The sequence below is a fragment of the Enterovibrio nigricans DSM 22720 genome, assembly GCF_900167155.1.
Lineage (GTDB): Bacteria > Pseudomonadota > Gammaproteobacteria > Enterobacterales > Vibrionaceae > Enterovibrio > Enterovibrio nigricans.
The window spans coordinates 1-47,892 of sequence record NZ_FUXU01000033.1; the positions used below are offsets into that span (position 1 = coordinate 1).

Here is a 47,892-nt window from a genome sequence, read left to right on the forward strand (position 1 = left end):
CATGAGACTACGACGATTGATGGGTGTAGCCGATCAGATCGTAGCTTCTAGATTTAGTTCCATCGATTTAAGCAACAAAGCCATTTCAAACACGGGGAAAGCGGCCACGCAGAGCCATCCAGAAAACCGTTTTTGAATGCTGCAGGCGCTTTAGAGTTGAGAGCCGAGTACAACTCTCCAAACCCTAGACGTTTTGCTGCCATCTGGTGAACAATTACAAGAAGCTTTACCTGATCCTCGTCAGTATTACTAAGTCGCCAGTGACCATCCCCCGTGCGCACTGCCATCCAGTCGCGCACTCTGACTAAATTGGCATCTCGCGTATCATCTGAAGGCAAGATGAAAAGGTGGGCCGAGCCCTCAGGTGTTGGAGTGATACCCTCTGGACTTAGACGCTTGCCGGGAACTTGAACAAGATCATCCCCATCGTGCCGAATAGCATTTGCAAGATCCAAAACCTTCGTTGAGCATCGAAAATTCTCTTGCTTCGGAATGTCTACCCAATTGGGTTCTGCTTCAACCAGACCTGTTCCCGTGGCATATATTCGCTGCATAGGATCGCCGAAGAAACCTAGGCAAAATGTTACACCCGGCTCACGCTCAACGGCCTCCAATCCTTCAATAACTTCAGTTGTCGTGTCTTGACTCTCATCCACAAAAACAAAAGGAAATTGGTGTGCTAGGAGAGTCCGAAAGAGGGAACGTTCAGCTATTAGGTAAGTTACAAGCTTCAGAATATCATCATGACCTAAAACCCCTTTAAGGTAGTCGCTCCCTGTACCGTAGCGAAAACTTTTGACTGCACCGACACGACCCGACAGCCTACGAAGACGCGCCAAGTCTCTAGAGTCTTTGTCCTTTGTGCGCTGTTGAACCCTAGGCCCATAGGTTGCCTGTTTCTGTTCAATCGCCTCGATCTTCTCCACGATACGTGCAGAAACCCAAACGCGAATATCGTTCTGAAACGGTTTGGCTAGCAGCCACATAAAGCTGTGAATGGTCGATACATGTACCAGAGGATCATTTCCAACATCTTTCCAAATCTCTCCGGCCGCAATTTCCGTGTAAGTGATGCAGGCAATACGCTGACGGAATTTTCTCAGCTTTTCCCCATGTATTTGAATAGCCGACGACAAGCCCTTAATGAGAGAGGTGGTTTTTCCAGACCCTGCACCTGCCTTCATTATAAAACTGCGAGGAGGAACGCTCTCAAGGCAGTTTCGCAGGTCGATGTCTGCCTGGGTATCCGGCTTATTTGCTCGGCTACTCATGCTCAGCTCCAGCCACAATGTCAGTATCAGGAATAGTGTCAGGCAGCACGGTCTCAAGTTCGATCCGTACTTCATCCTTTAACCAGACCAATCCATCACGGATGTATTTCGGGACATTCCAAGCGTCTTCACTCTCGGTTAGTAAAGCGAGCGCGAACCTCGTTTTATCGAAACTTTTCCGCGAAACTTTCTGATGTAGGCCTTTAGCAAGCGCGCTGGGACTGGCAACTTCGCCCTTCACAATCAGACCAAGAGGCTTCCTTGTAGTAGCTTGAGACCATATTGGATTCTCAAGGCCAAAATCTTCCTCAAGCGTGCGTCCACAAAGATTTTCAGTGGAACCATTCCAAGTGACTTCACGCTCAACCTGATAGGCGACACGAACCTTTGCGCCGTGTACAAGCTCGTGAGTTTTGTCTGCATCCGAGGCGTTGCTCAAGTCTTCGATTGTTTGTTTACTAGGAAGCCATTTTATAAGGGTTTGATTCGAGGTCGCAGCGCCAGGCTCACTAGGCAAGCAAGCTTTGCCGTACTTCTTCTTGAGTGGGGCGGCCACCGGCTCACCGACCGGATCTTGCCCATCATCCAGAGCCTGAACAGCGGTACCATCCACTTCCTCGACAGGTGCCTCAAACTCCTCAACCTCATCATCAACTTCATCGCCGGACTCTTGAGTCACTAGGGCAACGCTATCAATATCGGTAACTATTAGTGTAGTGAGACCAAGAAATTCTATGAGCGATTGGAAACGATGGCCAAAGGCTCCTCCGACTTCCAAAATACATAGAGAAGCTGATCGGAGAGGTTTAGCAACTTTCCCGATCATTATGGGCATCAACAATCTTTCAACATTACCTTCAACGAGAATAGCTGCGTCTGAGAAAAAGAGATCACAGTGTGTCAGCTTCAAATATCTTTCTAGGAAGTCCCGATCATCAGGCTGGGCTTGGTAAAAGGCGGAAAGATTTAGAACCTCTGTCAGCTGTTCATTGCCAACCATCTTTCGACGAAAGTAACGAATTGGCTTAAATCCACGCTCGTAAAGAATATGTGGAGAGTGGGTCGTAATAACCATTTGGCTGCCGAATATACTTCCGTCATCGCCTTCTATGTTAAGAAGCTCCAGCACATTTCGAATAAATGCCTGCTGGAGTTGTGCGTGCAGATGAGCCTCTGGTTCCTCCACGAAAATCAGATGCAACGGAGGGCGATTATCCATTGCCTTCCACCTAGCTTGAGCATCCAAAATCTCCACGACCATGTAGATCAAATTTTTGAATCCTAGGCCGTTGTAACTATCCGGCAATGTGGCGATGTCTTCGCCGTCTCCGATCTGGTAGTGAACACGCGCATCTTGGCTCATCACGTGAGCGGGATCTAACGCTGACATGATTTTCAATCGTGGGTTATTAATGCCCGGATAACCTAGCCCCGCAAGTCGATCAAGCATTGGCTTGAACACGCCATCCAAATGAATATTGAGCGCTTGCTCTGAATCAAACAATGCCTTCAGCGCAGCGTGATCATCTTGCCTTTGATCGAGGTTGTGCTTGTAAAATCGGCTCAAACGCTTTGACAGATCTTCCGATCTTCCACCGACTTCAGGATTGGGATCAGCCAGGTGCCGTTGAGCTCCCAAGCAATCAATTTGAATAAGCGATTTCAGAATCTTACCACCGCCAGGCTCTCCACCTAATTCTTCTGGAACATAGCTCCCAATCTCACAGAAGTTCTCATCAAATTGTGTGTGATCCAAGATGAAGTAACGCAGCTCATATTCGCTTTTGAGTTCACGCTGAAGATAGTCCGTCATGGAGCGAGGCCAAGGAACATATTGTGACTCTGGCGGCAGTGCTGCGGCCTGCTCAATACCCTTAGCCTTAGCTTCTTGATAATTTTTAATGAGGTTTAAAGGATTTCGAGCTGTCAGCGAAACTCGAATACCTACCTTGGTTCCTTCCCATGCAGTGCTCGGAAGTAAGGGAATGACTAGGTATAGATCTGACGCAGAAACTTCGAACCAGAGATCAAGCTCTATGCTTGGAAGTGAGAGATTGCCACTGTCGGGAACTGATTCCTCCGGATTGATGTCCCCAGCTTCATCAAAGGCTTTCCAACAAGAAGAACTAAAATCATACAGACTGAAACGATCCTTTCCGCCCGAGATAAACGTATGAACGGCCTGAGTTGCCGACGTCTTTCCGCTGTTATTAGATCCTACAAATATTGATATGTCGTCAGCTAGCTCAATATGAGTATCCTTCAGACGTCGAAAATTCCTTAGGCGATACGAGTGAATATGCAAGACAGAGACCTCCGTGTCATTTCTTAGTTATGTTAAGGCTTAAATTTTATAAGCACTATGACAAGGGCTTAACAAAACTAAGCCCCTTAACCAGCCTGCTTATAACTTCCTTATTAACTAAATACTATTCAAATCCAATAGTGGTTATTTCCAAACCTCAGTTCACGAAGGATGAGACGCCGGATCACGGTTGTGAGACCTCAGATCACGGAGGATGAGATCCCACACGTAGCGAAACGTGGCTACACGTCCAGGTTTGCTACTTTCAGGGCATTGTCTTCGATGAACGCACGACGAGGCTCAACGTGATCACCCATTAGCGTGGTGAACAGTTCATCTGCTGCTACCGCATCTTGGATGGTTACACGAAGCATACGGCGAGACTCTGGATCCATCGTGGTCTCCCAAAGCTGATCAGGGTTCATCTCACCCAGACCTTTATAGCGTTGACGAGAAAGTCCGCGGTTAGACTCCTTAATCAACCATGCCAGCGCTTCTGCAAAGCTTTTCACGGGTTGCTTACGCTCGCCACGTTGAATGTATGCACTGTCATCCAACAAGCCATCCAGGGCTTCTGACAAGCTTGCAATACGGCCATATTCTTTTGAGTTCAACAAGTCATAGCTAATGGTGTACTCGTGATCAACACCGTGTGTGCGCACAACCAGCTCTGGCTGATATGCACTGTGCTCTTCACTGAACTTGACCAGTGAACGGTACTGGCTTTCACCCGTAGAGTTCTTATTCAGAATAGAAACAATGTTGTCAATCCACGCTTGGACATCCGCTTCATTTTTCAAGGCATCAACAGAAAGACGTGGTTGGTAAACCAATTCATTCAACAACGCTGAAGGGTAACGGCGTTCCATACGCTTGATAAGTTTCATCACACTGTTGTACTTGTGGATCAACTCTTCAAGGGCAATACCGCTTAACGCTGGCGCATCTTGGTTAACAAACAAAGATGCGTTTTCTAGCGCTAGTGCAACTTGGTACTGCTCCATCGCTTCATCATCTTTGATGTATTGCTCTTGTTTACCTTTCTTCACTTTATAAAGTGGTGGCTGAGCAATATAGATGTAACCGCGTTCAATCAGCTCTGGCATTTGACGATAGAAGAACGTCAAAAGTAGCGTACGGATGTGCGAACCATCAACGTCAGCATCGGTCATGATGATGATGCTGTGGTAACGCAGTTTATCAGGGTTGTATTCGTCACGACCAATACCACAGCCCATCGCAGTGATAAGCGTGGTCACTTCCTGAGAAGACAACATTTTATCGAAACGCGCTTTTTCTACGTTAAGGATTTTACCTTTCAGTGGAAGAATTGCCTGATTCTTACGGTTACGACCCTGCTTAGCGGAACCGCCCGCAGAGTCCCCTTCCACAATGTAGAGTTCAGAAAGCGCTGGGTCTTTTTCTTGGCAGTCTGCAAGCTTACCTGGCAAGCCACCCAAATCTAGCGCGCCTTTACGACGTGTCATTTCGCGAGCTTTACGCGCCGCTTCACGTGCACGTGCTGCATCAATGATTTTGGTACAAACGATCTTAGCGTCTTGCGGGCTCTCAATCAGGAACTCACTTAACTTCTCGTTCATTGCCGACTCAACCGCAGACTTCACTTCTGAAGAAACCAATTTGTCTTTTGTTTGGCTTGAGAATTTTGGATCCGGTACTTTTACCGATACTACTGCGGTCAGACCTTCACGCGCATCATCACCCGATGTTGCTGCGTTGGCTTTCTTCGAGTAGCCCTCTTTTTCCATGTAGCTATTGAGCGTACGCGTCAGTGCTGCACGGAAGCCAGCAAGGTGAGTACCGCCATCGCGTTGTGGAATGTTGTTGGTGAAACAGTAAATGTTTTCTTGGAAACCATCGTTCCACTGCATGGATACTTCAACCGTCACGCCGTCTTCACGTTCGTGTTCAAAATGGAACACTGACGGGTGAATGGGGTTTTTATTGCGATTCAGGTGCTCAACGAATGCGCGGATACCACCTTCATACGTAAAGTGGTCATTTTTATCTTCTTCACGCTCATCAGAAAGACGAATGGAAACACCCGAATTTAGGAATGACAACTCACGAAGACGCTTTGCCAATATGTCATAATGGAAAAGCAGATCAGTAAAGGTTTCACCTGATGGCCAGAAACGGATGCGTGTACCTGTTTCATCGGTATCACCAATCGGTGCCAATGGTGCGTCAGGCACACCACCGCGGTAAATTTGTTGATGGATTTGACCATGACGCCAAATCGTCAGCTCTAGCTTCTCTGACAGGGCGTTTACAACTGAAACACCAACACCATGAAGACCGCCTGACACTTTATAAGAGTTGTCATCAAATTTGCCGCCAGCATGCAGTACCGTCATGATAACTTCCGCTGCCGATACACCCTCTTCTTCATGGATGTCGACAGGAATGCCACGACCGTCATCTTTTACAGATACCGAGCCGTCTTCGTGAATGGTAACAATGATATCGGTACAATGACCGGCGAGAGCTTCATCGATAGAGTTATCGACCACCTCAAAGACCATGTGGTGCAGACCGGTACCGTCGTCGGTGTCACCGATGTACATCCCCGGACGCTTTCGTACTGCATCCAGACCCTTGAGTACCTTGATACTCGATGAATCGTAATTGTTGGACATTGAGTTACTCTCGCTTAATTTATTCTGAGGCTATTTTACCGTGTTCCACATGAAACATCTTACTATTTTCGTCGCACATTTCAGCGACCTGATCGGCACTAATGGCACTGACAAACACTTGTGCACCAGTGGCTTTCAGTTGCTCGGCCAGTAGTGCTCGACGCCGACTATCCAGCTCAGACGCAAAATCGTCGATCAAATAGATACATTGCTTACCTTTGTCCTCAGTAAGCTGTTGCCCTTGCGCCAGGCGAAGTGCACATACCATCAGCTTTAACTGACCACGAGAAAGCACGTCCTCTACGGGTGTGCCCCCTACTCTCAGACGCAAGTCGGATTTGTGTGGACCACTGACGGTATACCCTAGTTGTTGATCGCGCAGGAAGTTTTCACGCAATAATTCTGCGTAATCTGCGTCCTTGTCCCAACCTCGGGTGTAATTTAGTTTGATTTCATATTCAGGCAAAAATGCATTACACAATGATGCTGCACGCTCTGATAGCTTTTCGACGTACTCGCGACGCCACTGATCGATTTGATTCGACAACGGCGCCAGCTCTGCATCCCAGAAACTCAATTCTCGATAGCTTCTGGCGGTTTTCATCAATGCATTACGTTGTTTAGTCAGGCGTTTTACACGTGACCAAACCGGATAAAACTGAGGTTCCGCATGAAAAACGCCCCAATCAATAAAGGCGCGACGAAACTTGGGGCCCCCGGTCAACAACTCAAACCCTTCAGGGTTAATCAGTTGGGTGGGTAAAACTTCCGCCAGTTGCACTAGCTTCTGCCCTTTTTCCTCACCAATTTTTACTTCCGCTGAGCCATCTCGGTTTTTTTGGATTCCAACGGGTAACAAAACATCACCCATAACAACCTTACCATGCACGACCAGCCGATCTTGTTGATGGCGGATCACGCGGCCTGTCAGCGGACTGCGAAACGAACGCCCATGCCCAAGGTAATAAACGGCTTCCAATACACTGGTTTTACCGCTTCCGTTGGCACCGACAAGAAAATTGAAGCCTGATGACAGACTAAGGTCACAGGCTTCAATATTTCTTAGATCATGAATCGATAATCGAGACAGTGCCATGTTACAGACGAATTGGCATCACCACGTACATGGCGTTTTCACTGTTACAATCTTCAACCAGTGTACTTGCGGTACCATCAGTCATCGAAAAACGGACTTGTTCACACTTAAGCGTATTTAGAACATCAAGAACATAGCTGACGTTAAAACCAATTTCGAGGTCTTCACCCTCGTAGTTCACATCAACAAACTCTTCTGCTTCTTCCTGCTCAGGGTTATGTGCAGAAATGCGAAGCTGGCCGACACTAACGTTAAGGCGTACACCACGGAACTTCTCATTCGATAAAATGGCAGCGCGAGAAAACGCCTGACGTAATTCATCGCAATCTGCGTCCATGAACTTGTTTGAAGATTGTGGCATGACGCGGCGGTAATCAGGAAAACGGCCATCAACCAATTTTGACGTAAATATAAATTGGTTCACTTTCGCGCGAATATTCGCGCTACCAATTTGAATCGTTACGGGTTCATCAGGTTGGTCTAACAAACGCATCAATTCGGTGACGCCCTTACGAGGAACAATCACCTGTTGATTTTCCAACTCGTCATCAAGCTCAGTCACTCCCACGGCCATGCGGTGACCATCAGTCGCAACAGAACGCAGTGTTTTACCGTCTGTTTCTAACAGCATACCGTTAAGAAAGTAACGCACGTCCTGGTTTGCCATTGAGAATGCAGTGCTTTCAATCAACTGACGTAACTTACCTTGTGGCAAGGTGAATTCAACCGAACTCTGCCAATCTTCAATGTTTGGAAAGTCAGAAGCTGGCAATGTCGACAATGTAAAGCGGCTACGACCAGAGCGAATAATCGCTCGGTCACCTTCCAGAGAAAACTGGATCGGTGCACTGTCATTGAGGCCACGGCAAATATCTAAAAATTTACGAGACGGCACTGTAACAGCACCATCTTGTGAATCACCGTCCAATGGCAAGGCTGCAATCAACTCGACTTCTAAATCAGTACAAGTCATGGACAACTGACCAGACTGCACTTTCAGTAGAATGTTTCCAAGGATAGGCAACGTTGGTCGTCCCCCGAGTGCACCAGACACCTGCTGCAGGGGTTTTAAAAATTGGTCACGAGTTAGAGTAAATTTCATATTAAGACGACAGAGTCCGGATCAAGTTTGAATAATCTTCTTTTATATCGTGGCTTTCTTCGCGCAGCTGTTCAATTTTTCTGCATGCATGAAGCACCGTAGTATGATCACGACCACCAAATGCATCACCAATTTCCGGCAAGCTATGGTTAGTCAGCTCTTTTGACAATGCCATCGCCACCTGACGAGGGCGTGCCACAGAGCGGCTACGACGTTTAGACAGCAAATCTGCCATCTTGATTTTGTAGTATTCCGCCACAGTTTTCTGAATGTTGTCGATAGTCACCAGCTTTTCCTGCAGTGCCAGCAGGTCACGCAGTGCCTCACGAACAAAATCGATGGTAATCGCTCTACCTGTAAAGTTAGCGTTCGCTATCACTCGATTCAGCGCGCCTTCAAGCTCTCGAACATTTGAACGTAAGCGTTTAGCAATAAAAAATGCCACTTCATCTGGCAGGCGAATGTTATGGTCTTCCGCCTTTTTCATCAAAATCGCCACACGCGTTTCAAGCTCTGGTGGCTCGATACATACCGTCAAACCCCAACCGAAACGAGATTTCAAGCGATCTTCTACACCGTTGATCTCTTTTGGATAGCGATCAGACGTTAGAATAATTTGCTGGTTACCTTCAAGTAACGCATTAAAGGTGTGGAAAAACTCTTCCTGCGAACGTTCTTTATTAGCAAAAAATTGAATGTCATCGATCAACAATGCATCAACACTACGGTAATAGCGTTTAAATTCTTCGATTTGGTTGTTCTGCAGGGCTTTTACCATGTCCTGAACAAAACGTTCAGAGTGCATGTAAACCACGCGTGCATCCGCTTTACGATCACTGATGGCATTACCCACAGCGTGCAGCAAGTGCGTTTTACCTAAACCCGTGCCGCCATATAGAAACAGTGGGTTATAGGCAGCACCAGGGTTATCAGCAACCTGACGCGCTGCAGCAAGTGCCAACTGGTTCGATTTACCTTCAACAAAGTTAGTGAACTTGTGTTTAGGATTTACATTCGAGCGATGGTTAACGTCAGACTGAACAGGTGATGGAGCAGGTTCCCATGTACGACCAACACTTGGTTTTGCTACAGGTGTTGCAGGCGCAGGCGATACGGGCGGTGCTGGTGGCGCAATAGGCGCGACGGGCTTACTGCCCACTTCAAAGCGCAGCATTGGAACGTCAGTATCACAAAACTCATTCAGTAAGCTATTGATACTATTAATATACTTATCCCGCACCCAATCCAAAACAAAACGGTTAGGGGCGAATAAAGTCAGGGTATTGTCATTTAACTCCGCCTGAAGCGGCCGAACCCACATGCTAAATTCCGTTGCAGGTAGATCCTCTTGAAGGCGCTGAAGGCACTGCAACCAAAGCGAAGATGACACGACTGACTCCACACTCGAATAATGAAAAGGGAAGTAATTTTATACTTCTACGCCAAGGATCGCTAGCGACAAGATCCCTTTTGCAGTGAATAAGATCGTAGTTATACACACAGATCGCACAAAAAAACCCGTGATCAGCACAAGGTACACCCTACTTACTCACAGAATTATTAGAAAACTGACAATAATTGTGCAAAGAACGTCACATTAAGTTCGTCATGCTTTCAGTGCTTTTCATGTCCGATCTTTGCCAATTTTTTTGCCTTGATCACAATAAATATTCTTATCCTCACGAAATCCACCGACAATGCACACCTTAATCACAGGTATGAATGGATAAGATCGCAAAAGGATCCTTGCGCTTATCTATCGACTACGTATAATTGCGCGCCCAAGAGAGCGGAATATTGTTTTAACATTGACTACAACTCAGTCAATGATTACAATCCGCCCTCTTTGTTGAGAGGCGTCGGACTTTGTCCCACGTCGGGTTAACAAACCTAAAAACTGATCAGTAATAAGGTAGAAACCATGAAACGCACTTTTCAACCTTCCGTTCTAAAGCGTAAGCGCACTCACGGTTTCCGTGCGCGCATGGCAACTAAGAACGGCCGTAAGGTTATTGCCGCTCGCCGTGCGAAAGGCCGTAGCAAGCTTTCAAAATAATCCTTAGTGATTTGTGAATAAGCTAGCTTTTTCTCGGGAGTTACGTCTGTTAACTCCCGAACATTTCAACTCTGTCTTCCAGCAACCTCATCGCGCTGGCTCACCACACTTAACTATTCTTGCCCGCAATAACACTCTTGGCCTTCCTCGTTTGGGTCAGGCAGTGCCAAAAAAACAAATCAAACTTGCCGTCGATCGAAACCGTTTTAAACGTCTCGTTCGTGAAAGTTTTCGTTTGCGTCAGCACTCGCTGCCTGCGAAAGATTTTGTTGTCATTGCGAAGAAAAGTGCGAATGAGCTCAGTAACGAAGAATTGAGTGCGCTGCTCGATAAGTTATGGCAACGTTTGTCACGACCGCCGCGAAAATAATAGTCATTAGACTGTTTCGCGGTTACCAGCTTTTCATCAGCCCTCTTCTGGGGCCTCGCTGTCGTTTTACGCCGACATGCTCCCAATACGCCATAGAAGCGGTCAATTGTCACGGTGTGATAAAAGGATGTTGGTTAGCGGGCAAACGTTTATTAAAATGCCATCCTCTAAATCATGGTGGGTACGATCCTGTGCCCCCGCATCATCCTAATAATCGAGACAATTAACAATGGATTCTCAACGTAATATTCTGTTGATTGCCCTAATGTTTGTATCGTTCATGTTGTACCTCAACTGGAACGAAACAACCAACCCTCAACCACAGGGTCAGGGCGTTACACAGCAAGCACAACACAGTGGTGATGTTCCTGTCGGTTCAGATGCCACTCAGCCTCTACCGCAGGATTCTGTCTCTAATAAGCTGATCACCCTAAAAAGTGATGTGCTGACTTTGATCGTTGATACACAGGGCGGTGATATTGTTCACGCTGAATTGAACAAATATGACGCAGAGTTCGGTTCTGCGAATAAATTTGTTCTATTGAAAAACCAACCCAACCATACTTTCGTTGCACAAAGTGGCCTGATTGGTCCAAACGGCATCGATACGCTGGATGGCCGCGCTCAATTTACCGCCAATGGCACCGACTTTACTCTAGCTGATGGCCAGAACGAATTGCGTGTACCTTTGACCGTAACAAAAGATGGCATCACCTACACCAAAACCTTTGTTCTAAAGCGCGACAACTACGCCGTGAATGTTGATTACACTATCGACAACCACAGCGACAAATCCGCGTCAGTGCAGATGTACGCTCAGCTAAAACAAAACCTATTGGATGATGGCGGCAGCCTGACCATGCCAACCTATCGTGGTGGTGTGTACTCAGCTGACGATGCGAAATACGAAAAATACAGCTTCGACGATATGAAGGACAGAAACCTGAACCTGACTATCTCGAAAAATGGCTGGGCCGCGATGATGCAACACTACTTTGTTGCAGCATGGATACCACGTGATCAAACTGACGTGAATCTATTCTCGCGCACAGCAAATGGTCAAGGGTTTATCGGTGTTCGCTACCCAACCACCACGATCGCAGCTGGTTCAACCGTGAACTTGGACGCGACTCTGTGGGTTGGTCCGAAACTGCAAGACCAAATGGAAAAAACCGCGCCTAACCTAAACCTGACTGTAGATTACGGTTGGTTATGGTTTATCGCTAGCCCACTGCATTGGTTGCTATCAACCATTCACGGCTTTGTCGGTAACTGGGGTGTAGCCATCATTATTCTGACGTTCGTGGTTCGTGGTGCGATGTACCCACTAACCAAAGCGCAGTACACTTCTATGGCGAAAATGCGTCTTCTGCAACCTAAACTGCAGGAAATGCGTGAGCGTATCGGTGATGACCGCCAGCGCATGAGCCAAGAAATGATGGAGTTGTATAAGAAAGAGAAAGTAAACCCACTGGGCGGCTGTCTTCCTCTTATCCTGCAAATGCCAATTTTCATCGCTCTTTACTGGGCACTGATGGAATCGGTAGAACTTCGCCACGCACCGTTTATTCTGTGGATTCACGATTTGTCAGCACCAGATCCATATTACGTGCTGCCTCTACTGATGGGTGCATCTATGTTCCTGATTCAGAAGATGAGCCCAAGCACAGTAACGGACCCTATGCAGCAGAAGATCATGAACTTCATGCCAGTGATGTTCACTGTATTCTTCCTATGGTTCCCAGCCGGTCTGGTTCTGTACTGGTTGGTGTCGAATATCGTGACGCTTCTTCAGCAGACGCTAATTTATCGCGCACTGGAGAAAAAAGGCCTTCACAGCCGCAAGTAATTGCAAACGGTACAAATGAGGCGGCCTTCTGGCCGCCTTTCGTCTTTCTGAACGTGACACTGCCAAACCAAAAATTTGGTATACACTAGCTTGAATTATATAGAGCAGGTATCCCCACATGACTCATTCTGACACTATTGTTGCGCAGGCAACGCCTCCCGGTCGCGGTGGCGTTGGCATCATTCGCGTATCAGGCCCAAAAGCCGTTGAAGTTGCAAAAGCAGTGACGGGACGAGAATTACCTGTCCGCCGCGCAGAATACCTGCCTTTTAAAAACACAGATGGTAATGCGCTGGACCAAGGCATAGCCCTGTATTTCCAAGCCCCAAATTCTTTCACTGGCGAAGACGTATTAGAGCTCCAAGGCCATGGTGGTCCAGTGATCATGGATATGCTGATCAAACGTATCCTAGAAATTGACGGTGTACGTACAGCCCGTCCTGGGGAGTTTTCTGAGCGCGCCTTTTTGAACGATAAACTCGATTTGGCGCAAGCTGAAGCCATTGCTGATTTAATTGATGCGAGCTCAGAACAAGCGGCGAAGAGTGCGTTGCAAAGTCTTCAAGGGGCATTTTCTACCAAGGTGAATTCGCTGGTAGAGGCGCTTATCCATCTTCGCATCTACGTGGAAGCCGCCATTGATTTTCCTGACGAAGAAATCGACTTTCTGTCAGACGGTAAAGTTGCAGGCGATCTCGATGGAATAATCAACGCATTGGATGAAGTGCGTAAAACCGCTAACCAAGGTGCCATAATGCGAGAAGGCATGAAGGTGGTCATTGCAGGCCGTCCAAATGCGGGCAAATCAAGCCTTCTCAACGCCTTGTCAGGGAAAGACAGTGCCATTGTAACAGACATTGCAGGCACCACGCGTGACGTCCTGCGCGAGCATATCCATATTGATGGCATGCCGTTACACATTATCGATACTGCTGGCCTTCGAGATGCATCAGATGAAGTTGAGCGAATAGGAATCGAGCGTGCGTGGGATGAAATTGCTCAAGCCGATCGCGTATTATTTATGGTTGATGGCACCACCACCACGGCAACATCTCCAGAAGAGATTTGGCCAGAGTTCATTGATCGTCTTCCTGCCAATATCGGCATGACCGTTATCCGAAATAAAGCGGATGTTACGGGTGAAACACTCGGTATTTGCCACGCCAGCCAACCAACCTTAATTCGTCTTAGCGCGAAAACAGGTAAAGGTGTCGATGCGCTACGTGAACATTTGAAAGCATGTATGGGCTTTTCTGGCGCGACTGAAGGTGGATTTATGGCAAGACGTCGCCACCTGGAAGCCCTCGATGCGGCAGCGAATCATCTTGATACAGGAAAACACCAACTCGAAGGCTACATGGCTGGCGAGATCCTCGCAGAAGAGCTTCGTATTGCGCAGCAACACTTAAGCGAAATCACCGGCGAGTTTAGCTCAGATGATCTTCTCGGCCGGATTTTCAGTTCATTCTGTATCGGAAAATAACACCCCAAAGGCTGCCGTCTGGCAGCTTTTTCTTTCCTCTCTCCCTGTCTCATCTTTGCTACACTTTGAAGCAACCTCACTCAATCTAACGACGAGATGATAAATAGCCTCAACCCGCTACTTAATCTGGGTATAGAACGCTACGACAAGTTACAGATTCATCATCTGCGTATGGTTAATTTGTTGTCTACGCTTTGTGCTGGTGGCACCTTTCTGTTTTCGGCTCTTTTCTGGTTTGCCTTCGGAAGCCCTTCTGTTGCATTACTCAATGGGTTGTTCGCACTGCTTTATATGATTTCCTTTGTGCTAACCCGAGAAGGATTACTGAAAATTGCAAAATACTGGGTATTTATCATTTTCTTTTTCCAGCAATTTTCATTGCCGTTATTCGTGCTGTCCGATAATTTTGAAACCGAAATGCTGTTATTGGTAGTGCCAACGGCCGTTGTCTTAGTTTTTGATCCTAAAGAACGCTTCCCGCGCTATGGGCTTTCATTGATCGCGATCATCCTGCTGTTTCTCGCGAAAACGATCCCCTCAGGGGATCCCATTCTCGCTCTTACAGATGCGAATGCCCGCGCCGCATACCTTTGCGTAATATTGATACTTGTACTGGCCTCTGTAGCACTCACTGACTTTTATCTCGTTGACCTTCACTCAATAGATGAATCATCACGACGGCTCATTCACGATGACCTGCTGACAGAAACCTCAAACAGCCAAAGTATTTATAACCAAGCAGACGAATTTTTTTTCCAGGCTCAGCATAAGCAACACCCGTTATCGGTGATAGCCATTAATCTCGACGATTTTCGCCAAATCAATGAGATGCATGGCCGAAAAACAGGGGATCAAGTGCTTATTCACTACGCAAATCTGCTGCAGGATCATATTGCCGTTGGAACGCCCCTCGGCCGTCTCTATGCTGATACGTTTGTTATCTTGCTGAATAATGTGAATGCAAGCAGTGCCGTTGCCATCGCAGAAGAACTAAAAATCGCTATCAGTCGCAGTGTGGTTTTGCTTGAACACACGGCAGTCAAACAAACAGCGAGTCTCGGAGTGAGTACATCGAATCAAGGGTGTATTGCTGGTTACCAACTAATTGATACCGCGCTGGTTGCAGTGAAAAATGCTAAACGCAGAGGAAAAAATAAAATTCAGTCCGCTTCTCCCGCAAATATTAACCCAATGAAAAATAGGGATTACTGTCAACCAAGCTAGCTTGACTTAGACTCGCTCCCCCTTCAATACTAGCGTCCTACACACATATACAGAGACGACCCTATGTCCACGATTACCTTGATTACCGGCAGTACCTTAGGCGGGGCTGAATATGTTGGCGATCACTTGGCTGAACTACTTGAACAACATGGTCAAACCGTAAGTATTGTTAATGAAGCGACATTTTCAGATGTCATAAACAGCCACAAACTACTGTTAATCACGTCAACACACGGTGCTGGCGATTACCCTGAAAACCTCGCCCCCGCAATGGAAGAATTAGCGGAAAATTCGCCGGATTTATCCAGTATTTCGTACGCTGTTATCGCAATTGGGGACTCAAGCTATGACACATTCTGCGGTGCTGGAATACATGCAGATACCTTGCTTAAAAAGCTCGGTGCCAAACCAATAATCCAGCGTTTAGACATCGATATTATGGAAAATCCTCTCCCAGAAGAGCCTGCAGAAATGTGGTTATCCAAAAATTTAGCTCAGCTATGTGAATAAGTTTTTCTCTTTAACAAACGAAAATAGCCTCTAAAGGCACTATTTCCCTTGTGGATAACTATAGATCTAAACGGTGATCAACCTATAGTTATCCCAATAATAACTTTAGATCCCTCACCCCCTGTTGATAAAGTGCCATTTTGCTCCCAGGATGTCCCATATTAGATCCAAGGCAACACACAACAAACGATCTTCAATAAACTAATGATCATGTTGATCATTTAACGGTTATCCACAGAGATCGTCATCCTTAATAAAAGATCATAATAAAAGATCCATATAAAGATCTTTATATATATTTAAGAGCTTTCCCCTTCGATCAAAGATCACACTTTTGGTTCTCTCGCATAATGAAAAGCGGTAGAATGATCCTCTTTTGTTCAACAAACAGATCCACTCATTCTTTTTTGAGGTTGCACCATGTTTTACCAGGATAACTTTGACGTCATCGTCGTTGGTGGTGGTCATGCCGGTACAGAAGCCGCATTGGCCGCAGCACGAATGGGTCAGCAAACACTGCTATTGACTCACAATATCGATACGTTGGGGCAAATGTCATGTAACCCAGCCATTGGCGGGATCGGGAAAGGACATCTGGTGAAAGAAGTCGATGCACTCGGTGGCCTGATGGCACGGGCAATCGACAAAGGTGGTATCCAATTTCGCACCCTCAATGCGTCGAAAGGTCCTGCTGTTCGTGCAACACGCGCACAAGCAGATCGTGCGCTCTACAAAGCCGCTGTACGTGAGACATTGGAAAACCAACCGAATCTCATGTTGTTCCAGCAAGCTGTTACAGATCTGATTGTTGAACAGGATCAAGTCACAGGTGTTGTGACTGAAATGGGCCTTAAATTCCGCGCCAAATCTGTTGTTTTAACCGTTGGTACCTTCCTTGGCGGTAAAATTCATATTGGTTTGGAAAACTATTCTGGTGGTCGTGCAGGGGATCCACCATCGATCGCGCTTGCAGATCGACTGCGAGAATTACCGTTTCGCGTTGATCGCCTTAAAACAGGTACTCCACCTCGCATTGATGCGCGCACTGTCGATTTCAGTGTTATGCAAGAACAGCACGGCGATACTCCATGCCCAGTATTCTCGTTTATGGGAAGTGTGTCTGAGCACCCACGTCAGCTGCCGTGTTACATCACTTACACCAACGAAAAAACACATGATGTTATCCGTGCCAACCTAGATCGTAGTCCGATGTATGCGGGTGTGATTGAAGGGATTGGTCCACGTTATTGCCCGTCGATTGAAGATAAGGTGATGCGTTTTGCGGATAAAGACAAACACCAGATTTTCGTTGAGCCTGAAGGCCTGACGACCCATGAATTATATCCGAATGGTATTTCCACCAGCCTGCCGTTTGATGTGCAGATGGGTATTATCCATTCGATCAAAGGGTTTGAAAATGCACGCGTGATCCGCCCAGGTTATGCGATCGAATATGACTTTTTCGATCCTCGCGATCTGAAACAAACCTTCGAAACCAAATTTATTAAAGGGTTGTTCTTTGCAGGTCAAATAAACGGCACTACCGGCTACGAAGAAGCAGCTGCACAAGGTTTGCTAGCGGGGGCTAACGCCGCGTTGTTCGCTCAGGAGAAGGAAGGCTGGTGTCCACGCCGTGATCAAGCCTACATGGGCGTATTGATTGATGATTTGTCGACTATGGGTACCAAAGAACCGTACCGTATGTTTACCTCGCGTGCTGAATACCGCTTGTTGTTGCGGGAAGATAACGCCGATCTGCGTCTGACAGAAATGGGACGCAAATTGGGTCTGGTAGACGATGCGCGTTGGGCTCGCTTCAATGAGAAATTAGAAAATATTGAGATCGAAGCTCAGCGTCTGCGTAGCACGTGGGTTCATCCAACCTCTGAGCACGCAGAAGTGATCAATGCTATTTTGAAAGCGCCACTGTCTCGTGAAGCCAACGGTGAAGAGTTGTTGCGCCGTCCTGAAGTCACCTACGACCAACTGGTGGCCAATCCGGTGTTTGCTCCTGCAATGGCAGATAGCGAAGCCAGCGAACAAGTAGAAATTCAAGTGAAGTACGCGGGTTATATCAATCGTCAAAAAGACGAAATTGAGAAGTCTACGCGTCATGAAAACACCCAATTACCACTAGAGCTGGATTACAAACAAATCAAAGGTTTGTCTAACGAAGCTGTTGCGAAACTTCAGGATGCGCGACCAGAAACCATAGGTAAAGCGTCTCGTATTTCCGGTATTACACCAGCAGCAATTTCTATTTTGCTGGTGCATTTAAAAAAACAAGGCATGCTCAAGAAAGGAGCGTAACTCTCAGTGAAACAACGTCTTGCACAATTGATTTCTGATGCAGGGATGAACATCCCTGCAGAACAACAAGCCCAGCTTCTGGGCTATGTTGAAATGCTCCACAAGTGGAACAAAGCATATAACCTGACTTCGGTTCGCGATCCTCAAGAAATGATCGTTAAACATATTATGGACAGCATTGTGGTCAGTCAGCACCTGATCGGAACCACGTTTATTGACGTGGGAACCGGTCCTGGACTTCCTGGGATCCCGCTGGCGATCATTAACCCTGAGAAGTCATTCACCTTGCTAGATAGTCTAGGAAAACGTATTCGTTTTATCCGCCAGGTTACTCATGAACTGAAAATCACCAACGTGACACCTGTTCAAAGCCGCGTGGAAGCGTTCCAGCCAGAGAACGGTTTTGATGGCGTCTTAAGCCGAGCATTCGCGTCAATGAACGATATGGTGACCTGGTGTCATCACCTGCCAAATGAGCAAGGGGTATTCCTCGCATTGAAAGGACAAGTGGATCAAGTCGAAATTGATGACTTGCCTGCTGATTGTTCTGTGACCGATATCAAACCTTTGACTGTTCCAGGATTGGAAGGGCAACGTCATCTAGTAATCTTGGCTAGATAGGTTTTTTGGGCGAGGTTTACTTGTGGGAAAAGTCATAGCAATTGCCAACCAGAAAGGGGGCGTCGGTAAAACGACGACCTGTATAAATCTTGCTGCGTCACTCGCAGCAACGCAGCGTAAGGTGCTTGTTATAGACCTCGACCCGCAAGGGAACGCCACCATGGCCAGTGGCGTAGACAAATACAATGTCGACGCCACGGCTTATGAATTGCTCGTTGAAGAAACACCGTTTAACGACGTTGTGGTGACCGAAACGACAGGCGGTTATCATTTGATCGCTGCAAACGGCGACGTGACGGCAGCAGAAATAAAATTGATGGAAGTGTTTGCCCGAGAAGTTAGGCTTCGCAACGCGTTAGCTGACATTCGTGAAAACTATGATTTCATCTTTATCGACTGTCCGCCTTCACTGAACCTCCTTACAATCAACGCCATGACGGCTGCGAACTCGGTTCTTGTCCCAATGCAGTGCGAGTATTTTGCACTGGAAGGACTGACGGCGTTGATGGATACCATCAGCAAGCTGGCGAGTGTGGTGAATGCCGACCTTCATGTCGAAGGGTTGCTGAGAACCATGTATGATCCGCGTAACCGATTGGCTACAGAAGTCTCAGATCAGATCAAAAAGCACTTTGGCGATAAGGTCTATCGCACGGTGATTCCACGTAATGTGCGTCTGGCTGAAGCCCCTAGTCATGGTAAACCTGCCATGTACTATGACAAGCATTCAAGTGGTGCAAAATCATATTTAGCGTTGGCTGGAGAGATATTGCGCAGAGAAGAGCAATTGCGACAAGCGAATAATGTAGCCAACGTGTCTTAAAGGAATGCCAATGAACGCAACAAAACGTGGATTGGGCAAAGGGCTCGATGCACTTCTTGCGACCAGTGCGCAGGCGCAGGCACGCGTAGATTTGAACAAAGATTCGCATCACGCAGAGACCAACAGTGAATTACAGCATTTACCGTTGACTCAACTTCATCCGGGGACGTATCAGCCACGTCAGGGGATGGCGACAGAAGCATTGGAAGAATTGGCTGAATCTATCCGAGCGCAAGGTGTCATTCAGCCACTTGTGGTAAGAAAGACATCAGCGCAACAATATGAAATTATTGCTGGTGAGCGACGCTTTCGCGCATCCAAAATGGCTGGACTAACACATGTCCCGTGTTTGGTGCGTGATCTGACAGATAAAGCCGCCAGTGCTATCGCGTTGATAGAGAACATTCAGCGTGAAGACCTCAATGCCATGGAAGAGGCTGAAGCTTTAGATAAGCTTGTCCAAGACTTCTCTCTTACACACCAGCAACTTGCTGAAGCATTAGGTAAATCGAGAACGACTATCAGTAACCTTCTTCGTTTAAACGGTTTAGAAACCGGCGTAAAGAAGCTTCTGATGAATCGACAACTCGATATGGGACATGCTCGCGCATTGCTTGCACTTGATGGCGAAGCCCAAATTGAGGCAGCGTTGGCGTCGGTGAACAAAAAAATGACCGTCAGACAAACAGAAGCATTGGTGAAGAAAATGCTTACACCTGTCACTGATAAAGTGGTAAATAGTTTGTCCCCTGAATTTGAATCAATTCAGGAAATGCTGGTTCATCGTTTGGGCACCAATGTCACCATTACTCAAGCGAAAGGTGGTAAGGGCAAAATTACAATAAACTTTGATCACCAAGAAAAATTAATGCAAATACTTGCAACACTCAGTGAGTAAGTGTGATATCACGCGTTAGCTTTCTGTTACATATTTTTTCTTACTGTGATCAGGTTACTCTGTTGTAAAATTTAGTCTCCATTTTTGGTTCAATCAGATTGCAATCAAAAAGGTGACCCGTATAATTTTTGCAGTTTTCCCAGCTCGACATGGTGCTACGAGGAAAGGAATCGAGGAACGAATACATGGTATCGACGCTCGCGCGACGAGGTCGCAAGCTTGCGAAAAGGTTGCTGCTGTTACAAGCGTGCGTCGTGTTAGCAACGGCAATCTTGATGGTGACTACCATCAATGTCGACTGGGGAATTTCCGCACTTATCGGCGGAGGCATCTTTGTAGTTGCCAATGCAGCGTTCGCGCTGTGTGCTTTCCTATTTAGTGGAGCGAGAGCAGCGAAACTCATTGTTGCATCGTTTTTCAGCGGTGAAGTGCTCAAAATTCTGCTGACAGTCGTTTTATTCTCCGTTGTTTACCTGTATGCCGAGGTGGAACTTGTTCCCCTCAAACTGACCTATTTGCTGGTACTTGGAATTAATATCCTTGCGCCAGTTTTATTCATTAACAACAACAAATAGGATGAGTTATGGCTGCGCCAGGTGAAGCGCTTACACCTTCCAGTTACATCTCTCACCACTTAACCAACCTGTCTACGGACAAATTGGGCTTAGTGGGAGACGGTAGTTTCTGGTCGGTGCACATTGATAGCCTGTTTTTCTCAGTCCTGATCGGTTTCGGCTTTCTATGGCTGTTCCGCTCTGTGGCGAAGAAAGCAACCACAGGAGTACCAGGAAAGCTTCAGTGTTTTGTGGAAATGTTGGTCGAATTCGTTGACGAAAACGTCCGAGAAACCTTCCATGGAAAAAATCCACTGATTGCGCCTCTGGCTCTGACCATTTTCGTCTGGATATTTTTGATGAATACGATGGACCTTGTGCCTATCGATTTTATTCCTTATCCAGCGGAATTGCTTGGTATTCCTTACATGAAGGTAGTACCAACGGCAGACGTAAATATCACCCTTGCAATGGCACTTGGTGTCTTTTTCTTGATGATCTATTACAGCATCAAGGTGAAAGGTATCGGCGGCTTTGCGAAAGAGCTGGCACTTCACCCGTTCAACCACCCAATCATGATCCCGTTCAACCTGCTTTTGGAAGTGGTATCGCTGCTCGCGAAACCAATTTCTCTTGGTATGCGTCTGTTCGGTAATATGTTTGCAGGTGAGGTGGTATTTATCCTGATTGCGGCACTTCTGCCGTGGTGGGCGCAATGGTTGGGTTCGTTACCGTGGGCAATCTTCCACATTCTGGTTATTACCATCCAAGCGTTCGTCTTTATGATGCTGACCATCGTGTACCTGTCTCAGGCACATGAAGATTCACATTAATACGTAATTTTGTAAGCAACTTTTGTTAGACCTTCCGGCGTAATTAGTAGGCCGACAACAAGAAACTGGAGATAGTGATGGAAACTTTATTGAGCTTTTCTGCAATTGCCGTTGGCATCATTGTAGGTCTTGCTTCCCTGGGTACTGCGATTGGTTTCGCACTGCTTGGCGGTAAATTCCTTGAGGGTGCAGCTCGTCAACCAGAGATGGCTCCTATGCTGCAAGTTAAGATGTTCATCATCGCTGGTCTGCTGGATGCGGTTCCAATGATTGGTATCGTAATCGCACTGCTGTTCACCTTTGCAAACCCATTCGTCGGTCAGCTGGGTTAAGTCGTCTGTATCGTACCTGTAGCTAACTAACTGGGAGGCGCTGTTGTGAATATCAACGCAACTCTATTTGGCCAGGCAATCGCATTCTTTATGTTTGTGGTGTTCTGCATGAAATATGTATGGCCACCTATCATGCAGGCGATTGAAGAACGTCAGAAGAAAATTGCTGACGGACTTGCGGCAGCCGAGCGCGCCGCAAAAGACCTGAACTTGGCCCAGGCGAATGCTTCTGATCAAATGAAAGAAGCAAAACGCGCTGCAACTGAGATCATCGAACAGGCGAATAAACGTAAAGCACAAATTCTTGATCAAGCCCGCGACGAAGCTAACACTGAGCGCGAAAATATCCTTCACCAAGGACAGGCTGAACTGGAAGCTGAGCGTAACCGAGCCCGCGATGAACTGCGAAAACAAGTTGCTACTCTAGCCGTTATCGGTGCTGAGAAAATCCTTGAGCGTTCGATTGATGCGAATGCCCATAAAGATATTCTCGATAAAATCACTGCAGAACTTTAACAAGGAGGGGCAGCTATGTCTGAACTGACTACTATCGCACGCCCCTACGCTAAAGCAGCCTTCGACTTGGCAGTGGAAAATGGTGAGTTAGACCAATGGTCTGAAATGCTGACTTTCGCAGCTGAAGTTGCCCGCAATGAAACCATCGAGGATTTCCTTGGTGGTATGCATTCAGCTGAAAAGCTGACTGAGATATTTCTCTCAGTGTGCGGTGAGCAGCTCAATGAATTTGGCCAAAACCTTGTGAGGGTGATGGCTGAAAATGGACGCTTAAAAGCACTGCCGGATGTATGTGCCCAGTTTATGGTTCTTCGCCATGACTATGAGAAACAAATCGATGTTGAAATTGTTTCTGCTGTCGCGCTTGATGAAGCGCAACTGGATGCTATTGCCAGCAAGCTTGAAGCCCGCTTTGAGCGAAAAGTGAAGCTGAACTGTAGTGTAGACGAGACCCTGGTTGCCGGGGTTGTGATTCGAGCTGGAGACTTGGTCATCGATAACTCAGTAAGCGGCCGTGTGCGCCGTCTGAGCGATGCATTGCAGTCTTGATTTGGGGAATTGGAGCATGCAACTTAATTCCACGGAAATTAGCGATCTGATCAAACAACGAATTGAAAAATTCAACGTTGTTAGTGAAGCTCGCAACGAAGGTACCATCGTGTCAGTCAGTGACGGTATCATTCGTATCCATGGCCTTGCTGACGCTATGCAAGGTGAAATGATTGAACTACCTGGCAACCGCTATGCACTCGCGCTTAACCTTGAGCGTGATTCTGTTGGTGCGGTTGTTATGGGCCCTTATGCTGACCTTCAGGAAGGCATGAAAGTAACCGGTACAGGTCGCATTCTTGAAGTACCAGTAGGTCCAGAACTGCTGGGTCGTGTGGTTAACACTTTGGGTGAACCTATCGATGGTAAAGGTCCTATCAATGCAGCACTGACTTCTCCTGTAGAAGTGATTGCGCCTGGCGTTATCGCACGTCAGTCGGTAGACCAACCTGTACAAACCGGTTACAAGGCGGTTGACGCCATGATCCCAATCGGCCGTGGCCAGCGTGAGCTAGTTATCGGTGACCGTCAGACCGGCAAAACGGCGCTGGCAATCGATGCGATCATTAACCAGAAAAACTCTGGTATTTACTCTATCTACGTGGCTATCGGCCAGAAAGCGTCAACAATCGCGAACGTTGTACGTAAACTGGAAGAGCATGACGCACTGAAAAACACCATCGTTGTTGTGGCATCTGCTTCTGAAGCAGCGGCTTCGCAATACTTGGCACCGTATTCAGGTTGTGCGATGGGTGAATACTTCCGCGATCGCGGTGAAGATGCACTGATCGTTTATGATGATCTGTCTAAGCAAGCTGTTGCTTATCGTCAGATTTCTCTATTGCTGCGTCGCCCACCAGGCCGTGAAGCATTCCCAGGTGATGTTTTCTATCTTCACTCTCGTTTGCTCGAACGTGCGGCACGTGTAAATGCGGATTACGTTGAAAAGTTCACCAATGGTGAAGTGAAAGGCAAAACCGGTTCTTTGACCGCACTGCCAATCATTGAAACCCAGGCGGGTGACGTATCTGCATTCGTTCCTACCAACGTTATCTCGATCACTGATGGTCAGATCTTCCTGCAATCCGAACTGTTTAACTCAGGCATCCGTCCTGCTGTTGACCCAGGTATTTCGGTATCACGTGTAGGTGGTTCAGCTCAGACCAAGATCATTAAGAAACTGTCTGGTGGTATCCGTACTGCACTGGCTCAGTATCGTGAACTGGCGGCTTTCGCACAGTTCTCTTCTGACCTTGATGAAGCGACTAAAAAGCAGCTGAATCATGGTCAAAAAGTGACTGAGTTAATGAAGCAGAAGCAATATGCACCAATGTCTGTGTTTGAGCAGGGATTGATGATTTTTGCAGCTGAAAAAGGCCATCTGTCAGACGTTGAGCTGACTAAGCTGGCTGACTTCGAAGCTGCTCTATTGGCATATGCTAAAGGTCAGTTTGCCGAGCTGGTCGCTCTCATCGATGAGACTGGCGACTACAACAGCGATATTGAAGCTCAACTGGCGAAGCTGGTTGAAGACTTTAAGGCAACGCAAACCTGGTAATGCGTGGAAGGCCGCGAAAGCGGCCTTCTGACAACGGAGAGTAACGATGGCCGGCGCAAAAGAAATTCGTAATAAGATCGGAAGTGTAAAAAGTACACAGAAGATCACTAAAGCGATGGAAATGGTAGCAGCTTCAAAAATGCGTCGTTCGCAAGACGCAATGGAAGCTTCTCGTCCATACGCGACCACTATGCGCAAAGTGATCGGTCATGTCGCCCTTGGTAAATTAGAGTATCGTCATCCTTATTTGGAAGAGCGAGAAGCCAAGCGCGTCGGTTACATCATCGTATCGTCTGATCGTGGCCTGTGTGGCGGCTTGAACATTAACTTGTTCAAACGCGCTATCAATGAAATGCAGACGTGGACTCAGCAAGGTGCAGAAGCAGAAACTGCCCTTATTGGCTCTAAAGCAACGGCATTTTTTAACAGCTACGGCGGAAATGTTTCAGCACAAATTTCTGGTTTGGGTGACAACCCATCACTGGAAGACCTGATCGGTACGGTCGGTGTAATGCTGAAAAAATATGATGACGGCCAACTGGATCGTCTGTATCTGGTTTACAACAAGTTTGTAAATACCATGACGCAGGAACCAGTGATCGATCAATTGCTGCCTTTGCCTAAGTCAGAAGACGAAAGCATGAAACGCAGCCATGCTTGGGACTATATCTATGAGCCCGAGCCAAAACCACTGCTGGATACCCTATTGGTTCGCTATGTCGAGTCTCAGGTATACCAAGGCGTGGTTGAAAACCTCGCGTGCGAACAAGCGGCACGAATGGTTGCGATGAAAGCTGCAACAGATAATGCAGGTGATCTGATTGATGAACTGCAACTGGTGTATAACAAAGCCCGTCAGACTGCAATTACACAAGAGCTCTCGGAGATTGTCTCCGGTGCAGCAGCGGTGTAAGGCAAGGGCCAACGAACTATTTTAGAGGAATAACGATGGCTACAGGTAAGATCGTTCAGATCATCGGTGCGGTAGTCGACGTGGAGTTTCCGCAGGAATCAGTACCTCAGGTATATGATGCCCTGAACGTGAAACGTGAAGGCGAGCGTCTGGTGCTGGAAGTTCAGCAACAGCTGGGTGGTGGTATCGTCCGTACCATCGCGATGGGTTCGTCTGATGGTCTGCGTCGTGGACTGGAAGTAGAGAACACTGGTAGGCCGATTGAAGTACCAGTAGGTATAGAAACACTTGGACGTATCATGAACGTTCTAGGTGATTCAATCGACGAACGTGGCGATATCGGTGAAAAAGAGCGTTACTCTATTCACCGCAGCGCACCAAGCTATGAAGAGCAGTCAAACGAGACAGCACTTCTAGAAACCGGTGTTAAAGTTATCGACTTGGTTTGCCCATTTGCGAAGGGTGGTAAAATCGGTCTGTTCGGTGGTGCTGGTGTAGGTAAGACCGTTAACATGATGGAGCTTATCAACAACATCGCACTACAACACTCAGGTTTGTCAGTATTTGCTGGTGTTGGTGAGCGTACCCGTGAAGGTAACGACTTCTACTTTGAAATGCAGGAAGCCGGTGTTGTAAACATCGAGAATCCAGCAGAATCAAAAGTAGCCATGGTATACGGTCAGATGAATGAGCCACCAGGCAACCGTCTGCGTGTTGCTTTGACTGGTCTTACTATGGCTGAGAAGTTCCGTGATGAAGGCCGTGACGTACTGCTGTTTATCGATAACATCTACCGTTACACCCTTGCAGGTACTGAAGTATCAGCATTGTTGGGTCGTATGCCTTCTGCGGTAGGTTACCAGCCTACTCTTGCTGAAGAGATGGGCGTGCTTCAAGAGCGTATCACCTCAACCAAGAGCGGTTCCATCACATCTGTTCAGGCCGTTTACGTACCTGCGGATGACTTGACGGATCCTTCTCCTGCAACCACGTTTGCTCACTTGGATGCAACCGTTGTTCTTTCTCGTAACATCGCCTCTCTGGGTCTGTACCCAGCGATTGACCCACTGGATTCGACCTCTCGTCAGCTTGATCCATTGGTTATCGGTCAAGAGCATTATGATGTTGCTCGTGGCGTTCAGTCTGTACTGCAGCGTTACAAAGAACTGAAAGACATCATCGCTATCTTGGGTATGGATGAACTGTCAGAAGACGACAAACTTGCGGTTTCACGTGCACGTAAGATTGAACGTTTCTTAACACAGCCATACCACGTAGCAGAAGTCTTCACCGGCCAACCAGGTGTTTATGTTTCGCTGAAGGAAACCATTGCTGGCTTTAAAGGCTTGATGAATGGTGAGTACGACGATATCCCAGAGCAGGCATTCCTGTACTGTGGTGGTATCGAAGAAGTCCTCGAAAAAGCGAAGAACCTGTAACGGTTGTTAGGAGGCGATATGGCAGCGATGACCTTCCACCTGGATGTAGTAAGTGCGGAGAAACAATTGTTTTCTGGCCGAGCTGAATCTATTCAGGTTACTGGTAGCGAAGGTGAACTGGGAATTCATCCTAGTCACACCCCGCTGCTGACCGCCATTACGCCAGGTATGATCCGTATTATCAAACAGCATGGTCATGAAGAGGTAATTTATCTCTCTGGCGGTATGTTGGAAGTGCAGCCAAGTACGGTAACCGTACTGGCAGATACTGCAATTCGCGGTGTCGATTTGGATCAAGCTAAGGCAGAAGAAGCAAAGCGCCGTGCTGAGGACCGTATCCTCAACAAGCATGGAGATATGGACTTTGCTCAGGCGGCCAGTGATCTGGCAAAAGCGATAGCCCAGCTGCGAGTAATCGAGCTGACGAAAAAGGCACGCTAAACCCAGTAACGCACCAAAGCTGAAAGGCGACCTTTGTAGGTCGCCTTTTTATTTTTAGTGATCCATCATTAAACGGTGCCTAGTAAAATCGATGTTGTGTCGGTAAATTTCAACTTTATTGAGTGATTTATCCCGTTTATGACGGCAAACAGCTACAATATAATCCATTAATTTAACGTGTAATCTAGATACAAAGGAAGTCGACTTCATGAGTTTCAGTGCTGTGATTCTGGCTGCGGGTAAAGGAACCCGTATGTATTCTAATCTGCCAAAAGTTCTCCATACTCTGGCAGGCAAGCCAATGGTCAAGCATGTGATTGATACATGCACCTCTTTGGGGGCTAAAAACCTCCATTTGGTATATGGTCATGGCGGCGAGGCAATGAAAGCAGCATTGGTCGAAGAGCCTGTTCATCGGGTGCTACAGGCAGAGCAACTAGGCACTGGCCATGCTGTCGCGCAGGCTGCCCCTGAATTTCATGATGATGAGCAAGTACTGATCCTTTACGGGGATGTACCGCTGATATCAGAACAAACAATTGAAAACCTGCTTGATGCACAGCCTACAGATGGCATTGCACTCTTAACGGTTGTGTTAGATAACCCATCGGGTTATGGGCGTATAGTTCGTCGTAATGGACCTGTCGTTGCGATTGTAGAAGATAAAGATGCGTCTCAAGAGCAAAAGCTGATTAAAGAAATAAATACGGGTGTGATGGTCGCAACCGGCCGTGATTTACGCCGTTGGTTAGCTGCACTGAAAAATGAAAATGCGCAGGGTGAATATTACCTGACGGACGTCATCGCGATTGCTCACGCGGAAGGTCGCGCGGTAGAGGCGGTTCACCCAGAAAGTGCGATTGAAGTGGAAGGTGTTAATAACCGCATTCAATTAGCGAGACTAGAGCGTGCGTTCCAAGCGGATCAAGCCGAGAGACTGTTGGAAAGCGGTGTGATGCTGCGCGACCCATCTCGTTTTGACCTTCGCGGTCAACTGCAATGTGGCACTGATGTCGAAATTGACGTTAATGTAGTTATCGAAGGTTCCGTTACCTTGGGTGACAATGTATTTATCGGTGCTGGATGTGTACTGAAAGATTGTGAAATTGACGACAACACAGTTGTTCGTCCTTATAGCGTGATTGAAGGTGCATCTGTGGGCGAAGACTGCACGGTAGGGCCGTTTACCCGTCTTCGTCCTGGTGCTGAGCTGGTGGGTGATTCTCACGTGGGTAATTTCGTGGAAGTGAAAAACGCACGCTTGGGTCAAGGTTCGAAGGCAAACCACCTGACTTATCTAGGGGACGCTGAAATAGGCGATCGCGTGAATATCGGTGCGGGTACGATTACCTGTAACTACGACGGCGCGAATAAACATAAAACCATTATTGAAGATGATGTTTTTGTGGGCTCTGACAGTCAGCTAGTGGCACCCGTAACCATTAAGAAAGGCGCAACCGTCGGTGCGGGTACGACGGTGACGGCGAATGTGGGTGAAGACCAACTCATTATTACGCGTACGAAAGCGAGAACCCTTGATGGCTGGCAGCGTCCCATCAAGAACAAATAATCGTCAATATTGAAGAAAAAACACCGCAAAAGCGGTGTTTTTTCGTTTTTTGGTCAAAACGACAGCAAACGGAAAAATGGGGGTTGACGGCCTACCCAATCCGCAATATTATACGCGCCTCTGTTGGGGTATCGCCAAGCGGTAAGGCAGCGGCTTTTGATGCCGCCATTCCCTGGTTCGAATCCAGGTACCCCAGCCAGAATGCGACCGTAGCTCAGCTGGATAGAGTACCTGGCTACGAACCAGGCGGTCGGAGGTTCGAATCCTCCCGGTCGCGCCATCTCCTCCTTTTCGAAGGTTGAGATACACAATCAGATGCGGAAGTGGCGAAATTGGTAGACGCACCAGATTTAGGTTCTGGCGCCGCAAGGTGTGAGAGTTCAAGTGTGAAAGCCTTTAAGGATCATGCTTTTAGCGTGATGCTGTTGGGGTATCGCCAAGCGGTAAGGCAGCGGCTTTTGATGCCGCCATTCCCTGGTTCGAATCCAGGTACCCCAGCCATATTTTGGCATGGCTACGTAGCTCAGTTGGTTAGAGCACATCACTCATAATGATGGGGTCACAGGTTCGAATCCCGTCGTAGCCACCATTTATACCGAAAGTATTAAGTCGTGTACTAAATACTTTCAAACGGACTGATACACTACCAAGTGTCTAGAGTTATAAACTCAAAGTCTGAGAAAAACATGCGGTGGTGGCGGAATTGGTAGACGCGCTAGCTTCAGGTGCTAGTGTCCTAACGGATGTGAGGGTTCAAGTCCCTCCCTCCGCACCAGATTTACTGTCCTTTTTAAAGAAGGGATAGACAAAAAGAAATACGCGGAAGTGGCGAAATTGGTAGACGCACCAGATTTAGGTTCTGGCGCCGCAAGGTGTGAGAGTTCAAGTCTCTCCTTCCGCACCACATAAAAAAGCAGGCTCTTGTAGCCTGCTTTTTTTGTATCTGTTGATCCGTCCTAGAGTCAGTCGTTTTCGACGCTATGTGCTCCAGAGTCTCTCCTTGTTAATATCTGTATAATTCCGTTTTGTGCGCCGGATCAATTCCTTGTGAGTTCACTCGCATTTTAATTCAAATATCTCGCTAAATTGTATAATATCTTTCGAAACGAAAGTTTGGTGGTTACATGTCGAAACGTAATACTCAACAAAGGCGTCATGCTATCGTTGCAAGACTGACTGAAAAGGGCAAAGTCAGTGTAGATGAGCTTTCATCTCTCTTTGAAACGTCAGAAGTCACGATACGTAAAGACCTTGCAGAGCTAGAGAAAAATGGAATTTTGCTTCGACGATATGGTGGTGCTGTTCCGATACCACATGAAATGGTTTCGGATAATGCGGTAAAAGTTTCGGATCAAAAGTTAGCGATCGCAAAAATGGCGGTAAGTAGGATCCGAGACCATAATCGAATTGTAGTGGATAGCGGATCAACAACCGCTGCGTTGATTCCGCTGCTCAATCATAAACGTGGTTTGGTCGTGATGACGAATTCACTCAATGTTGCGCAAGCAATTAAAGAGTTGGAAAACGAACCGACGTTGTTGATGACGGGCGGCACCTGGGACCCGCATTCTGAGGCATTTCAGGGACAAGTGGCAGAACAGGCTTTACGCGCCTACGACTTTGATCAGCTCTTTATTGGGGCGGATGGTATTGATGTGGAGCGCGGCACAACGACATTCAATGAAATTGTCGGTTTAAGTCGCGTCATGTCAGAGGTGTCTCGTGAAGTCATTGTGCTAATTGAATCGGACAAGATTGGACGTAAGATCCCTAATCTTGAGTTGCCTTGGCTGGCCATTAGTACCGTCATTACGGATAGCAGTATCGATAACACCACCAAACGGGCCATTGAAAAGATGGGGACAGAGGTGATCTGCGCCCCTTAACATTAATTGGGGTTAACTATGTGTGGAATTGTGGGTGCTGTTGCACAGCGGGACATTGCGGAGATATTACTAGAAGGGCTGCGTCGTCTGGAGTATCGAGGGTATGACTCGTCGGGATTGGCAATTGTCGATTCCGAGAAGACACTGATGAGAGTGCGCCGTGTCGGCAAAGTAAAAATGCTCTCCGATACTCTTGCGGAGCGACCTATTGCTGGTGGTACTGGGATTGCCCATACCCGATGGGCCACACATGGTGAGCCGAGTGAAGCTAATGCCCATCCCCACACCTCTGGCGAGAACATCGCCATTGTGCATAACGGCATCATTGAAAATCATGAAGCGCTACGTGCACTGTTGCAATCGCGTGGCTATGTCTTTTCGTCACAGACAGATACTGAAGTGATCGCGCATCTGGTGGATTGGGAGCTTGCTCAAGGTGGTTCACTATTGCAAGCATTCCAACGTACAGTCGGCCAGCTAGACGGTGCTTATGGTACGGTTGTGATGGATCGCCGAGACCCTGATAGATTAATTGCTGCGCGCTCTGGCAGCCCATTTGTGATAGGGCTGGGTATCGGAGAAAACTTTTTTGCCTCTGATCAGCTTGCCCTGCTTTCCGTGACGCGTCGTTTTATTTTCCTTGAAGAAGGCGATGTCGCAGAAATTACCCGTCGAGAAGTGAATATTTGCAATTTGCAAGGCGAGCCCGTCAGCCGAGAAATTCATGAGTCATCTCTTGAGCATGATGCGGCCGACAAAGGCCCCTACCGTCACTACATGCAAAAAGAGGTATTTGAACAGCCTTCTGCCATCATTAATACCCTTGAAGGACGCGTCGATAACGATACTGTGCGCATAGAAAGCATTGGGCACGGCGCATCAGACATTCTGGCGCGTGCTGAGCATATTCAAATCGTTGCTTGTGGTACCTCCTACAATGCGGGCTTTGTTGCTAAATACTGGTTTGAATCCATCGCAGGCGTAAGTTGTGACGTGGAAATCGCGTCAGAGTTTCGTTATCGAAACTTTGTCACCCGTCCAAACAGCCTTCTCATCACACTTTCTCAATCCGGTGAAACCGCGGATACGCTGGCTGCGCTTCGCTTAGCGAAAGAGCGTGGTTTTATGTCGGCAATGACAGTGTGTAATGTTGCGGGTTCTTCGCTTGTCAGAGAGTCGGACTTGGCTTTTATGACTCGCGCGGGTACCGAAATTGGTGTGGCATCGACTAAAGCGTTTACGACGCAGTTGACAGCATTGCTTATGTTGGTAACAGCATTAGGGAAGATCAAAGACCATGTTGATCGCGATCAGGAAGCCAGAATCGTTCATGCTCTGCACCGATTGCCAAATGATATCGAGCAAGCACTGTTGCTGGATAAGCAGATAGAGCTGCTTGCCGAGGATTTTGCAGAAAAGCATCATGCACTGTTTCTGGGGCGTGGCGAGTTTTACCCTATTGCCATGGAGTCAGCGCTTAAGCTCAAAGAGATATCTTACATTCATGCGGAAGCGTATGCCGCGGGTGAGTTGAAACATGGGCCGCTCGCCTTGATTGACGCCGATATGCCAGTGATTGTTATTGCGCCTAACAATGATTTACTCGAAAAGCTCAAATCTAATATTGAAGAGGTGCGTGCTCGTGGTGGGCAGCTTTATGTTTTTGCAGACAAAGAAGCAGGCTTTGAAAGCAGTGTAGGAATGTCCATTGTCGCGATGCCACATGTGGATGCCATCAGTGCGCCGATCTTTTATACAATACCGATGCAATTATTGTCGTATCACGTTGCGTTAATCAAAGGGACGGACGTTGATCAACCTAGAAACCTCGCGAAAGCTGTGACGGTAGAGTGATTTGCTAGACCATCGTAGAGACATCTTGGTGGCGAATCGCTATTTGCAACGTGAAAACCGTATACATCATTTGCATTTTGCAAATTATTTCGCACTCTTAATAAGACATCACGTCTAGAAAGACCAACAGTAAATTTTTGAATCTAATTAACTTATTGATTTTACTTTAAATAATATCTGTCTAAATAGTTGGCGCGTATTGTGCATATTATCGATAAAACAGCACAAGAATAATCAAAGCTGTAAGTCGTAGGGATTGAAGTATGATTGATTCAAAATCGCAAGTCGCAAAACGCATCAAAGAAGCTCGTGAGTGGAAGGGTATCACTCAGGTGAAAATGGCAAAGCTACTCGACGTCGCTCGCCAAACGTATTTAGATATCGAAACAGGCAAGACAGAGCCTCGTGTTCGTATGCTGTCTGAAATTGCCGAAATTACTGAGCGCCCATTGGTGTGGTTTGTTTACGGTGATGCTGATGTAGAACTGCATGATGTGCAGTACAAGCAGGATGTAAACCGCCTTCTTGAGCACTTCTCAAAATTGCCTCATGAAGCGCGTACAGCAATCTTGAATCAGAGTGTAAATATGGCTTCTTTTCTGGTGAATTATTCGAAACCAGCACAAAGTGGTTGAGCACTCACTTACTTGGCAGGCCAAGTATAGCCTTGCCTGCGAAAATGGGTATTGCACATTAACGTTGTCATATGGCTTAGGCAACACCAGCCTTAATTCACAATTCAATGACGCTTTGCATGTGAAGGCAACCACGCTGTGCATAATGCAGGATCTAGCAGTTAAGTGCGTTACGGGATCTGACTAAGGAAAGTTGGATATGTAACGACGAGTTGTGGGGCAATAAGCGATGTTGATTGTCAAAGCTCATGTTGCTCAGCGTATCCGTGAAGCGCGAGAATATCGCGATATAACTCAAGTAGAGATGGCCAAATACCTTAGTGTTGCGCGCCAAACTTATCTCGATATTGAATCGGGTAAGACGGAGCCCAAAGTGTCATCTCTGGTTCTGATCGCTGAAGTAACTGGTCGTCCGTTAAATTGGTTGTTATACGGCGAAAGCTCACAAAGTGACATCGCGTTTACACACCGAGAAGAGTTGAATCGATTGCTAACACTATTTAGCAGTCTTCCTCAATCGGCACGTGATCTCGTGATGGAGCAGGCGTTACTGTTTGCCGAATACATGGTGAACATGCCCGTCAAGCAAGAGCCAGATAAAAACGAAAATCTCTAGAAAAAAAGCCCAGCAAATTGCTGGGCTTTTTCTTTTTTAGGATTTGGCTAGAAAGAAGCGATAAGAGGGGTTATCCGTTTCATCTTTCCAGGAGTACCCCAACTCTCTGAGATGCGCCGTGAAAGAGAGCAGATCTTTTTCATCCAGCTCAAAACCACATAACACACGACCATAGTCCGCACCGTGGTTACGATAATTAAAAATACTGATGTTCCAGTGCGTACCTAATGTACTGAGAAAGCGTAACAGAGCACCTGGGTATTCAGGGAATTCAAAGCTGTAGAGACGCTCTTTCATTGCTTTAGTCGGGCGGCCACCAATCATATAGCGAATGTGTACCTTCGCCATTTCATCGTCAGACAAGTCAACAACCGGGTACCCGCCTTTACGTAGGTCAGTAATGATGCCGTCTAACTCTTCCTGACCGTTTAGTAAGCGCACACCAACAAAGATATTGGCCAGCGCATCATCGCTGTAGCGGTAATTAAATTCCGTCACCGCGCGACCGCCTAGAATTTTACAAAACTCCAAGAAGGCGCCCGTTTTTTCCGGAATAGTGACCGCCAGTAACCCCTCCCGCTTCTCACCTAACTCAGCTCGCTCAGAGACATACCTCAGGCTGTGGAAGTTGGTGTTGGCGCCAGAAAGGATAGCGGCAATTTGCTTTCCTTGGACTTGATGTACATCTACGTATTTTTTCAGCCCTGCGAGCGAAAGTGCACCGGCAGGTTCTGAAATAGCACGAGTGTCTTCAAAGATATCTTTGACCGCCGCGCAAATTTCATCGCTGGATACCGTAATAATATCGTCGAGGAGCGTCTGGCAGAGACGAAAAGATTCATCGCCAATTCGTTTGACTGCTACGCCATCAGCAAAAGTACCGACATTATCGAGCATCACTGGCTCACCCGCATCCAATGCGGCTTTTAAGCAGGCTGAATCTTCTGCTTCAACAGCAATCAGTTTCACGTGAGGCATCAACTGTTTGACGATAACCGCGACACCGGCGGCGATACCGCCACCGCCCACAGGCAGAAAGATATAATCGAGATGCCCGTTTTGCTGCAACATTTCCATACCGATCGTGCCTTGACCTGCGATCACTGAGGGATGATCAAACGGAGGTACAAAGGTATAGCCATGCTCATCGGCCAACTCGACCGCTTTGGACTTGGCTTCATCGAAATTATTTCCGTGTAGCACCACATTGCCACCAAAGCTACGCACTGCAGCGACTTTGATGTCGGGAGTGGTTCGCGGCATGACAATGGTCGCTTTAATGCCCAGTTTGCTGCCAGACAAAGTGACGCCTTGGGCGTGATTACCTGCAGACGCAGCAATCACGCCAGCTTTTTTCTGGGCATCGGTCAACTGAGCCATCATGTTATAGGCTCCGCGCAATTTGAACGAATGCACCGGCTGGCGATCTTCTCGCTTCAGTTGAATGGAATTGCCCAATCGCTGGGAAATTCGCGGCATGTCCTGTAATGGGGTGACTATCGCTACTTCATAAACAGGTGCACAAAGAATATCGCATAAGTAATCTGCATTACTGAGCGGTGCAGGTTCTCGTTGTTGGCGGGCCTGACTCATGATTATCCCTCCAGCTTGCTTTTGTCGCGCACCGCACCTTTATCGGCACTGGTAGCAAGGCTTGCGTACGCTTTAAGCGCTAAAGATACAACGCGTTCACGAGAAACGGGTTTCCAACCACGCGCGTCAGCGTCAGCGCGACGTGTCGCCAATTCAGCATCGTCCACTTCCAGCACAATCGAACGATTAGGAATGTCGATAGCAATGATGTCGCCTTGCTTCACCAAGCCGATGGCACCACCGCTTGCAGCTTCTGGTGAAACATGACCGATTGACAACCCACTGGTTCCGCCAGAGAAACGACCGTCAGTGATCAACGCACATGCTTTTCCTAGCCCCATGGATTTTAGATAGGTGGTTGGATACAGCATTTCTTGCATACCAGGACCGCCTTTCGGGCCTTCGTAACGAATCACAACCACTTCGCCCGCTTTTACTGCACCAGACAGAATGCCGTTAACCGCATCTTCTTGGGCTTCGAAGACATGAGCAGGGCCACGGAAGACGAGATTCTCTTCATCTACGCCCGCTGTTTTGACGATACAGCCGTCAACTGCGAGGTTGCCGCCAAGTACTGCAAGGCCGCCTTCTTGACTGAATGCATTTTCACGGGTACGGATACAACCGTTAACACGGTCATCATCGACAGTGTCCCAACGGCAGTCTTGTGAGAAAGCCTTGGTGGTGCGAATGCCGGCTGGACCCGCACGGAAGAAAGTTTTTACGTCTTCATCTTCGGTGACCATGATGTCGTATTGTGCAATGGTGTCACCCATGGTTTGGCCCAATACGGTTGGTACGTCAGTATTGAGCAGGTCAGCACGCGCCAATTCACCCAAAATCGCGATCACGCCGCCCGCACGGTGCACGTCTTCCATGTGATATTGCTGGGTTGACGGTGCCACTTTACAAAGGTGAGGAACGCGACGAGACATTCGGTCGATGTCCGCCATATCAAAATCAATTTCACCTTCTTGTGCGGCGGCAATAAGGTGAAGAACGGTGTTACTGGACCCGCCCATTGCGATGTCGAGTGCGGTGGCATTTTCAAATGCGGCACGGTTAGCGATGTTGCGAGGCAGTACAGAGGCATCGTCTTGCTCGTAGTAGCGTTTGGTTAACGCAACGATGCGTTGACCCGCTTTTAGGAACAATTGTTCGCGATCGGCGTGCGTTGCCAACATTGAGCCATTACCCGGTTGACTAAGGCCCAATGCTTCGGTCAGGCAGTTCATGGAGTTTGCGGTAAACATGCCTGAGCACGAACCACAGGTTGGACACGCTGAGCGTTCGATCTGCTCGCTTTGCTCGTCAGACACTTTTGGATCAGCGCCTTGGATCATGGCATCAACCAGATCCAATTTTAGGATCTGATCGGAAAGCTTAGTTTTACCCGCTTCCATTGGGCCGCCTGAAACAAAAATCACAGGAATGTTGATGCGCATGGCTGCCATCAGCATTCCTGGGGTGATTTTGTCACAGTTAGAGATACACACCATGGCATCAGCACAGTGTGCGTTGACCATATATTCCACCGAATCGGCAATCAGTTCACGCGATGGCAGGCTATAAAGCATACCGCCGTGACCCATCGCGATACCGTCATCCACGGCGATGGTGTTGAATTCCTTCGCGATACCGCCCGCTTGTTCGATTTCGCGAGCAACGAGTTGGCCCATGTCTTTTAGGTGAACGTGTCCCGGTACAAACTGGGTGAAGGAGTTCACCACGGCAATGATAGGTTTTCCGAAATCTTCATCTTTCACGCCAGTGGCGCGCCAAAGGGCACGGGCGCCGGCCATGTTACGGCCGTGAGTGGTGGTGGCTGAACGATACTTAGGCATTTCCTTGTCCTCTTTACAACTTACTTGGCTTCCGGAGAGACCGGATCGAGCCATCCCCACTTATCTTCTGTTTGGCCACTGAACAGGCCAAAAAATGCAGATTGTACTTTTTCGGTGATTGGGCCACGAGTGCCTTCGCCCACCGTGATTTGGTCAACGCTGCGAACCGGTACGATTTCTGCCGCAGTTCCCGTCATAAAGACTTCATCAGCGAGGTATAGCGCTTCGCGAGCAATGTTTTCCTCACGGACTTCATAACCCATGTCTCGTGCAAGGATCATGATGGAGTCACGGGTAATACCTGGCAAAATAGCGCTGGTGGCAGGCGGCGTTGAAATGACACCATTTTTCACCACAAAAAGGTTCTCGCCTGCGCCTTCTGAAAGGTAACCATCGACACTCAATGCGATACCTTCTGCATAGCCATGGCGACGCGCTTCTCCGCCCACCAGCAAGCTAGACAGGTAATTACCGCCCGCTTTGGCTGCTGTTGGAATGCTATTTGGCGCGGCGCGGTTCCAGCTTGAAATCATGGCATCAACACCATTTGCTAGCGCTTCTTCACCGAGGTAAGACCCCCAACTGAATGCCGCAATGATCAAGTCCATTTTGGTCTCAGGTGGTGGGCAAACACCTAGACCCACGTTGCCAATAAAGCCCAACGGGCGGATGTATGCAGAGCGTAAGTTATTGGCACGCAATGTTTCGCGGCACGCTTCCATCAGTTCATCAACGCTGTAAGGGATAGGAAAGCGGTATATTTTTGCGCTGTCTTTCAGACGTTGCATATGTTCTTGGTGACGGAAAACGATAGGGCCATTTGGCGTGTCATAACAACGAATACCTTCGAAGACAGACGTACCATAGTGCATGGCATGGGTCAGAACGTGTACGGTGGCATCCTGCCAAGGAATCAGTTCGCCGTTTGACCAGATAAAGTCCGCAGTGTTTGCCATTATTTTAATCCTTATAAGTAACGCATTACTGTTGTTCTTGAGGGAGCAGACTGACGTGTGAGACATCCCATAATTTGTCTAATTGATTCTGAAGATTGGATACCGGACGGTCGCTGTTTACCTCTAGGGTAATTTCGACGGTGTCACTGTTGTCTTTATGATGCATATCCAGACGAGTGAGGCGAAAGCCGCGGTGACGAACAATGCGAAGCAGACGCTCAAGCAATTCCGGCTTGTCGTCTGCATTGATAAGAAGCGTGTGAGATTGGCTCATGTTCTCTCCAACATATCCTGGTTGGCGGCACCGGGTGGAACCAGCGGCCATACGTTCTCTTCCTCTGAGATAGCAACATGCAGCATGTAGGCTGTGTCACTGGCCAGCATTGCCTCAAGGGCAGGCTGAACCTCGTCTTTACGGGTAATGGTCTTACCCGGTATATCAAACGCTTTTGCTAACGCAACAAAGTCTGGGTTATCCGATAAGTTGGTTTCACTGTAGCGTTTATTAAAAAACAGTTCTTGCCATTGGCGAACCATGCCGAGGCGCTGATTATCAAGCAGCACTATCTTCACGGGTATATTACGTCGTTTTAACGTGCCAAGCTCCTGAACGTTCATCATAAACGACCCGTCTCCCGAAACTAATACGACCTCGTCATCAGGACGCGCCATTTTTGCGCCCATGGCGGCGGGTAAACCAAAGCCCATGGTACCCAAACCTGCAGATGTCAGTAAATTTTCTGGTCGGCGAGGCTCCACATGCTGTGCTACCCACATTTGATGCTGACCAACATCTGTCGCGACGACAGTCGAATCCGGCATGGTGTCGGAAAGCTGTTTTAACAGCAGTGGTGCATAAATAGGATCGCCAGGATGGTCATAACGCCAGCCGAAGTTGGCTTTCATAGCAGTGATGTTTTCTTGCCACTCCACAATATCAGAAGGCTCACCGAGCTGCGGTAAAACGCTATTGAGTTCGCCGCGTAGTGCCACGTTAGCACGGCGCAGTTTGTTGAATTCGGCTGCATCGATGTCGATATGAACCACTTTTGCGTGTGGTGCAAAGGTATCGAGCTTTCCGGTCACACGGTCATCAAAGCGTGCACCGATCGCAATCAATAGATCGGATTGTTGTACAGCAAGGTTCGCCGCTTTGGTGCCGTGCATACCGAGCATGCCAAGGTAGTAGGGGTAATCTTTGTCGACCGAACCTAATCCTTTCAGCGTGCTGGTTGCCGGAATTTGGTGGTGTGTCAGGAATTGACGCAATGTATCAGTGGCATGACCGAGTTGAACGCCGCCTCCCACGTAAACGATGGGTTTCTTAGCCTGAGCGATCAGTGTATTCGCTTCTTGCAAAACAGACGGAGAAATCTCAGGCATTGCGGGCAGCGGTAGGACTGGAACTTCAACGTTATCAAGCTGCGCCAACTGCACATCTTTTGCGATATCAACAAGAACGGGGCCTGGGCGGCCTTCTTTAGCGACAACAAATGCCTCTGCCAACGTAGAGGCTAAATCACGGGTATCAGTTACCAAGAAACTGTGTTTGGTACATGCAAGGGAAAGCCCTAGAACGTCTACTTCCTGAAAGGCGTCAGTACCGATAAGTGGGCTGGCAACTTGACCAGTGATCGCAACAATGGGCACGGAGTCCATCATCGCATCAGCAAGGCCTGTTATGAGGTTAGTTGCCCCAGGCCCTGACGTGGCTAGGCACACACCAACACCGCCTGTGGAGCGGGCGTAGCCGATAGCAGCCATAGCAGCGCCTTGCTCATGACGACAAAGCACATGGTCAACACCACCGTCATACAAGGCATCATAAACGGGCATGATGGCGCCACCAGGATAGCCAAAAATTGTTGTTACGCCTTGCTGCTGTAACGCGCTAACAACCAGTTGTGCACCTGTCATTTTAACCTCCCGGCGTTATGTTGTGGGGAGGTATGTGTCTGCTCTGCTTCCTTAAAAGGTTCCATGCCGCGTTATCCTTTTGCGTTTTTACAACCGTCGGTCCATATGTGAAAAAAGCCCCCGAACCTTTCGATGCGGGGGCTGGTTGCGATGTTTGTTTGCTATTTTCGAACCGTCGCTGCCCCTCGCGGTAGTAGCACCACGATAATTGAAATAATAATGACTAGAGCGCGATTCAATTTATTCATTTTTGATTCATTCTTCGCCGTATGTGTCGGCTGTGTATGATTATGTCAATGTTTGTTTGCATACATGTTTTCCGCTCATAATGGTATCACAGACCTTTGTCGCATGACAAGAAAAAATTGTGCGGTTTTTCCAAATTCTGCTTAAAGATGCAGTAATACTTAATATTGGAATATTTAAGTTATTGATAATTAGATATTTAGTTGAATTTATGAATTTAGCCATTATTCACAGTCGTGCTTGCGTTGGTGTAAGTGCTCCTTCCGTTACCGTTGAGGTTCATATCAGTAATGGTTTACCGGGTTTTAACTTAGTTGGCCTAGCGGAAACGACTGTCAAAGAAGCCAGAGATCGCGTTCGCAGCGCCATCGTTAATTCGGGGTATGAGTTTCCTGCTCGTCGGATCACGGTCAACCTCGCACCCGCCGATCTGCCTAAAGAGGGCGGACGATTTGATCTACCCATTGCGCTCGGCATTCTTGCCGCATCGGGACAAATCCCGATGACGCGTCTCGAAGGGCATGAATTTGTCGGTGAGTTGGCACTGTCAGGCCAACTTCGTGGTGTAAAAGGTGCGCTTCCTGCGGGTGTTGCGTCACGAGAAGCTGATAGGCAACTGATTGTCCCTGATGATAACGGCGGGCAAGTGGCGTTAGTGGGACGAGATCGACATCTTTCTGCGCCTGATCTTATCAGTGTTTGCCGTCACCTTGGTGGTCAGGGGAGTCTGGATCTTAAAGAGCCTGAACGTGAGGACAGTGCTGATGTACCGTCTCCCCGATGTCTGCAAGACATTATTGGTCAGCAACAAGGGAAGCGTGCATTAGAAATAGCCGCGGCGGGATCTCACAACCTACTGTTTTTAGGGCCGCCGGGGACGGGGAAAACCATGCTCGCCTCGCGAATGGCTGATTTGCTTCCTCCCATGAGTGACAAGGAAGCGTTAGAGACGGCAGCCGTGACGTCACTGACTGAAAAACCGCTGCATGAAGGAAACTGGCGTCAGCGGCCGTATCGCACGCCGCACCATTCAAGCTCTATGGCGGCTTTGGTGGGCGGTGGCTCAATCCCCAAGCCGGGAGAGATCTCACTGGCACACAATGGATTGTTGTTTCTCGATGAAATGCTAGAGTTCGAACGCAAAGTGTTGGATTCACTGCGTGAGCCGTTGGAATCCGGTGAGGTGGTTATTTCTAGAGCCAACGGGAAAACGCGTTTTCCTGCGCGTTTTCAACTTATCGGCGCATTGAATCCAAGCCCTACAGGCCATTATGAAGGGCAGTTGGCACGCTCAAACCCGCAAGCTACCTTGCGTTATCTCAGTCGTTTGTCGGGCCCTTTTCTTGACCGGTTCGACTTATCGATTGAAATTCCGGCTTTGCCACGAGGCACGCTCACTGAGGGCGGTGATCGCGGTGATCGCGGTGATCGCGGTGAGCCGACGGCGGTGGTGAAAGTGCGGGTGGATAATGCCAGAGCAGTAATGCTGGCGCGAGCTGGAAAGGTAAACGCTCAATTATCTAGTCGAGAAATCGACAAATACTGTCCGCTGGCGTGCGAAGATGCCGATTTTTTGGAAACCGCGTTACATCGACTTGGGCTTTCCATTCGTGCCTACCATCGCATTATCAAAGTGGCGCGAACCATTGCTGATTTAGCGGGGGAGAAAGATATTTGTCGTGGACATCTCGCGGAAGCATTGGGGTATCGTTCGATGGACCGATTGTTGAAACAGTTGACGGCCTTGGCCAGCTAGTCTCATTCGCTTTTTTTGGCACTGATTTGACCACTGGTAACTGAATAGTGTTTTTTATTTGTCCAGCGTATTATTACGGCCTCTTAACAATATCTAATACGACGCGCTGGGATTCTGTTTTTGCTGTTACTTGTTCTAAACTCTGTGCTGGTTTGCATTAACACTGCGTTTTGGTCAGTGCTAATTTGCTGCTTTGCGCTTTTGAAACTGCTCATGTCGATCCCGGCTTGGCAGCGTTCTGTATCCAAAGTATGTAATGGCTTTATGTGGGCGTGGGCGACACTAAACCACAAGCTTTTAATGCTGACATCGAACGTGGAATGGGACGTAGAAGGCGGAGAGAATCTCGACAAGAACGGTTGGTACTTGTTGATTGCCAATCACCTCAGTTGGACCGATATCGTGGTGGTTTTCTCTGTGTTTAGAAACAGCATCCCCATGGTGAAGTTTTTCCTCAAACAACAGCTTTTGTACGTCCCTTTTTTGGGGTTAGCCTGTTGGGCGGTGGACATGCCGTTTATGAAGCGCTATTCGCGTCAGTACCTTCTCAAGCACCCAGAAAAGCGTGGCAGTGATTTGGAAACGACTCGAAAGTCTTGTGCCCGTTTTCGTCACACTCCAACGACAGTGGTGAATTTTGTCGAAGGCACGCGCTTTACTGAAGGAAAACAAAAACACACACGCTCTCCTTATCAACACCTGCTGACACCGAAAACCGGTGGCATTGCGTATACCCTAGGTGCAATGGGCGAGCAGTTTGATGCCATTATCAACGTGACCTTGGCATATCCAGACAACAGGACGTTGCCATTTAAAGACCTGCTGTCAGGTCGTATGAAGAAAGTGGTTGTTCGTATCCATACACTGCCTGTCGATGACTCAGTGACGGGAGATTACTTTAATGACAAAACATTTAAACGTAATTTCCATCAGTGGTTAACGTTAATCTGGGAAGACAAAGATCGTGAACTGGAAGGGATATACAAAGAAAGTCCCGCTCAAACAACGGATAACATTCCGGAACGGCACACTGTTTAAATAAAAAAAGGCCTGTCGGCCTTTTTTGTTTTTCACTTATTGCGTTAGCAGGTAATTTACCAGCTCGAAGTACTCTTCTGTGCTGTTGATGGTGGTTGGCGTCACGTGGTAGCGGCCGTTAACGATCAGGGCTGGTACACCACGAAGACCTGATTCTTGGAACGCCTTATCAAAGCGGTTTGCCATCGCGTTCACAGCAAAGCTGTTATAGGTGCCATCGAACTTCTTCGCATCAATGCCTTCATCGACAAAGATCTGACGGATTTCTTCTTCGTTACGCGGTGGCTTGTTCAACACATGAATGCGGTTGAAAATGACAGGTGCAATTTTGTCTTCCACACCCAGCATCTCTGCGGTGGCATACGCTTTGCTCAGCGCTTTACCCATGTTACCGCCCATAAAAGAAACATGGTTCTTATTGAAGGGTACGTTTTCTGGGATTTGTTTTTTCAGTTCTGTCATCAAGCCTTGGCTGCGAAAACAGTGCGGGCAATAAAATGAGAAGAACTCAGTGATGGTTGGGGATTCTGACTTTGGCAAATCCAGAACCTGGTAATCTTCGCCTGCATTGAAACGTGCAGCTTGCGCAGAAAATGCCAGCATGGCAGCTGCGGCGACAGCGAACAGTTTTTTCAACATAACTTCCTTTCTCCCTGATTGTAATAGTTATTCAGTTTACCATTGAGGTGTCAGCGTCAGAGCTGGCTCTTCAAGTGCGGCTATTTGTTCTTTAAAAGCAAGAACCTGACCCTCCCAGTATTTTGCCTCAGCAAACCATGGGAATGCACGAGGAAATGCGGGATCTTGCCAGCGCTTTGCCAACCACGCCATGTAGTGCACCATTCTGAGACCGCGAAGTGGCTCGATAAGTTGCAACTGTTGGTGAGGAAACTCGTAAAATTCTGAATAGGCTTCTGCAATGGTATCCAGCTGTGCGATCTGGTCGGCACGGTCACCGTTTAGCAGCATCCAGATGTCTTGGATGGCTGGGCCATTTCTTGCGTCGTCCAAATCCACAAACATCGGACCGTCACGCCACAAAATATTACTTGGGTGGCAATCGCCATGAAGGCGAATAGATTGCCAGTTCTCCTGCCAACGTGATGATAATTCGGCGATCAGTCGGTCGAGATCAGAAAAGAAGGCCGTCTCCAAATGGTGCGGAATGAAGCTGCTATTTTCCAGTGCGTTACGAGGCTGAACCAGGAATTCATCCAGCCCAATCGTCGGGCGCTCTTTAAATGTTTTGCTTGCGCCTAATTTATGGATACGACCGAGGAAACGCCCGACCATTTCCAACTGATCCCAATTGTCCACTTCAAAGGTTCTGCCTCCGACACTTGGGAACACGGCAAAGCGGTAGCCATCATGCTCAAACAGACTTTCACCGTTAATCTGAATTGGGGCGGCTACCGGGATGTCGGCTTGCTCCAAATCGAAGGCAAATTGATGCTCTTCGAGAATTTGGGCATTGCTCCAACGTAGCGGACGATAGAACTTGGTCACGAAACGACGACGTTCTTCATCCTGAAACTGGTAAACACGGTTTTCATAGCTGTTTAGGGGTAATAAACCCGATTCTGGGCGAATACCTACCGACTCCAATGCGTTGATCAGCGTGTCCGGTGTTAAGTGCTCAAAGGAAAACTGGGCGTCACTCATTATGCAAATTCATAGCGGAATGTTGGTAAGGATGGTAACAGAGAAATAGCGTCAGCGTGCTGTGGTGAAAAGAAAAAGGTGCCAATGGCACCTTTTTAGATCGCGTAAATATACCGTTATAGTTTGCTGATAAATCGGCTTTCCGTTTCCACCCTCTTCTTGTCGTCGCCAGAGTGACGTTCAAGTACAAAGGTGATATCTGCAATCGGTTTATCGAGTTCAAAGGGGTCGACCCCCAAGCTGATGGGAAGAGTGAAAATCTCACCGGCACTTAAGGTCACTTCTCTTTTTCCATACCACTCAACGCCATTCAGGCCGGAGACCGATAAGGAATAGGTTTCTGGTTGCTGGGTCTTGTTCAGTATTTTAAGTGTATAGGTGTTTTCAACAAGGCCATCGCTGTTGGTTTTAAAGAGCTGCGTACGGTCTCTCATGACATCTAAACGCATTGGTTGTACTTGCGAAAACAGGAGGAAAAACAGCCCAAACATCGCGACCATCACGATGCCATACCCAATCAGCTTTGGCCGCACCACATCGACTTTGTGACCGTCGAGTTTGTGTTCTGTGGTGTAGCTGATAAGCCCCTTTTTGTAGTCCATTTTTGTCATGGTCTCATCACAGGCATCAATACAGGCACCACAGTTAATACATTCGTACTGCAATCCGTCACGAATATCGATGCCCGTTGGACAAACTTGAACACATAAGTTGCAGTCGATGCAATCACCCAGTCCGAGTTCTTTCGGGTCTTTCTTTCGTGAGCGCGGACCTCGTGTTTCACCACGCGCACTGTCATAGCCGACGATAAAGGTGTCCTTGTCAAACATGGCCGATTGAAAGCGTGCATAAGGACACATGTGAATACACATGATAGAGCGCATCCAGCCAGAATTTCCGTAAGTACAGACACTGAAAAAGAGCACCCAGAAAGCCACCCAGAAACTGGCGTTGAAGGTAAAGAAATCGATAAACAGTGATTTTACCGGGACGAAATACCCGACGAAGGTGAGCCCTGTCAGTAATGCGACGGCGAACCAACAAATATGCTTGGCGGCTTTGCGCAGCAGTAAATCTTTAGTTAATGGTAAGGAGTCTTGCTTTCTCCGCTTGTTGGCTGCGCCTTCGAATTTTTCTTCAAACCAGATGTAGATAAACGTCCAGACAGTTTGCGGACACAAGTAACCACACCAGACACGACCAAGAAACGTGGTGATAAAGAACAAGCCAAAGGCAGCGATCATCAGCAGTGTGGCGAGCAAGGTAAGATCTTGAGGCCAGAGTGTTGTACCGAAAAAGTTAAACTGCTGTTTGCCTATATCAATCAAGATAGCTTGTCTGTCGCCATAAGGGATCCAAGGCGTCAGTAGAAACAGCAGCATGAAGAACCAACCCATCTTCCGCCGCAATTGCTGGTAAACGCCGCTCATTGCTCGGACATAAATACGGTTACTGGGGTTAAATCTATCGCCGCTGCCTTTGTGCGTTTTTGGGTTGTATTCTTTTGGGGTAACGTCTTTAACGTCGATTTTATCCTTGCTCATGACACCTGCATTCCTTGGGTCAAAAGGGTGATATACCCTTTATTCACAGAGGCATAGTCTGTGATTAATTTATATATTGTTTGTTAATAATAGTCGCCAGATTATACCGCAGTCATAGTATGGAATTCTGTGCGTGTCGTGGGAAAATAGTCGGGGTGTGGTGGGCGTAGCGAGTAACAGATAATTGTTTTGAAATAAAAAAGCGAAACCCAAAAGCTTCGCTTAACTGTTCTGCTTAATCAGTGTGTTTTAGCTGATAATGCCACGTGCACGTAGGATGGCAGTTTTGAAGTCATTCTCACAGTCTTTTGCCAGACCTGGGATCATGGCGTCTTTTTCACTGTTTCGCATTTTCAGGTGGTAGATCAGTACGTCGTCTGTCAGATCTTCAAGCTTACCTTCGTAGCCAGCTTCACCAGCCAATTTGCTGAGCATTTCCATCAGGTTGAGATCGGGCTCTTTTTGCCACTCAGGGTGTAAAAGCTCTATCAGTTCATTAACGCGATGACATTTCATTGAAGACTCCAATTTTGGCCGATAGCCTTAGTTTTTATATGATTTATCCGCGTACATTATCAGATTCTGTCATACGAGACCAAGCTTACGCCGCTTCACCTTCAGGTGGCGGAGTGTTTAGTGCTGCTGGACGAATCAGAGTCAAATCTGGCGTAGTATCTTGTACTGTTTTTGCTTTAAAACGAGGTGCAAAAGAGGTTGCACGCATACGAGCGGGTGTACGGGTAACGCGAATAGGACGAACAGTTATTGGGCGCATTTTGGGTTCTCATTCATTGCGCATCCATGACAGTTATCTAAAGCAGAGTGGCGTCAGGGGTTCCAATGGCGTCTAGCCTAGCTGCGTTTTCACTCTGGGAACATATAATTCGCGCGGAGTATAAACAAATTAAACTGATGAAAAAAGCACCAATCGAAAAATAAATTCAGGCGACTTATCGCCGCCCGTTTTTTATGCTTATGCGGGCTTTGTTGCTTAAATCGATGGAACTAAATCTAGAAGCTACGATCTGATCGGCTACACCCATCAATCGTCGTAGTCTCATG

43 protein-coding genes and 6 tRNA genes are annotated in these 47,892 nt (G+C 47.7%); 33 read left to right on the top strand and 16 right to left on the bottom strand.

Annotated features, from left to right (window positions below; translation table 11 throughout):
- Window positions 1–53 precede the first annotated feature (53 nt).
- From B5D35_RS12715 to dnaA, 6 genes are all read right to left on the bottom strand, one after another.
- Window positions 54–1,271, bottom strand: a complete 1,218-nt coding sequence (locus tag B5D35_RS12715) for a UvrD-helicase domain-containing protein (protein WP_212567542.1) — start codon at window positions 1,269–1,271, stop codon at window positions 54–56.
- Window positions 1,264–3,576: an ATP-dependent nuclease gene (locus B5D35_RS12720; protein ID WP_078752948.1), complete on the bottom strand. Its 2,313-nt coding sequence runs from the start codon at window positions 3,574–3,576 to the stop codon at window positions 1,264–1,266. The genes B5D35_RS12715 and B5D35_RS12720 overlap by 8 nt, the downstream gene beginning before the upstream one ends.
- A 242-nt stretch (window positions 3,577–3,818) precedes the next feature.
- Complete coding sequence (gyrB, locus tag B5D35_RS12725; protein WP_078752949.1) at window positions 3,819–6,236, bottom strand: DNA topoisomerase (ATP-hydrolyzing) subunit B; 2,418 nt, start codon at window positions 6,234–6,236, stop codon at window positions 3,819–3,821.
- 19 nt (window positions 6,237–6,255) lie between these two features.
- Window positions 6,256–7,332 carry a DNA replication/repair protein RecF gene (gene recF / locus B5D35_RS12730; RefSeq protein WP_078752950.1) on the bottom strand — a complete coding sequence of 359 codons (1,077 nt, stop codon included), beginning with the start codon at window positions 7,330–7,332 and terminating at the stop codon, window positions 6,256–6,258.
- 1 nt (window position 7,333) lies between these two features.
- Window positions 7,334–8,434, bottom strand: a complete 1,101-nt coding sequence (dnaN, locus tag B5D35_RS12735; protein ID WP_078752951.1) for a DNA polymerase III subunit beta — start codon at window positions 8,432–8,434, stop codon at window positions 7,334–7,336.
- A 1-nt stretch (window position 8,435) separates the two neighbouring features.
- Window positions 8,436–9,824 (bottom strand): chromosomal replication initiator protein DnaA, encoded by a 1,389-nt coding sequence (gene dnaA, locus B5D35_RS12740; RefSeq protein WP_078752952.1) that lies wholly within the window; start codon window positions 9,822–9,824, stop codon window positions 8,436–8,438.
- A gap of 531 nt (window positions 9,825–10,355) precedes the next feature.
- On the opposite strand from dnaA, the gene rpmH reads away from it, so the two are divergent.
- The 31 genes from rpmH to B5D35_RS12895 all read left to right on the top strand — a co-directional run bounded on the left by rpmH (window position 10,356) and on the right by B5D35_RS12895 (window position 34,274).
- Window positions 10,356–10,490, top strand: coding sequence for a 50S ribosomal protein L34 (gene rpmH / locus B5D35_RS12745; protein ID WP_002540783.1), 135 nt, complete (start codon window positions 10,356–10,358; stop codon window positions 10,488–10,490).
- Window positions 10,491–10,503: 13 nt separating this feature from the next.
- Window positions 10,504–10,860: a ribonuclease P protein component gene (gene rnpA / locus B5D35_RS12750; protein WP_078752953.1), complete on the top strand. Its 357-nt coding sequence runs from the start codon at window positions 10,504–10,506 to the stop codon at window positions 10,858–10,860.
- Complete coding sequence (gene yidD, locus B5D35_RS12755) at window positions 10,827–11,087, top strand: membrane protein insertion efficiency factor YidD (RefSeq protein WP_078752954.1); 261 nt, start codon at window positions 10,827–10,829, stop codon at window positions 11,085–11,087. The genes rnpA and yidD overlap by 34 nt, the downstream gene beginning before the upstream one ends.
- Window positions 11,088–11,089: 2 nt before the next feature.
- The gene (gene yidC, locus B5D35_RS12760; protein WP_078752955.1) at window positions 11,090–12,709 is read left to right on the top strand and encodes a membrane protein insertase YidC; all 1,620 of its coding nucleotides are present in this window, start codon (window positions 11,090–11,092) and stop codon (window positions 12,707–12,709) included.
- Window positions 12,710–12,827: 118 nt separating this feature from the next.
- Complete coding sequence (gene mnmE, locus B5D35_RS12765; protein WP_078752956.1) at window positions 12,828–14,192, top strand: tRNA uridine-5-carboxymethylaminomethyl(34) synthesis GTPase MnmE; 1,365 nt, start codon at window positions 12,828–12,830, stop codon at window positions 14,190–14,192.
- Between the two features lie 96 nt (window positions 14,193–14,288).
- Window positions 14,289–15,416, top strand: a complete 1,128-nt coding sequence (locus B5D35_RS12770) for a GGDEF domain-containing protein (protein WP_244556588.1) — start codon at window positions 14,289–14,291, stop codon at window positions 15,414–15,416.
- Window positions 15,417–15,479: 63 nt separating this feature from the next.
- A complete protein-coding gene (gene mioC, locus B5D35_RS12775; RefSeq protein WP_078752958.1) occupies window positions 15,480–15,926 on the top strand; it encodes an FMN-binding protein MioC in 447 nt (148 codons plus the stop codon).
- 420 nt (window positions 15,927–16,346) lie between these two features.
- On the top strand, window positions 16,347–18,236 hold the full coding sequence (mnmG, locus tag B5D35_RS12780; protein ID WP_078752959.1) for a tRNA uridine-5-carboxymethylaminomethyl(34) synthesis enzyme MnmG: 1,890 nt from the start codon (window positions 16,347–16,349) through the stop codon (window positions 18,234–18,236).
- A gap of 6 nt (window positions 18,237–18,242) precedes the next feature.
- Window positions 18,243–18,857, top strand: a complete 615-nt coding sequence (gene rsmG / locus B5D35_RS12785; protein WP_078752960.1) for a 16S rRNA (guanine(527)-N(7))-methyltransferase RsmG — start codon at window positions 18,243–18,245, stop codon at window positions 18,855–18,857.
- Between the two features lie 22 nt (window positions 18,858–18,879).
- Window positions 18,880–19,680, top strand: a complete 801-nt coding sequence (locus B5D35_RS12790; RefSeq protein ID WP_078752961.1) for a ParA family protein — start codon at window positions 18,880–18,882, stop codon at window positions 19,678–19,680.
- A gap of 10 nt (window positions 19,681–19,690) precedes the next feature.
- Window positions 19,691–20,578 (top strand): ParB/RepB/Spo0J family partition protein, encoded by an 888-nt coding sequence (locus B5D35_RS12795; RefSeq protein WP_078752962.1) that lies wholly within the window; start codon window positions 19,691–19,693, stop codon window positions 20,576–20,578.
- Between the two features lie 185 nt (window positions 20,579–20,763).
- Window positions 20,764–21,153 carry a F0F1 ATP synthase subunit I gene (locus B5D35_RS12800; RefSeq protein ID WP_078752963.1) on the top strand — a complete coding sequence of 130 codons (390 nt, stop codon included), beginning with the start codon at window positions 20,764–20,766 and terminating at the stop codon, window positions 21,151–21,153.
- A gap of 8 nt (window positions 21,154–21,161) precedes the next feature.
- Window positions 21,162–21,965 (top strand): F0F1 ATP synthase subunit A, encoded by an 804-nt coding sequence (atpB, locus tag B5D35_RS12805; protein WP_078752964.1) that lies wholly within the window; start codon window positions 21,162–21,164, stop codon window positions 21,963–21,965.
- A 77-nt stretch (window positions 21,966–22,042) separates the two neighbouring features.
- Window positions 22,043–22,297 carry a F0F1 ATP synthase subunit C gene (atpE, locus tag B5D35_RS12810; protein ID WP_002540812.1) on the top strand — a complete coding sequence of 85 codons (255 nt, stop codon included), beginning with the start codon at window positions 22,043–22,045 and terminating at the stop codon, window positions 22,295–22,297.
- Between the two features lie 45 nt (window positions 22,298–22,342).
- Window positions 22,343–22,813: a F0F1 ATP synthase subunit B gene (gene atpF, locus B5D35_RS12815; RefSeq protein WP_078752965.1), complete on the top strand. Its 471-nt coding sequence runs from the start codon at window positions 22,343–22,345 to the stop codon at window positions 22,811–22,813.
- A 15-nt stretch (window positions 22,814–22,828) separates the two neighbouring features.
- A complete protein-coding gene (gene atpH / locus B5D35_RS12820; RefSeq protein ID WP_078752966.1) occupies window positions 22,829–23,362 on the top strand; it encodes a F0F1 ATP synthase subunit delta in 534 nt (177 codons plus the stop codon).
- A gap of 16 nt (window positions 23,363–23,378) precedes the next feature.
- Complete coding sequence (gene atpA, locus B5D35_RS12825) at window positions 23,379–24,920, top strand: F0F1 ATP synthase subunit alpha (protein WP_078752967.1); 1,542 nt, start codon at window positions 23,379–23,381, stop codon at window positions 24,918–24,920.
- A 46-nt stretch (window positions 24,921–24,966) separates the two neighbouring features.
- Entirely contained in the window at window positions 24,967–25,833 is an 867-nt protein-coding gene (gene atpG, locus B5D35_RS12830; protein WP_078752968.1) for a F0F1 ATP synthase subunit gamma, read from the top strand.
- A 35-nt stretch (window positions 25,834–25,868) separates the two neighbouring features.
- Window positions 25,869–27,272 carry a F0F1 ATP synthase subunit beta gene (atpD, locus tag B5D35_RS12835; RefSeq protein ID WP_078752969.1) on the top strand — a complete coding sequence of 468 codons (1,404 nt, stop codon included), beginning with the start codon at window positions 25,869–25,871 and terminating at the stop codon, window positions 27,270–27,272.
- A gap of 18 nt (window positions 27,273–27,290) precedes the next feature.
- Window positions 27,291–27,713, top strand: a complete 423-nt coding sequence (locus B5D35_RS12840) for a F0F1 ATP synthase subunit epsilon (RefSeq protein WP_078752970.1) — start codon at window positions 27,291–27,293, stop codon at window positions 27,711–27,713.
- A 208-nt stretch (window positions 27,714–27,921) separates the two neighbouring features.
- Window positions 27,922–29,283, top strand: coding sequence for a bifunctional UDP-N-acetylglucosamine diphosphorylase/glucosamine-1-phosphate N-acetyltransferase GlmU (glmU, locus tag B5D35_RS12845; protein WP_078752971.1), 1,362 nt, complete (start codon window positions 27,922–27,924; stop codon window positions 29,281–29,283).
- A 124-nt stretch (window positions 29,284–29,407) separates the two neighbouring features.
- A tRNA-Gln gene (locus B5D35_RS12850) sits at window positions 29,408–29,482 on the top strand.
- A gap of 4 nt (window positions 29,483–29,486) precedes the next feature.
- Window positions 29,487–29,563: transfer RNA gene (locus B5D35_RS12855), tRNA-Arg, on the top strand.
- 146 nt (window positions 29,564–29,709) lie between these two features.
- Window positions 29,710–29,784, top strand: a tRNA-Gln gene (locus B5D35_RS12860).
- Window positions 29,785–29,795: 11 nt separating this feature from the next.
- Window positions 29,796–29,872 (top strand) — tRNA-Met (locus tag B5D35_RS12865).
- A gap of 99 nt (window positions 29,873–29,971) precedes the next feature.
- A tRNA-Leu gene (locus tag B5D35_RS12870) sits at window positions 29,972–30,058 on the top strand.
- Between the two features lie 44 nt (window positions 30,059–30,102).
- Window positions 30,103–30,187: transfer RNA gene (locus tag B5D35_RS12875), tRNA-Leu, on the top strand.
- Window positions 30,188–30,407: 220 nt separating this feature from the next.
- Complete coding sequence (locus tag B5D35_RS12880) at window positions 30,408–31,169, top strand: DeoR/GlpR family DNA-binding transcription regulator (RefSeq protein ID WP_078752972.1); 762 nt, start codon at window positions 30,408–30,410, stop codon at window positions 31,167–31,169.
- Window positions 31,170–31,187: 18 nt separating this feature from the next.
- Window positions 31,188–33,023, top strand: coding sequence for a glutamine--fructose-6-phosphate transaminase (isomerizing) (gene glmS, locus B5D35_RS12885; RefSeq protein WP_078752973.1), 1,836 nt, complete (start codon window positions 31,188–31,190; stop codon window positions 33,021–33,023).
- 263 nt (window positions 33,024–33,286) lie between these two features.
- Window positions 33,287–33,658 carry a helix-turn-helix transcriptional regulator gene (locus B5D35_RS12890; protein WP_078752974.1) on the top strand — a complete coding sequence of 124 codons (372 nt, stop codon included), beginning with the start codon at window positions 33,287–33,289 and terminating at the stop codon, window positions 33,656–33,658.
- Window positions 33,659–33,887: 229 nt separating this feature from the next.
- Window positions 33,888–34,274, top strand: a complete 387-nt coding sequence (locus B5D35_RS12895) for a helix-turn-helix domain-containing protein (protein ID WP_078752975.1) — start codon at window positions 33,888–33,890, stop codon at window positions 34,272–34,274.
- 36 nt (window positions 34,275–34,310) lie between these two features.
- Here B5D35_RS12895 and ilvA read toward each other — a convergent pair whose 3' ends face one another.
- From ilvA to ilvG, 5 genes are read right to left on the bottom strand one after another with little or no spacing between them, the layout of a single operon-like run.
- Window positions 34,311–35,867, bottom strand: a complete 1,557-nt coding sequence (ilvA, locus tag B5D35_RS12900) for a threonine ammonia-lyase, biosynthetic (protein WP_078752976.1) — start codon at window positions 35,865–35,867, stop codon at window positions 34,311–34,313.
- A gap of 2 nt (window positions 35,868–35,869) precedes the next feature.
- A complete protein-coding gene (gene ilvD / locus B5D35_RS12905) occupies window positions 35,870–37,711 on the bottom strand; it encodes a dihydroxy-acid dehydratase (RefSeq protein WP_078752977.1) in 1,842 nt (613 codons plus the stop codon).
- Window positions 37,712–37,731: 20 nt separating this feature from the next.
- A complete protein-coding gene (locus tag B5D35_RS12910; RefSeq protein ID WP_078752978.1) occupies window positions 37,732–38,667 on the bottom strand; it encodes a branched-chain amino acid transaminase in 936 nt (311 codons plus the stop codon).
- 25 nt (window positions 38,668–38,692) lie between these two features.
- Window positions 38,693–38,941, bottom strand: a complete 249-nt coding sequence (ilvM, locus tag B5D35_RS12915) for an acetolactate synthase 2 small subunit (protein ID WP_078752979.1) — start codon at window positions 38,939–38,941, stop codon at window positions 38,693–38,695.
- Window positions 38,938–40,584 (bottom strand): acetolactate synthase 2 catalytic subunit, encoded by a 1,647-nt coding sequence (gene ilvG / locus B5D35_RS12920; protein ID WP_078752980.1) that lies wholly within the window; start codon window positions 40,582–40,584, stop codon window positions 38,938–38,940. The genes ilvM and ilvG overlap by 4 nt, the downstream gene beginning before the upstream one ends.
- A gap of 457 nt (window positions 40,585–41,041) precedes the next feature.
- Between ilvG and B5D35_RS12925 the strand changes: the two genes are divergently transcribed.
- The gene (locus B5D35_RS12925) at window positions 41,042–42,586 is read left to right on the top strand and encodes a YifB family Mg chelatase-like AAA ATPase (RefSeq protein WP_078752981.1); all 1,545 of its coding nucleotides are present in this window, start codon (window positions 41,042–41,044) and stop codon (window positions 42,584–42,586) included.
- A gap of 111 nt (window positions 42,587–42,697) precedes the next feature.
- Window positions 42,698–43,624, top strand: a complete 927-nt coding sequence (locus B5D35_RS12930) for an acyltransferase (protein WP_170915177.1) — start codon at window positions 42,698–42,700, stop codon at window positions 43,622–43,624.
- Window positions 43,625–43,660: 36 nt separating this feature from the next.
- Here the strand turns inward: B5D35_RS12930 and B5D35_RS12935 are convergent, their stop codons facing one another.
- From B5D35_RS12935 to B5D35_RS24325, 5 genes are all read right to left on the bottom strand, one after another.
- Window positions 43,661–44,263 (bottom strand): thiol:disulfide interchange protein DsbA/DsbL, encoded by a 603-nt coding sequence (locus B5D35_RS12935; protein WP_078752982.1) that lies wholly within the window; start codon window positions 44,261–44,263, stop codon window positions 43,661–43,663.
- 36 nt (window positions 44,264–44,299) lie between these two features.
- Window positions 44,300–45,286 (bottom strand): serine/threonine protein kinase, encoded by a 987-nt coding sequence (locus B5D35_RS12940; protein ID WP_078752983.1) that lies wholly within the window; start codon window positions 45,284–45,286, stop codon window positions 44,300–44,302.
- Between the two features lie 116 nt (window positions 45,287–45,402).
- Window positions 45,403–46,830 carry a cytochrome c oxidase accessory protein CcoG gene (ccoG, locus tag B5D35_RS12945; RefSeq protein ID WP_078752984.1) on the bottom strand — a complete coding sequence of 476 codons (1,428 nt, stop codon included), beginning with the start codon at window positions 46,828–46,830 and terminating at the stop codon, window positions 45,403–45,405.
- A gap of 249 nt (window positions 46,831–47,079) precedes the next feature.
- A complete protein-coding gene (locus B5D35_RS12950; RefSeq protein WP_078752985.1) occupies window positions 47,080–47,346 on the bottom strand; it encodes a YihD family protein in 267 nt (88 codons plus the stop codon).
- An 85-nt stretch (window positions 47,347–47,431) separates the two neighbouring features.
- Window positions 47,432–47,605, bottom strand: coding sequence for a hypothetical protein (locus B5D35_RS24325; RefSeq protein WP_170915176.1), 174 nt, complete (start codon window positions 47,603–47,605; stop codon window positions 47,432–47,434).
- Window positions 47,606–47,892: the final 287 nt, after the last annotated feature.

Bases quoted from the DNA above. Each gene is read 5' to 3' on its own strand.
- B5D35_RS12715 (WP_212567542.1), bottom strand. From the start codon at position 1,271: ATGAGTAGCCGAGCAAATAAGCCGGATACCCAGGCAGACATCGACCTG.
- gyrB (WP_078752949.1), bottom strand. From the start codon at position 6,236: ATGTCCAACAATTACGATTCATCGAGTATCAAGGTACTCAAGGGTCTG.
- recF (WP_078752950.1), bottom strand. From the start codon at position 7,332: ATGGCACTGTCTCGATTATCGATTCATGATCTAAGAAATATTGAAGCC.
- dnaN (WP_078752951.1), bottom strand. From the start codon at position 8,434: ATGAAATTTACTCTAACTCGTGACCAATTTTTAAAACCCCTGCAGCAG.
- rpmH (WP_002540783.1), top strand. From the start codon at position 10,356: ATGAAACGCACTTTTCAACCTTCCGTTCTAAAGCGTAAGCGCACTCAC.
- yidD (WP_078752954.1), top strand. From the start codon at position 10,827: ATGGCAACGTTTGTCACGACCGCCGCGAAAATAATAGTCATTAGACTG.
- yidC (WP_078752955.1), top strand. From the start codon at position 11,090: ATGGATTCTCAACGTAATATTCTGTTGATTGCCCTAATGTTTGTATCG.
- mnmE (WP_078752956.1), top strand. From the start codon at position 12,828: ATGACTCATTCTGACACTATTGTTGCGCAGGCAACGCCTCCCGGTCGC.
- B5D35_RS12770 (WP_244556588.1), top strand. From the start codon at position 14,289: ATGATAAATAGCCTCAACCCGCTACTTAATCTGGGTATAGAACGCTAC.
- mioC (WP_078752958.1), top strand. From the start codon at position 15,480: ATGTCCACGATTACCTTGATTACCGGCAGTACCTTAGGCGGGGCTGAA.
- mnmG (WP_078752959.1), top strand. From the start codon at position 16,347: ATGTTTTACCAGGATAACTTTGACGTCATCGTCGTTGGTGGTGGTCAT.
- B5D35_RS12795 (WP_078752962.1), top strand. From the start codon at position 19,691: ATGAACGCAACAAAACGTGGATTGGGCAAAGGGCTCGATGCACTTCTT.
- B5D35_RS12800 (WP_078752963.1), top strand. From the start codon at position 20,764: ATGGTATCGACGCTCGCGCGACGAGGTCGCAAGCTTGCGAAAAGGTTG.
- atpB (WP_078752964.1), top strand. From the start codon at position 21,162: ATGGCTGCGCCAGGTGAAGCGCTTACACCTTCCAGTTACATCTCTCAC.
- atpE (WP_002540812.1), top strand. From the start codon at position 22,043: ATGGAAACTTTATTGAGCTTTTCTGCAATTGCCGTTGGCATCATTGTA.
- atpH (WP_078752966.1), top strand. From the start codon at position 22,829: ATGTCTGAACTGACTACTATCGCACGCCCCTACGCTAAAGCAGCCTTC.
- atpA (WP_078752967.1), top strand. From the start codon at position 23,379: ATGCAACTTAATTCCACGGAAATTAGCGATCTGATCAAACAACGAATT.
- atpG (WP_078752968.1), top strand. From the start codon at position 24,967: ATGGCCGGCGCAAAAGAAATTCGTAATAAGATCGGAAGTGTAAAAAGT.
- atpD (WP_078752969.1), top strand. From the start codon at position 25,869: ATGGCTACAGGTAAGATCGTTCAGATCATCGGTGCGGTAGTCGACGTG.
- B5D35_RS12840 (WP_078752970.1), top strand. From the start codon at position 27,291: ATGGCAGCGATGACCTTCCACCTGGATGTAGTAAGTGCGGAGAAACAA.
- glmU (WP_078752971.1), top strand. From the start codon at position 27,922: ATGAGTTTCAGTGCTGTGATTCTGGCTGCGGGTAAAGGAACCCGTATG.
- B5D35_RS12880 (WP_078752972.1), top strand. From the start codon at position 30,408: ATGTCGAAACGTAATACTCAACAAAGGCGTCATGCTATCGTTGCAAGA.
- glmS (WP_078752973.1), top strand. From the start codon at position 31,188: ATGTGTGGAATTGTGGGTGCTGTTGCACAGCGGGACATTGCGGAGATA.
- B5D35_RS12890 (WP_078752974.1), top strand. From the start codon at position 33,287: ATGATTGATTCAAAATCGCAAGTCGCAAAACGCATCAAAGAAGCTCGT.
- B5D35_RS12895 (WP_078752975.1), top strand. From the start codon at position 33,888: ATGTTGATTGTCAAAGCTCATGTTGCTCAGCGTATCCGTGAAGCGCGA.
- ilvA (WP_078752976.1), bottom strand. From the start codon at position 35,867: ATGAGTCAGGCCCGCCAACAACGAGAACCTGCACCGCTCAGTAATGCA.
- ilvD (WP_078752977.1), bottom strand. From the start codon at position 37,711: ATGCCTAAGTATCGTTCAGCCACCACCACTCACGGCCGTAACATGGCC.
- B5D35_RS12910 (WP_078752978.1), bottom strand. From the start codon at position 38,667: ATGGCAAACACTGCGGACTTTATCTGGTCAAACGGCGAACTGATTCCT.
- ilvM (WP_078752979.1), bottom strand. From the start codon at position 38,941: ATGAGCCAATCTCACACGCTTCTTATCAATGCAGACGACAAGCCGGAA.
- ilvG (WP_078752980.1), bottom strand. From the start codon at position 40,584: ATGACAGGTGCACAACTGGTTGTTAGCGCGTTACAGCAGCAAGGCGTA.
- B5D35_RS12925 (WP_078752981.1), top strand. From the start codon at position 41,042: ATGAATTTAGCCATTATTCACAGTCGTGCTTGCGTTGGTGTAAGTGCT.
- B5D35_RS12935 (WP_078752982.1), bottom strand. From the start codon at position 44,263: ATGTTGAAAAAACTGTTCGCTGTCGCCGCAGCTGCCATGCTGGCATTT.
- B5D35_RS12940 (WP_078752983.1), bottom strand. From the start codon at position 45,286: ATGAGTGACGCCCAGTTTTCCTTTGAGCACTTAACACCGGACACGCTG.
- ccoG (WP_078752984.1), bottom strand. From the start codon at position 46,830: ATGAGCAAGGATAAAATCGACGTTAAAGACGTTACCCCAAAAGAATAC.
- B5D35_RS12950 (WP_078752985.1), bottom strand. From the start codon at position 47,346: ATGAAATGTCATCGCGTTAATGAACTGATAGAGCTTTTACACCCTGAG.
- B5D35_RS24325 (WP_170915176.1), bottom strand. From the start codon at position 47,605: ATGCGCCCAATAACTGTTCGTCCTATTCGCGTTACCCGTACACCCGCT.